At 71.9% G+C, this 57475-nt stretch carries 50 protein-coding genes and 2 pseudogenes (2 of these 52 running past the window's edge); 18 read left to right on the forward strand and 34 right to left on the reverse strand.

The features are described 5' to 3' along the window. On the forward strand, positions 1-1388 hold the 3' portion of the coding sequence (locus ACH4U7_RS03550) for a glycosyl hydrolase 53 family protein (protein WP_398526353.1). The gene continues 196 nt to the left of window position 1, outside the view; 1388 of the gene's 1584 nt are visible here — the last part of the coding sequence; its start codon lies beyond the left edge, outside the window; its stop codon occupies positions 1386-1388. Positions 1389-1449: 61 nt separating this feature from the next. Beyond that, positions 1450-3396, forward strand: a complete 1947-nt coding sequence (locus ACH4U7_RS03555; protein ID WP_398526354.1) for a cellulase family glycosylhydrolase — start codon at positions 1450-1452, stop codon at positions 3394-3396. A gap of 10 nt (positions 3397-3406) precedes the next feature. Here ACH4U7_RS03555 and ACH4U7_RS03560 read toward each other — a convergent pair whose 3' ends face one another. After that, on the reverse strand, positions 3407-4390 hold the full coding sequence (locus tag ACH4U7_RS03560) for an aldo/keto reductase (RefSeq protein ID WP_398526355.1): 984 nt from the start codon (positions 4388-4390) through the stop codon (positions 3407-3409). A 153-nt stretch (positions 4391-4543) separates the two neighbouring features. Between ACH4U7_RS03560 and ACH4U7_RS03565 the strand changes: the two genes are divergently transcribed. Both ACH4U7_RS03565 and ACH4U7_RS03570 read left to right on the forward strand, forming a co-directional pair. After that, complete coding sequence (locus ACH4U7_RS03565) at positions 4544-4789, forward strand: hypothetical protein (protein ID WP_014174261.1); 246 nt, start codon at positions 4544-4546, stop codon at positions 4787-4789. A 2-nt stretch (positions 4790-4791) separates the two neighbouring features. Beyond that, the gene (locus ACH4U7_RS03570; RefSeq protein ID WP_014174260.1) at positions 4792-5169 is read left to right on the forward strand and encodes a hypothetical protein; all 378 of its coding nucleotides are present in this window, start codon (positions 4792-4794) and stop codon (positions 5167-5169) included. 21 nt (positions 5170-5190) lie between these two features. Here the strand turns inward: ACH4U7_RS03570 and ACH4U7_RS03575 are convergent, their stop codons facing one another. Together ACH4U7_RS03575 and ACH4U7_RS03580 are read right to left on the reverse strand one after the other, a co-directional pair. Further along, positions 5191-6975 carry an FAD-dependent oxidoreductase gene (locus tag ACH4U7_RS03575; RefSeq protein ID WP_398526356.1) on the reverse strand — a complete coding sequence of 595 codons (1785 nt, stop codon included), beginning with the start codon at positions 6973-6975 and terminating at the stop codon, positions 5191-5193. Between the two features lie 123 nt (positions 6976-7098). Continuing rightward, on the reverse strand, positions 7099-8436 hold the full coding sequence (locus ACH4U7_RS03580) for a hypothetical protein (RefSeq protein ID WP_398526357.1): 1338 nt from the start codon (positions 8434-8436) through the stop codon (positions 7099-7101). A gap of 280 nt (positions 8437-8716) precedes the next feature. On the opposite strand from ACH4U7_RS03580, the gene ACH4U7_RS03585 reads away from it, so the two are divergent. The 5 genes from ACH4U7_RS03585 to ACH4U7_RS03605 all read left to right on the forward strand — a co-directional run bounded on the left by ACH4U7_RS03585 (position 8717) and on the right by ACH4U7_RS03605 (position 14715). After that, the gene (locus ACH4U7_RS03585) at positions 8717-9613 is read left to right on the forward strand and encodes a Gfo/Idh/MocA family protein (protein WP_398526358.1); all 897 of its coding nucleotides are present in this window, start codon (positions 8717-8719) and stop codon (positions 9611-9613) included. 260 nt (positions 9614-9873) lie between these two features. Further along, on the forward strand, positions 9874-10620 hold the full coding sequence (locus ACH4U7_RS03590; RefSeq protein WP_398526359.1) for an HAD family hydrolase: 747 nt from the start codon (positions 9874-9876) through the stop codon (positions 10618-10620). Continuing rightward, entirely contained in the window at positions 10617-12962 is a 2346-nt protein-coding gene (locus ACH4U7_RS03595; RefSeq protein ID WP_398526360.1) for a glycoside hydrolase family 65 protein, read from the forward strand. The genes ACH4U7_RS03590 and ACH4U7_RS03595 overlap by 4 nt, the downstream gene beginning before the upstream one ends. A gap of 87 nt (positions 12963-13049) precedes the next feature. Next, complete coding sequence (gene sthA / locus ACH4U7_RS03600) at positions 13050-14453, forward strand: Si-specific NAD(P)(+) transhydrogenase (protein WP_398526361.1); 1404 nt, start codon at positions 13050-13052, stop codon at positions 14451-14453. Between the two features lie 37 nt (positions 14454-14490). Next, positions 14491-14715: a DUF2277 domain-containing protein gene (locus tag ACH4U7_RS03605; RefSeq protein WP_398526362.1), complete on the forward strand. Its 225-nt coding sequence runs from the start codon at positions 14491-14493 to the stop codon at positions 14713-14715. Between the two features lie 81 nt (positions 14716-14796). Here ACH4U7_RS03605 and ACH4U7_RS03610 read toward each other — a convergent pair whose 3' ends face one another. Next, positions 14797-16704 carry a glycoside hydrolase family 97 catalytic domain-containing protein gene (locus ACH4U7_RS03610; protein WP_398526363.1) on the reverse strand — a complete coding sequence of 636 codons (1908 nt, stop codon included), beginning with the start codon at positions 16702-16704 and terminating at the stop codon, positions 14797-14799. Between the two features lie 286 nt (positions 16705-16990). Here ACH4U7_RS03610 and ACH4U7_RS03615 point away from each other — a divergent pair, with 286 nt between their 5' ends. Continuing rightward, a complete protein-coding gene (locus ACH4U7_RS03615) occupies positions 16991-18334 on the forward strand; it encodes a Gfo/Idh/MocA family protein (RefSeq protein ID WP_398526364.1) in 1344 nt (447 codons plus the stop codon). A gap of 72 nt (positions 18335-18406) precedes the next feature. Here the strand turns inward: ACH4U7_RS03615 and ACH4U7_RS03620 are convergent, their stop codons facing one another. The 3 genes from ACH4U7_RS03620 to ACH4U7_RS03630 all read right to left on the reverse strand — a co-directional run bounded on the left by ACH4U7_RS03620 (position 18407) and on the right by ACH4U7_RS03630 (position 21956). Further along, on the reverse strand, positions 18407-19588 hold the full coding sequence (locus ACH4U7_RS03620; RefSeq protein WP_398526365.1) for a S1 family peptidase: 1182 nt from the start codon (positions 19586-19588) through the stop codon (positions 18407-18409). 220 nt (positions 19589-19808) lie between these two features. After that, positions 19809-20474 carry a response regulator transcription factor gene (locus tag ACH4U7_RS03625; protein ID WP_089506037.1) on the reverse strand — a complete coding sequence of 222 codons (666 nt, stop codon included), beginning with the start codon at positions 20472-20474 and terminating at the stop codon, positions 19809-19811. A gap of 243 nt (positions 20475-20717) precedes the next feature. Further along, positions 20718-21956: a sensor histidine kinase gene (locus tag ACH4U7_RS03630; protein WP_398526366.1), complete on the reverse strand. Its 1239-nt coding sequence runs from the start codon at positions 21954-21956 to the stop codon at positions 20718-20720. 667 nt (positions 21957-22623) lie between these two features. Between ACH4U7_RS03630 and ACH4U7_RS03635 the strand changes: the two genes are divergently transcribed. After that, positions 22624-22974, forward strand: coding sequence for a hypothetical protein (locus ACH4U7_RS03635; RefSeq protein ID WP_398526367.1), 351 nt, complete (start codon positions 22624-22626; stop codon positions 22972-22974). 7 nt (positions 22975-22981) lie between these two features. On the opposite strand, the gene ACH4U7_RS03640 is transcribed toward ACH4U7_RS03635, so the two are convergent. The 10 genes from ACH4U7_RS03640 to ribA all read right to left on the reverse strand — a co-directional run bounded on the left by ACH4U7_RS03640 (position 22982) and on the right by ribA (position 34835). Continuing rightward, the gene (locus ACH4U7_RS03640) at positions 22982-24136 is read right to left on the reverse strand and encodes an AI-2E family transporter (RefSeq protein WP_398526368.1); all 1155 of its coding nucleotides are present in this window, start codon (positions 24134-24136) and stop codon (positions 22982-22984) included. Positions 24137-24276: 140 nt separating this feature from the next. Next, on the reverse strand, positions 24277-25014 hold the full coding sequence (locus ACH4U7_RS03645; RefSeq protein WP_398526369.1) for an SAM-dependent methyltransferase: 738 nt from the start codon (positions 25012-25014) through the stop codon (positions 24277-24279). 72 nt (positions 25015-25086) lie between these two features. Continuing rightward, positions 25087-25560 (reverse strand): carboxymuconolactone decarboxylase family protein, encoded by a 474-nt coding sequence (locus tag ACH4U7_RS03650; protein WP_398526370.1) that lies wholly within the window; start codon positions 25558-25560, stop codon positions 25087-25089. Continuing rightward, the gene (locus tag ACH4U7_RS03655) at positions 25557-26399 is read right to left on the reverse strand and encodes an aminotransferase class IV (RefSeq protein ID WP_398526457.1); all 843 of its coding nucleotides are present in this window, start codon (positions 26397-26399) and stop codon (positions 25557-25559) included. Before ACH4U7_RS03655 ends, ACH4U7_RS03650 begins: the two co-directional genes overlap by 4 nt. 37 nt (positions 26400-26436) lie before the next feature. After that, positions 26437-27666 (reverse strand): FAD-dependent monooxygenase, encoded by a 1230-nt coding sequence (locus ACH4U7_RS03660; RefSeq protein ID WP_398526371.1) that lies wholly within the window; start codon positions 27664-27666, stop codon positions 26437-26439. A gap of 1 nt (position 27667) precedes the next feature. Further along, positions 27668-29266, reverse strand: coding sequence for a class I adenylate-forming enzyme family protein (locus tag ACH4U7_RS03665; RefSeq protein WP_398526372.1), 1599 nt, complete (start codon positions 29264-29266; stop codon positions 27668-27670). Positions 29267-29330: 64 nt separating this feature from the next. Next, positions 29331-30851, reverse strand: a complete 1521-nt coding sequence (locus ACH4U7_RS03670) for an AMP-binding protein (protein ID WP_398526373.1) — start codon at positions 30849-30851, stop codon at positions 29331-29333. Further along, on the reverse strand, positions 30848-33130 hold the full coding sequence (gene pabB, locus ACH4U7_RS03675; protein WP_398526374.1) for an aminodeoxychorismate synthase component I: 2283 nt from the start codon (positions 33128-33130) through the stop codon (positions 30848-30850). The genes ACH4U7_RS03670 and pabB overlap by 4 nt, the downstream gene beginning before the upstream one ends. Positions 33131-33202: 72 nt before the next feature. Next, a complete protein-coding gene (locus tag ACH4U7_RS03680) occupies positions 33203-33799 on the reverse strand; it encodes an antibiotic biosynthesis monooxygenase (RefSeq protein WP_398526375.1) in 597 nt (198 codons plus the stop codon). A 379-nt stretch (positions 33800-34178) separates the two neighbouring features. Then, a complete protein-coding gene (gene ribA / locus ACH4U7_RS03685) occupies positions 34179-34835 on the reverse strand; it encodes a GTP cyclohydrolase II (RefSeq protein ID WP_089506028.1) in 657 nt (218 codons plus the stop codon). Positions 34836-35007: 172 nt separating this feature from the next. Here ribA and ACH4U7_RS03690 point away from each other — a divergent pair, with 172 nt between their 5' ends. Together ACH4U7_RS03690 and ACH4U7_RS03695 are read left to right on the forward strand one after the other, a co-directional pair. Beyond that, on the forward strand, positions 35008-35757 hold the full coding sequence (locus tag ACH4U7_RS03690) for a creatininase family protein (RefSeq protein WP_398526376.1): 750 nt from the start codon (positions 35008-35010) through the stop codon (positions 35755-35757). Beyond that, positions 35754-36431, forward strand: a pseudogene (locus ACH4U7_RS03695) (RibD family protein); the annotation flags it as partial. The gene ACH4U7_RS03690 and the pseudogene ACH4U7_RS03695, both read left to right, overlap by 4 nt. Positions 36432-36707: 276 nt before the next feature. Here ACH4U7_RS03695 and ACH4U7_RS03700 read toward each other — a convergent pair. The 5 genes and pseudogenes from ACH4U7_RS03700 to ACH4U7_RS03720 form a co-directional block, all read right to left on the reverse strand. Then, positions 36708-37628: pseudogene (locus tag ACH4U7_RS03700) on the reverse strand (lysylphosphatidylglycerol synthase transmembrane domain-containing protein); the annotation flags it as partial. After that, positions 37547-38389, reverse strand: a complete 843-nt coding sequence (locus ACH4U7_RS03705; protein WP_398526377.1) for a class I SAM-dependent methyltransferase — start codon at positions 38387-38389, stop codon at positions 37547-37549. The gene ACH4U7_RS03705 and the pseudogene ACH4U7_RS03700, both read right to left, overlap by 82 nt. After that, entirely contained in the window at positions 38386-39507 is a 1122-nt protein-coding gene (locus tag ACH4U7_RS03710) for a glycosyltransferase family 4 protein (protein WP_398526378.1), read from the reverse strand. The genes ACH4U7_RS03705 and ACH4U7_RS03710 overlap by 4 nt, the downstream gene beginning before the upstream one ends. Before the next feature lie 11 nt (positions 39508-39518). After that, positions 39519-39917: a 6-pyruvoyl trahydropterin synthase family protein gene (locus ACH4U7_RS03715; RefSeq protein ID WP_398526379.1), complete on the reverse strand. Its 399-nt coding sequence runs from the start codon at positions 39915-39917 to the stop codon at positions 39519-39521. Between the two features lie 213 nt (positions 39918-40130). Beyond that, positions 40131-41111, reverse strand: coding sequence for a zinc-binding alcohol dehydrogenase (locus ACH4U7_RS03720; protein WP_398526380.1), 981 nt, complete (start codon positions 41109-41111; stop codon positions 40131-40133). Between the two features lie 134 nt (positions 41112-41245). Between ACH4U7_RS03720 and ACH4U7_RS03725 the strand changes: the two genes are divergently transcribed. The 4 genes from ACH4U7_RS03725 to ACH4U7_RS03740 all read left to right on the forward strand — a co-directional run bounded on the left by ACH4U7_RS03725 (position 41246) and on the right by ACH4U7_RS03740 (position 44754). Further along, the gene (locus tag ACH4U7_RS03725) at positions 41246-42022 is read left to right on the forward strand and encodes a CDP-alcohol phosphatidyltransferase family protein (protein ID WP_398526381.1); all 777 of its coding nucleotides are present in this window, start codon (positions 41246-41248) and stop codon (positions 42020-42022) included. Positions 42023-42301: 279 nt separating this feature from the next. Beyond that, positions 42302-43420, forward strand: a complete 1119-nt coding sequence (locus tag ACH4U7_RS03730; RefSeq protein WP_398526382.1) for a mechanosensitive ion channel family protein — start codon at positions 42302-42304, stop codon at positions 43418-43420. A gap of 155 nt (positions 43421-43575) precedes the next feature. Then, positions 43576-44139 (forward strand): GNAT family N-acetyltransferase, encoded by a 564-nt coding sequence (locus ACH4U7_RS03735; RefSeq protein ID WP_398526383.1) that lies wholly within the window; start codon positions 43576-43578, stop codon positions 44137-44139. Between the two features lie 165 nt (positions 44140-44304). Continuing rightward, on the forward strand, positions 44305-44754 hold the full coding sequence (locus ACH4U7_RS03740) for a lamin tail domain-containing protein (RefSeq protein ID WP_398526384.1): 450 nt from the start codon (positions 44305-44307) through the stop codon (positions 44752-44754). Positions 44755-44836: 82 nt separating this feature from the next. Here the strand turns inward: ACH4U7_RS03740 and ACH4U7_RS03745 are convergent, their stop codons facing one another. Together ACH4U7_RS03745 and ACH4U7_RS03750 are read right to left on the reverse strand one after the other, a co-directional pair. Further along, complete coding sequence (locus ACH4U7_RS03745; protein WP_398526385.1) at positions 44837-45475, reverse strand: hypothetical protein; 639 nt, start codon at positions 45473-45475, stop codon at positions 44837-44839. Between the two features lie 142 nt (positions 45476-45617). Beyond that, a complete protein-coding gene (locus ACH4U7_RS03750; RefSeq protein WP_398526386.1) occupies positions 45618-46439 on the reverse strand; it encodes a maleylpyruvate isomerase family mycothiol-dependent enzyme in 822 nt (273 codons plus the stop codon). A 128-nt stretch (positions 46440-46567) separates the two neighbouring features. Between ACH4U7_RS03750 and ACH4U7_RS03755 the strand changes: the two genes are divergently transcribed. Next, positions 46568-47491, forward strand: a complete 924-nt coding sequence (locus tag ACH4U7_RS03755; protein WP_398526387.1) for a phytoene/squalene synthase family protein — start codon at positions 46568-46570, stop codon at positions 47489-47491. Positions 47492-47599: 108 nt separating this feature from the next. Here ACH4U7_RS03755 and ACH4U7_RS03760 read toward each other — a convergent pair whose 3' ends face one another. The 10 genes in view from ACH4U7_RS03760 to ACH4U7_RS03805 are tightly spaced (at most 57 nt apart) and all read right to left on the reverse strand, a layout consistent with a single transcriptional unit that may run on beyond the window. After that, positions 47600-49186: an MFS transporter gene (locus tag ACH4U7_RS03760; protein WP_398526388.1), complete on the reverse strand. Its 1587-nt coding sequence runs from the start codon at positions 49184-49186 to the stop codon at positions 47600-47602. Continuing rightward, entirely contained in the window at positions 49183-50112 is a 930-nt protein-coding gene (locus ACH4U7_RS03765) for an NAD-dependent epimerase/dehydratase family protein (protein ID WP_398526389.1), read from the reverse strand. Before ACH4U7_RS03765 ends, ACH4U7_RS03760 begins: the two co-directional genes overlap by 4 nt. A 3-nt stretch (positions 50113-50115) precedes the next feature. Further along, positions 50116-50664, reverse strand: a complete 549-nt coding sequence (locus tag ACH4U7_RS03770; RefSeq protein ID WP_398526390.1) for a hypothetical protein — start codon at positions 50662-50664, stop codon at positions 50116-50118. Beyond that, a complete protein-coding gene (locus ACH4U7_RS03775) occupies positions 50661-52337 on the reverse strand; it encodes a class I adenylate-forming enzyme family protein (RefSeq protein ID WP_398526391.1) in 1677 nt (558 codons plus the stop codon). The genes ACH4U7_RS03770 and ACH4U7_RS03775 overlap by 4 nt, the downstream gene beginning before the upstream one ends. After that, positions 52324-53247, reverse strand: a complete 924-nt coding sequence (locus ACH4U7_RS03780) for a hypothetical protein (RefSeq protein ID WP_398526392.1) — start codon at positions 53245-53247, stop codon at positions 52324-52326. Before ACH4U7_RS03780 ends, ACH4U7_RS03775 begins: the two co-directional genes overlap by 14 nt. Further along, positions 53244-54461 (reverse strand): beta-ketoacyl-[acyl-carrier-protein] synthase family protein, encoded by a 1218-nt coding sequence (locus tag ACH4U7_RS03785; RefSeq protein ID WP_398526393.1) that lies wholly within the window; start codon positions 54459-54461, stop codon positions 53244-53246. Before ACH4U7_RS03785 ends, ACH4U7_RS03780 begins: the two co-directional genes overlap by 4 nt. After that, entirely contained in the window at positions 54451-54774 is a 324-nt protein-coding gene (locus ACH4U7_RS03790; RefSeq protein WP_398526394.1) for an acyl carrier protein, read from the reverse strand. The genes ACH4U7_RS03785 and ACH4U7_RS03790 overlap by 11 nt, the downstream gene beginning before the upstream one ends. After that, positions 54771-55046, reverse strand: a complete 276-nt coding sequence (locus tag ACH4U7_RS03795; protein WP_014174207.1) for an acyl carrier protein — start codon at positions 55044-55046, stop codon at positions 54771-54773. Before ACH4U7_RS03795 ends, ACH4U7_RS03790 begins: the two co-directional genes overlap by 4 nt. 57 nt (positions 55047-55103) lie before the next feature. After that, on the reverse strand, positions 55104-56498 hold the full coding sequence (locus tag ACH4U7_RS03800) for a class I adenylate-forming enzyme family protein (protein WP_398526395.1): 1395 nt from the start codon (positions 56496-56498) through the stop codon (positions 55104-55106). Next, on the reverse strand, positions 56498-57475 hold the 3' portion of the coding sequence (locus ACH4U7_RS03805; protein WP_398526396.1) for a 3-dehydroquinate synthase II family protein. Its footprint extends 234 nt past the window's final position; the window shows 978 of its 1212 coding nt (coding positions 235-1212); its start codon lies off the right edge, out of view; it ends in the stop codon at positions 56498-56500. Before ACH4U7_RS03805 ends, ACH4U7_RS03800 begins: the two co-directional genes overlap by 1 nt.

The raw sequence follows: 57475 nt of genomic DNA on the forward strand, positions 1-57475 counted from the left end.
ACAATGCGTCCTACACCGAGACCGGCGGCCACAGCGGCGGCTACCGGCTGTCCCACTGGTCCTCCTCGGCGTACAAGGTGCAGACCTACCAGTACCTGTCCGGCCTCGCGAACGGCACCTACACGCTCAGCGCCTGGGTGCGCTCCAGCGGCGGACAGAACGCCGCGTACCTCGCCCTGCGCGACTGCGGCGGCGCCGAGCAGCGCACCGATCTGCCGCCCACCCCGAACGGCAAGTGGATCCGCCTGGTCACCTCGGTCACGGTCACCAGTGGTCAGTGCACCATCAGCCTCAACTCCGACGCCCACGCGGGGGAGTGGGCCAACCTGGACGACCTCACCTTCACCAGAGGCAGCACGGGGCTCGCGATCAAGGGCGGGGACGTGTCCACCCTCGCCAAGAACGAGGCATTCGGCGCCACCTACCGCTCCGCGAACGGCACCAGCGGCGACGCCCTGGCCATCCTGCGCGCCTCCGGTATGAACTACGCGCGGCTGAAGGTGTGGGTGAACCCGGCCGACGGCTACAACACCAAGGCCAAGGTGCTGGCCATGGCCAAGCGCGCCAAGGCCCAGGGGATGAAGCTGCTGATCGACTTCCACTACTCCGACAGCTGGGCCGACCCCGGCAAGCAGACCAAGCCGGCCGCCTGGGCCGGACACGACTACAGCCGGCTCAAGCAGGACGTGTACGACCACACGTACGACGTCCTGGGCGCGCTGAAGGCGCAGGGCACCACGGCCGACATGGTCCAGATCGGCAATGAGATCAACGGCGGCATGCTCTGGCCCGAGGGCTCCACCAGCAACTTCTCCCAGCTCGCCGGGCTGCTCACCGCCGGTGCGAACGCCGCCAAGGCCGTTTCGTCCGACACCAAGGTCGCGCTCCACCTCGCCAAGGGCGGGGACAACGGGGGCACGAGGTGGTGGTTCGACCAGGCGGTCGCGCAGAAGGTGCCGTTCGACGTCATCGCCCTGTCGTACTACGGCTACTGGCACGGCCCGCTGTCCGATCTCCAGGCCAACCTGGACGACGTGGCGGCCCGCTACGGCAAGCCGGTGCTGGTCGCCGAGACCGCCTACGCCCACACCCTGGCCAACGACGACGGCCTGGCCAACAACGTGGCCACCGCCGACCAGCTCGTCGACGGCTACCCCGCCACGCCCGCCGGGCAGGCCGCCAACCTCCGGGATGTGATGAACGTGGTGGAGGCGGTGCCGGGCGGCCGGGGCCTGGGCGTCGTCTACTGGGAGCCGGCCTGGACCGCGGTCAAGGGCAGCGGCTGGGACCCCACCGACCCGGGCTCCGGCAACGCCTGGGAGAACCAGGCCCTGTTCGACTACGGCGACAAGGCCCTGCCCGCGATGGACTGGTTCGGCCACCGCTGATCGGTGAACTGCGCGCGCCGGGTATGTTGACGGACGCTCATGTTTACCCGACGGTAGGTTCATGGCGACCACAGTGACGCACGGGATGAGGGTTCGTCTTCGGACGGGCCGCACACGACTGCTCGGGGCGGCCGCCCTGCTGCTGATGGCGGCTGTCGCCGCCCCGGGCGGCACCGCGGCCGCCGCCGAGCCGCCCTGGTCCGACGGCCCGGCCGCGGACCGGATCTCCGTAGCGGGCGGCCGGTTCACCGACGGCCACGGGCGCGAGGTCGTACTGCGCGGATTCAATGTCTCCGGTGAGGTCAAGCTGGCGGAGAACGGCGGCCTGCCCTTCGCAAGCGCCGCCGACGCCCGGAAGTCCGCCCAGGCCATGCGCGGCCTCACCGGCGCCAACTCCGTCCGCTTCCTGCTGTCCTGGGCCCACGCCGAGCCCGAGCCCGGCAAGGTCGACGAGGAGTATCTGCGCAAGGCCACCGAGCAGATGCGGGCCTTCCTGGACGCCGGGATACGGATCTACCCCGACTTCCACCAGGACCTCTACTCCAGCCATCTGTTCGACAAGGACAGCTGGTACTCCGGCGACGGCGCACCCGAATGGGTCGTCAAGGCCGGCGGCTACCCCGAGGAGTCCTGCGGCATCTGCGTCCACTGGGGCCAGAACATCACCCAGAACCCGGCCGTCCAGGACGCCACCCGAGACTTCTGGAAGAACCGCGCCCTGCAGACCTCCGCCGGGACGGTCCGGGTCCAGGACGCCTTCCTGGCCACCGCCGAGAAGACCATGGCCTACCTCGCCGGCCGGCTGACCGCCGACGAGTTCGCCCGTGTCGTCGGCTTCGACCCGTACAACGAGCCGTACGCGGGCCGCTACGACGACGGACAGTCCAGCCGCGCCTGGGAGAAGGACGTGCTGTGGCCGTTCTACGAGAAGTTCCGGGCGCGTATGGACGCCGCGGGCTGGGCCGACAAGCCCGCCTTCGTCGAGCCCAACCTGTTCTGGAACTCCAACATCGACTTCCAGCGCCAGGAGGGCGGCCTGCTCGACGCCGGGGCCATCGGCTCGCGCTATGTGTTCAACACCCACTTCTACGACCAGAAGGCCATCTCCGGCGTCTTCATGCCCGGCAAGGCCCAGGACGGGCAGTACGCCACCGACTTCGCCACCGTGCGCGACCGCGCCTCGGCGCTCGGCACGACGGCCGTCGTCAGCGAGTACGGACACCCGCTGACCGGCTTCACCTCCGACAAGGCGCCGACCGTGGTCAAGGGCCTGTACCAGGCGCTGGACTCCCGGCTCAGCGGCGCCACCTGGTGGGGCAAGGCCGCCACTTCCGGCCCCGTCCTGTCCGCCAACCAGTGGCAGTGGGATCTGTACAACGGCCGCCACCACGAGACGATGAACGGCAACCCCGACAAGATCCTCACCGCCGGCGACGCCTGGAACGACGAGGACCTGTCGGCCGTACGGCTCGATGACACCGGGGCGGCCGTGCTCCGCCAGGACGCCCGGCTCCTGGACCGCCTCTACCCGAGCGCGGTGGCGGGCCGCACCCTCGCCTTCACCTTCGAGGACCGCTCGCGCGACGGCTCCACCACCCTGAGCTGGGACCGCGTCCCCAGCAGCCTGCCCAACGTCGCCCGGCTGGTCGGCTCGGGACGCTACGGGGTGCTGGTGTGGCGGCAGAACGGCACCACCGAGGCCCCCACCGAACTGCACCTGCCCCGCGACTTCGACCCCGCCACCACCACCGTCGTCTCCGACCTGGGCACCGTCACCGGCCCGCCCGCCTACACCGCGCACGGGCACACCGCCGACCACCCCGTGGCGACCGCGGCGGAGAGCGGCGGCACCGACGCCAGGCGGCTGCTGCTCTCCGCGCCGCCCGGCGCCGGAACCCTCCACTACGCGCTGGTCGCCGACGGCACCGCCGCCCCCTCGGCCGAGCTGCGCGCCGCGGCACAGCGCGAGCTCAGCGCGTGGGCGCAGGCCGCCGGTTTCCCGAACTGACCCGCCGGCGTTACCAGCGGTGGTGCACCTGGGCGCGGATCCGCCGGTCGTACAGATCGCGGACCGCGTCCAGCGTGCCCTGCTCCAGCGCGGGCAGCGCCGCCGCCGCGGCGTTCGCCCGGGCCTGCTCGGGCGAACGCGCCCCCGGGATGACCGAGGTCACCCCCGGCTGCTGGACGACCCACCGCAGCGCCGTCTGCGCGGGCGTCGCCCCCTCGGGCGCCAGCTCCCCGAACTCCACCGCCGCCTCGACGCCCGCCGCGAAGTCCACACCCGAGAAGGTCTCACCCTGGTCGAACATCTCGCCGTGGCGGTTGTACGTGCGGTGATCGTTCTCGGAGAACACCGTGTCCTTGGTGTACCGGCCGGACAGCAGACCCGACGCCAGCGGCACCCGCGCGATGATCCCCACCCCGGCCGCGGCGGCCGCGGGCAGCACCCGCTCCAGCGGCTTGAGCCGGAACGGATTGAGAATGATCTGCACGCTCGCCGTCCCCGGGTGCTCGATCGCCGCCAACGCCTCCTCGCAGGTCTCCACGCTCACCCCGTATGCCGCCACACGCCCCCGGTCCACCAGCGTGTCCAGCGCGTCGAAGACGGCGTCGGAGGAGTGCACCGACGACGGCGGGCAGTGCAACTGCACCAGATCCAGCGTGTCCACCCCGAGGTTGGCGCGCGAACGGTCCGTCCAGGCCAGGAAGTTGTCCAGCGTGTAGTTCTCCGCGACCTGCGGCAGTCGTCGCCCCATCTTGGTCGCCACGAAGATCCGCGTGTCCGGGCGGCTTCGCAGATAGCGCCCGATGAGCTGCTCGCTGCGCCCGTCCCCGTACACATCGGCGGTGTCGAAGAAGGTCACCCCCGACTCGACGGCCGCGTCCAGCACCGCCAGCGCGTCGTCCTCGCCGACCTCGCCCCAGTCCGCGCCCAGCTGCCAGGTCCCCAGTCCGACGACGGAGACCTTCCTGCCGATCCGGCCGAACTCACGCTGCTCCATGGTCCCTCTCTCTCCTGTGGTGCGGCTCACCGTACCCGCAGGTGTTCGAAGGCCGGTGGCCCGGGAGCTCGAAATACTTGTCAAGTACCTACAAAAACAATATTTGACCTGCGGCGATTGCTGTCGAGGTACCTGGCAAGTAGGGTGGGGAGCATGTCAGCTCTCAATGTGGAATTCAGCGATCGGGAACTTGAGGACCTCCGCCAGATCGCCAAGGAGCGTGGCACCACGATGAAGGCCCTCGTCCGGGAGGCGACCGTCGCCGACATCGCCCGCCACCGCGCGCTGCAGGAAGGCGCGGAAGTCTTCCGGCGCTTCTTCGCGGACAACGCGCAGGCGTTCGCCGATGCGTTCCCGGATGATGAACACCGCCCCCACGACCCGGGACAGGCCGCCTGACCATGGCCCCGCTACTGCATATCGACGTCCCCTGGCTGCTGCAGCGCCATGAGGAGGTCATGCCGGAACAACCCTCCATCTCCGACTTCTCGGGACTGGTCGCCGCCGTGGCCCGGCATCGCGTCGACCCGCCACGCCTGGGCGTCGACCCGGACCCCGCGTGGCGCGCCGCGGCGCTGCTGCACACCATCGCGCTGCTCAGACCGCTCCCGGCGAGCAACGCGCGATTCGCCAGCGCCACGGCCGTCGCCTATATGCACGCCTCGGGCGAGGGCATCGATCCGCCGTACGGCGCGCTGATCGACCTGGTCCGCGACATCCTGTCCAGCAAGGCAGACGTCTACGACGCGGCGGGCCGCATCCGCTCCTGGCGGATCTGAACAGGTCCCTACCGTTGCGTGTCAGCCGAGGTCGAACGCGTTGGGCAGCCCCAGCCGGTAGCGGGTCTCGTCGATGCGGCGCAGCGGCTCCAGCTCCGGCGGCTGGTACAGCGTCCAGATGGCGCACCGCGGGGCGCTCGAGCCCTCGGCGTCCAGGAGCGCGTTGACGGCCCGGCGGGCCGATTCGTTGGCGCCCTCCATCGTCGCCAGGTCCATGTCGGTGGCCACATAGTCCCCGGCGAGGAAGAGATTGGGCACGGCGGTGGCCGCGCTGGGGCGGTTGTACCAGGTGCCGGCCGGATGGATCAGGAGTTGTTCGCGATTGCTGGGCGAGGGTCCTCCGAGCCCTTCGACGGCCGGGTCCATGAACCACGAATGCACATCCGCATCGCGCAGCACCGTCCGTCCGGTGTCGTGCAGGCTGTCCTTCAGCTGTGCCCAGATCTCGCGGACGACCTCCTCACGGGTGCACTGCTTGGCGGTCTTCCCGTACAGGATGCCGGGCTTGTCCCATTCGGAGACGATGGTGGACAGGCAGTCGGTGACCTGCCCGTCCCCGTAGTCGGCGGGGAAGTCGCGCCCCTTCCAGAACTGCGCCTGTCCGATGGCGGTGATCGACCAGGGCGAGTCCACGCAGTCCACATGGCCGTTCAGGATCGGGGTGGGGGTGCGCAGATAGAACTGGACGCCGACCATCCAGTCCGTGCGCAGCTTGTCGCAGCGGGCGAGCTGCGGATCGGCGGCCCGCAGCGACGCTCCCCAGGTGGTGCGGGCGTGTTCGACGGGCAGCGCGCTGAGGTAGTGGTCGGCGGTGGCGGTGCGGGTGGCGCCGGTGTCCGGGTCCTTCAGGCGCGCCCCGGTGATCCGCCCGCCTTCGTAACTCAGCTCCGTCACCTCGGCGCCGAGCTCGAACCGCACACCCAGTGAGCGCAGATGTGTCTCCCACGGATCGATCCACGCCTCGCTGGTCGGTGCGTTCAGCACCCGGTCCGGCTCCCCGTCGTGGCCCCGCGCGAGGACGTTGTACACGAACGCCTGGAGGACGCGGGCGACGGTGCGGGTGCTGGCCTCCTCCGCCTTGGTGGCGACGATGTTACGGGTGATGCCGACGGCCAGCAGCCGCTGGTAGTCGTGCGACATCTTCTCGGCCTTGACGAAGTCCCACCACGGCACCCGCTCCCACTGCCCCTCGCGGCGCAGATCGCAGCTGGTCAGCTGGACCAGGACGCGGCCTGCGAAGTACGCGGTCTCGGTGGCGGGCAGGCCGAGTGCGGTGTCCAGGAAACCGATGAGGAGTTGCAGCAACGCGTCGGGGGTGAGGGAGCTCGGATCGGGCGGCGCGGTCAGGGTGCGGAACGGCAGCCGCAGATCCGGGGTGCCGCCGTTGCGGGCGAACAACTCCTCGGTCGCCGCGACCAGGTTGTCCCGGCATCCGCCGGCGTTGCCGGGGAAGGGGATCCGGCGCAGGGTGTCGGGAAGATTCCGGTAGAAACCCGGGAAGAAGCGGAAGCCGTGCTCACCTGGTAAGGCCCTGCGTCCACCGCTTCCGGTGCCGGGGACGTCCATGCTGCGGGCCTTGCCGCCGAGGATGCGGTTGCGCTCGTACACCGTGACCGAGAACCCCCGCTCGGCCAGCTCCTGCGCTGCGCTCAGCCCCGAGACGCCGCCGCCGAGCACGGCGACGGTACGGGCCGCCTTGGGCGCGGCCGAGGCGGGGAGGGCCATCGTGGTGCCCAGTGCGAGGGCGCCGCCGGTGGTTCCCGCCGTGGCCAGAAACTGACGCCGTGTCCTGCTGCCGTTCTCCATCGCGACTCGCGACTCCTCCCCTTGCCGCCCATCCAGGCATGTCCACGTCACGCTACGCGGGGGTGGTCGGCGGGGGAAGACGGCTTACGCCCCGTCATCGGCTCGCCGGGCCCGGTACGCGGCTCAGCGGAAGACGCCGGTGTGGCCCAGAGAGTAGCGGCCCGGCTGGGGAAAGACGGCCAGCCCGTGCGGGCCGCCGCCCACCGGGATCCGGGCCAGCAGCCGGCCGTCGCGGGTGGCGATCGCGTACACCTCGGAGTTGTAGCGGCCGGAGAGCCACAGCACCTTTCCATCGGCGGACACCCCGCCCATATCGGGGCTGCCGCCGCCGGGCAGCCGCCAGCGCTCCACCAGCTTGCCGGTGGCGAGCGACAGGACCGAGATGGTGCCCTCGCCGCGGTTGGTGATGTACATGCTGCGGGAGTCCCGGCTGACATACAGACCGTGGGCGCCCTGGCCGGTGGGCAGCAGCCGGGGGCGGGTGAAGGCGTCCCCGTTCAGCACCCACACCCCGTCGGCCATCATGTCGGCGATGTACCAGGTCCTGCCGTCCGGTGAGATCTTCACGTCCTGCGGCATGGCGCCCACGAGCGGCAGCCGCTGCTGCCCGATCACCTTCATCCGCGCCGTGTCCACCTTCAGCAGCTCGCCGGAGAACTCGCAGGACACGATGAAGTAGCGGCCGTCGGGCGAGAAGTCCGCGTGGTTGACGCCGTAGCACGACACCGGCACCGACTTCACCACCCGCATGGTGTGCGCGTCCCGGAACACCAGCGCCCGGTCCGCGGAGGCCATCACCACCGCGTACTTGCCGTCGGGGGTGAAGTAGAGGTTGTACGGATCGTGGACGTCCACCGGGCGGCCGGTCTTCCCGGTGGCCGGGTCGATCGGGGTCAGGCTGTTGCCGAGGTCGTTGTTGACCCACAGCGTCTTCAGGTCCCAGGAGGGCACGACGTGCTGCGGCTGGCTGCCGACCTGGAGGGTGCGGATCACCTTGTACGTCTTCGGGTCGATGACGCTGACCGTGTTGGACAGCGTGTTCGGCACATACACCCGCGACGGGATCCCCTTGACCACCGGGGACAGTTTGCCCGGCCGGTCGGCCGCGTACAGGTCGTGCGGGTCAAGCGGTGGTGGCATCCCGGGCAGCAGCCGAGCGGCGGCGGCCTTCGAGGCCGCGGCCGACGCCGACGCGCTGGACGTCCGCGACGGCATCGTGCGCGCCGGCCGCGTCTGCTCGTCGGAGGCGGCACAGGCCGAAGCCGCGGCGCACACCAGCAGCAGCGCCCCGGCCACCCGCAGCCGCACGGCCCGCCGCCGGGCGGGGAAGTGGCGTCCCACGGTGAGCGGCAGGGCGGGGGAGTGGCGTGCCACGGTGAGCGGCAGGGTCCGCGGGCCGTCGGCGCGCGGGGCGGTCGCTGCGCCTTCCTGGCGATACGGGCGGATCGGGCCACGGGCCACGGGATTCCTCCAGCGGTGGTGCGGGCGAAGCCGCGGGCGTGCCACGGGACGCGGTCTCCCGCCGGCCGGTACGGCCGCGGTGGCCGCCCGGACCGGCCCGGCCGAGGCTCACACTGCCACCGCCGCGACCCGGCGGCGCGCCCCGGCATCCGACCGGGTGGCGGGCCTCCCCCGCGCGGGGGCACCACCGATCTCCCGGCCCTCTTCCGCCGACCCGCATCGCGCGGCGTAGGATCGCGCCCGGCAGCGAGCGGAGCACCGGGAGACAGAGGGGGCGGCATTGCGGTTCGGACTGCTGGGCACGGGTCACTGGGCGGCCGAGACCCAGGGCGCGGCCCTCGCCGCGCACCCCGAGGCGGAGCTGGTGGGCGTCTGGGGCCGGGACCCGGCCAAGGCGCGGGCGCTGGCCGAGCGGTACGGCATCCGGGTCTACGACCGGCCCGACGAGCTGATCGCCGACGTCGAGGCGGTCGCCGTGGCCCTGCCGCCGGACATCCAGAGCGACCTGGCGCTGCGCGCCGCGCGCGCCGGGCGCCATCTGCTGCTCGACAAGCCGCTCGCCTTCACCACCGAGGACGCCGATCGCGTGGTGGACGCCGTCGAGGAGCGCGGGCTGGCCTCCGTGGTGTTCTTCACCCGCCGCTTCGCCCAGCCGGTGGAGGACTTCCTCACCCGTGCCGTGGCCGACGGAGGCTGGGACGGCGGCCGGGCGACGGCCTTCGCCTCGATCTTCCGGCCCGGCAACCCCTACGGGGGCTCCCCATGGCGGCGGGAGCGCGGCGGCCTGTGGGACGTCGGCCCGCACGCCCTGTCCGTCCTGCTGCCGGTGCTGGGCCCGGTCGCCGAGGTCACCGCGGTCGGCGGCCCGCGCGGGGCAGCGCATGTGCTGCTGCGCCACCGTTCGGGCGCGGTCGGCACCCTCGCGCTCACCCTGGACGCCCGGCCCGCCGCCGTCGCGCACACCTGCGACTTCTACGGCGAACAGGGCGTGGCCGCCGTCCCCGACGCGGGGATCAGCCCCGTCGAGGCGTTCGCCGCGGCGGCGGACCGGCTGCTGCGAGGCGCCCGCACCGGCACCGACGACCCCTGTGACGTGCGGTTCGGCCGCGAGGTGGTGGCCATCCTGGAGGCCGCCGACGCCTCCCGCCGCCTCGGCCGCACCGTCGCCCCGCGCTGAGCCCGCCTTTTTGTGGCTCGGTTCTCCCCCAGCTACCGCTGGGAGGTGCCTCCGGGGCGCCTCAGCCACTGTCGACGGTCGACCGTGCTCGGCCCTTCGCGCGGCGGAGCCGGCTGCATCGCCATGCGGCTCCGCCGCGTGGCGATTGCAGTCTCAGGGCCTCCGCGCGCTCTCCCTTTCGACAGGGTCGCGCCCCTTCGGCTCACTCGCCGGTAGCCGATTCGAGGCATAGACCGACGGCTGCGGGGGAACCGGGGGCCATGACCAAGCTCCGCCTCCCGGAGTCCGTCCGGGCCTGCCTGTTCGATCTCGACGGGGTGCTGACCCGCACCGCGGTGATCCACGCGGCGGCGTGGAAGGAGATGTTCGACGACTTCCTCCGGCGCCGCGAGGGCCCCGGCTTCCGCCCCTTCGACAAGGTCGACGACTACGACGAGTACGTCGACGGGCGGCCCCGCGCCGACGGGGTGCGCACCTTCCTGGCGTCCCGGGGGATCGAGCTGCCCGAGGGGACGGACCAGGATCCGCCCGACGCGGACACGGTGCACGGCCTCGGCACCCGTAAGAACGCCCTGGTCCTGGAGAAGATCCGGGAGGAGGGGGTCGAGGCGTACCCGGGGTCGGTGCGCTTTGTCGAGGCGGTCCGCGCCGCGGGCCTGCGCACCGCGGTCGTCTCGTCGAGCGCCAACTGCCGCGATGTCCTGATCTCTGCGAAGATAGAACACCTCTTCGAGGTCCGTATCGACGGCGTGGTCGCCGCCGAGCGCGGGCTGGCGGGCAAGCCGCATCCGGACACCTTCCTGGAAGCCGCCCGCGACCTGGGCGTCGCCCCCGTGGCCGCCGCGGTGTTCGAGGACGCCCTGGCGGGCATGGAGGCCGGCCGTGGCGGGCGCTTCGGCTGTGTCGTGGGCGTCGACCGAGTCGGCCAGGCCGAGGCGCTGCGCGCCCACGGCGCGGACATCGTGGTGCGGGACCTCGCCGAGCTGCTTGAGGAGGACGCCTCGTGATCACCGATTCCTCATACGCCGTCGACCCCTGGATGCTGCGCGAAATCGAGCTCCACCTCGATGTGCTGCCGCAGAGCGAGTCCGTCTTCGCGCTCTCCAATGGCCATGTCGGCTGGCGCGGCAATCTGGACGAAGGCGAGCCGCACGGCTGGCCCGGCTCCTATCTCAACGGTGTGCACGAGCTGCGCCCCCTGCCGTACGCCGAGGCCGGCTACGGCTACCCGGAGTCCGGCCAGACCATGATCAACGTCACCAATGGCAAGATCATCAGGCTGCTGGTGGACGACGAGCCCTTCGATCTGCGCTACGGGCGGCTGCGCTCCCACGAGCGCGTCCTCGATCTGCGCGGCGGGCTGCTGCACCGCACCTGCGAGTGGACCTCCCCCTCCGGCACCACCGTGAAGCTGCGCTCCACCCGGCTGGTCTCCCTCACCCAGCGGGCCATCGCCGCCATCGCCTACGAGGTGGAGGCCGTGGACGCGGAGGTCCGGATCGTCGTCCAGTCCGAACTGGTCGCCAACGAGCAACTGCCGCAGCGCGCCGGCGACCCCCGGGTCGCCGCCGCCCTGGAGTCCCCCCTGCTGCCCGAGGAGCACGCGGCCAATGACATGCGGCTGCGCCTGATCCACTGCACCGAGGCCAGCCGGTTGCGGGTCGCCGCCGCCGCCGACCACTTCATCAGCGGACCGCCGCCCACCCGCACCTCCAGCGAGAGCAGCGAGGACGTCGCCCGCCTCACCGTCACCTCGGTGCTCCAGCCGGGCGAGGTGCTGCGGCTGGAGAAGCTGGTCGCCTACGGCTGGTCCGGCGCCCGCTCGCTGCCCGCCGTCCGGGACCAGGTGGAGGCCGCGCTGGCCGGCGCCGCGAGCACCGGCTGGAAGGGCCTGGTGGACCAGCAGCGGGCCTGGCTCGAGAACTTCTGGAGCCGCGCGGACGTCGAGGTCGAGGGCGACGCCGAGATCCAGCAGGCGGTGCGCTTCGCCCTCTTCCACGTACTCCAGGCCGGGGCCCGCGCGGAGGAGCGGGCGATCCCCGCCAAGGGCCTCACCGGGGCGGGCTACGACGGACACTCCTTCTGGGACACCGACACGTTCGTGCTGCCGCTGCTCACCTACACCTTCCCCGAATCCGTCGCCGAGGCGCTGCGCTGGCGGCAGTCCACGCTGCCCGCCGCCCGGGAGCGGGCCCGCCAGCTCGGCCACCACGGCGCCGCCTTCCCCTGGCGCACCATCGAGGGGTCCGAGTGCTCCGGGTACTGGCCGGCCGGTACGGCGGCCTTCCATGTCAACGCGGACGTGGCCGACGCCGTGGTGCGTTACGTCTCGGCCACCAGCGACGACGACTTCGAACGCGAGAGCGCGGTGGAGCTGCTGGTGGAAACGGCTCGGCTGTGGCGCTCGCTGGGCCACCACGACCACCACGGCCGCTTCCACATCGACGGGGTGACCGGCCCCGACGAGTACAGCGCGCTCGGCGACGACAACGTCTACACCAACCTCATGGCCCAGTCGAACCTGCGTGCCGCCGCGGACGTCGTCGAGCGCCACCCGGCCAAGGGCGCCGTGCTGGGGGTGGACGACGAGGAGGCCGCGGCCTGGCGGGATGCCGCCGAGGCCATGGCGATCCCGTACAACAAGACCCTGGGTGTCCATGAGCAGTCGGCCGATTTCACCGACCACCAGATGTGGGAGTTCGAGAGCACACACCCCGACCAGTACCCGCTGATGCTGCACTTCCCCTACTTCGACCTGTACCGCAAGCAGGTCGTCAAACAGGCCGACTTGGTGCTGGCGATGTATCTGCGCGGCGATGCCTTCACCGCGGAGGAGAAGGCGCGTAACTTCGCCTACTACGAAGCGCTGACCGTCCGCGACTCCTCCCTGTCCGCCTGCGCCCAGGCCGTCATGGCCGCCGAGGTCGGCCATCTGCGCCTGGCCTACGACTACTTGGGCGAAGCCGCCCTGATGGACCTCAGGGACCTGGAGCACAACACCCGCGACGGACTGCACATCGCCTCGCTGGCCGGCACCTGGATCGCGCTGGTCGCCGGATTCGGCGGCATGCGCCACACCGACGGCACCCTCAACTTCTCGCCCAAACTGCCGGAGAAACTGGCCCGGCTGGCCTTCACCGTCCAGGTGCTGGGCAGGTGCCTGCGGGTGGAGATCACCGACGCCACCGCCACCTACACCATGGTGCGCGGCGCCCCGCTGGAGATCCGCCACTACGGGCGCCCGCTCACCATCACCGAGAAGTCGCCGCAGACCCGCAAGGTCCCCGAGCCCACCGCCCGCCCCGAGCCGCGCCAGCCCCCTGGCCGCCGCCCCGACCGCCGCGCCTGAGGCACGCGGGGCGGCAGCCCCAAATGGGACCCGGAGAAAGGGCTTTTGCTCTTTCGGGCGGGTGGCATGGGGTGCCAGACTTCTCAGGTGCCCGATTTTGACATGCTCGTGATCGGATCCGGCCCGGGTGGCCAGAAAGCAGCCATCGCCGCGGCGAAGCTCGGCCGCAGCGTGGCCGTCGTCGACCGTCCGGACATGGTCGGCGGCGTCTCCATCCACACCGGGACCGTCCCCTCCAAGACCCTGCGGGAGGCGGTGCTCTACCTCACCGGACTGACGCAGCGTGATCTGTACGGCCAGAGCTACCGCCTCAAGGACGAGATCACCGTTGCCGATCTGACGGCTCGTACCCAGCATGTGGTCAGCCGCGAAGTGGACGTCATCCGCAGCCAGTTGGCCCGCAACCGGGTCGCGCTGTTCGCCGGTATCGGACGCTTCGTGGACGACCACACCGTCGCCGTACGCGACGCCGCCGGCCATGAACAGCTGCTGACCGCCGGCCATATCGTGATCGCCACGGGCACCCGCCCGGCGCGCCCGGCGTCCGTGGAGTTCGATGAACGGACGATCATGGACTCCGACAGCGTCCTGAACATGGAGCGGGTGCCGCGCTCCATGGTCATTGTGGGCGCGGGGGTGATCGGCATCGAATACGCCTCCATGTTCGCCGCCCTGGGCAGCAAGGTCACGGTGGTCGAGCAGCGCGAGGGCATGCTGGACTTCTGCGATGTCGAAGTGGTCGAGGCGCTGAAGTACCGGCTGCGGGACCTGGCCGTCACCTTCCGCTTCGGCGAGACGGTCGCGGCGGTCGAGCGCCACGCCCGCGGCGCCCTGACCGTGCTGGAGAGCGGGAAGAAGATCCCCGCCGACGCGGTGATGTACTCCGCCGGACGCCAGGGGCTGACCGACGACCTCGACCTGGGCAAGGCGGGCCTCACGGCCGACCGGCGGGGCCGGATCACGGTGGACGAGCACTACCGCACGGCCGTGCCGCACATCTACGCCGTCGGCGACGTGATCGGCTTCCCCGCGCTCGCCGCCACCTCGATGGAGCAGGGCCGTAGCGCCGCGTACCACGCCTGCGACGAGCCGGTGAACCCGATCCACGACCTTCAGCCCATCGGCATCTACAGCATCCCCGAGATCAGCTTCATCGGCCGCACTGAGGACCAGCTCACCGATGCGTGTGTGCCGTTCGAGGTCGGCGTCTCGCGCTACCGTGAGCTGGCCCGCGGCCAGATCGTCGGCGACTCGCACGGCATGCTGAAGCTGCTGGTGTCCCCGGAGGACCGGCGGCTGCTGGGGGTGCACTGCTTCGGCACCGGTGCGACCGAGCTGATCCACATCGGCCAGGCGGTGATGGGATGCGGCGGTACCGTCGACTACTTGGTCGACGCGGTGTTCAACTATCCGACCTTCGCCGAGTCCTACAAGGTCGCCGCGCTGGACGCGACGAACAAGATGCGGGAGATCGACCACCTCGGGGACTGAAGCCCCCGTTGTCAGTGGCGGGGCGCACACTGGAGGCATGTGCCGCAGCATCAAGACACTCCGCCCGCCCATGACGCCCGAGCTCCACGCCGAGGACATCGAGGCGGCTGCCCTGCAGTACGTCCGCAAGGTGTCCGGGTTCCGCGCGCCCGCCGCCCATAACCGCGAGGTCTTCGACCAGGCCGTCCAGGCGGTGGCCGAGGCCACCCGTAAGCTCCTCGACGGACTCGAGGTGCGCGGAAGCGGCGGGCGCGCGAGCTGAGCCGGCCGAACGGTGGCACCCCACCCGCCGCGCCGATGTGATCCGGCGCGGCGGGTGGGGCGTGTGGCGTCGGCTCCCGGCTCAGGCGGCCGTCCGGTCGCAGCTGGTGCGGCCGGGGTGCCAGCGGCAGGCGATGGCCGCGAAGCCGCCGTCCGCCACGACCGGTACGGACAGGGTGTCCCCGCCGCGCATCACCCGAGGTTCGCGTACCAGGCCGTCGGGGCCGTCGAGGACCAGATCGACCAGCCAGGTGCCCGACCCCAGCCGCAGCGGCACCTCGGCGGTGTGCGCGGCGCCGGCGAAGGTGCCGCCGATGAACCACCGCCCGCCGCTCGCCCGGGCCAGCACCGCGCTCTCGCCGGGCCGCCCCGCGAGCAGCCGGGTGCGGTCCCAGGCCGCGGGGAGCTGTTCGAGGAAGCCCCGCGCGAGTGGGCGAGCGTCATACGACTCGGGGGTGCCCGCGAGGTTCTGGATGCCCGATTCGTACAGCACGGACAGACCCAACTCGCCCGCGTCCGAGGCCGCGTTCGGGCGCTGCGGGCGGTGGAAGGCGCCCGGGGTGAAGTCCATGGAGCCGATGACGTTGCGGGTGAAGGGGAGCGTGGTCAGATGCTGCGCGCTGTTGACGCGCTTCTCCTCGCCGTTGACCCCTTCCATCGTCATCACATGCGGCCAGGTGCGCTGGATGCCCTTGGGGATCGTCGAGCCATGGAAGTTGACCAGCAGATGGTGGGCGGCGGTGGCCGGAAGGATCTCGTCGTACCAGCGCAGCGTGTCCTGCGATTCGGAGTCCATGAAGTCGATCTTCACCCCCTTCACGCCCCACCGCTCCAGGGTGGGCAGCCACTGCTCGCGCTCCTCGGCCGTGTCCAGATCGCGGTGGTGGATCCAGACCTGGATGCCGACGCCGCGCTCCCGCGCGTAGGTCACGAGCTCCGGGATCCAGCTGTTCGTCTGCCAGTCGGGGTCGGTGACGTCCCACTGGGCCGGGTCGAAGTACCAGCCGGCGTCGACCACCACATACGGCCAGCCGCGCTGGGCCGCGTAGTCCACGTACCCCTTCTGCATCGACAGGCTCTGCCCGGCGGGTTTTCCTCCGGCCAGCCAGGTCCACAGGGCGGGCCCCGGCCGGATCCACGAGGTGTCGGCGACCCGCGAGGCGGGTGCGAGGTCATCGGTGAAGGTGGACTCCGTGACGGTCGCGAGATCGCCCACGACCAGCGCCCGCCACGGTGTGCTCAGCGCGCCGTCGGAGGTGACCCGCTCGTCCCACAGCCCGATGCGATAGGTGGGCCGGCCCGCCTCGTGGACCAGTCGGGCGGCGGAGTAGCGGCCGCTGAGGTCCGACTCGGCGATCAGGGCGTAGGTGCCCCGCGTCTCGAACAGCGCCTGTGCCATGTACTCGCCGGTCGGCGCGGTGGCCGCCGGGTACTGGTTGAACAGGTTCTCGTTGTCGCGCCGGTAGGCGCCGAGCCACGCCGTCGCGTCTGTGGGCAGGGTGAAGGCCGAGGTCTCGCCGAGGACGTCCCCGCTGCCCTTCGGCAGGACATAGCGGTAGGCGACGCCGTCGTCCGAGACCCGGACCACGAGGTCGAGCCGGGCGCCCCCGTCGCCGCGGAAGCGGAACCTCGTCTCGGTCATGCGTACGTCGCGGACGCGTTGTTTGCCGACGGTGGCGCGGTAGCGCTCCGTGACCACATGGCGCTCGCGCCCCGACAGCCGCAGACCCCGTGACAGATCCGCGCCCTCGGTGCGGATGCCGAGGGGCGAGGGTTCGAGCACCGTACGGCCGCCCCGCGACACCTGGAGGGTCAGCGCGCCCGTGGTCGCGTCGAGTTGCAGTCGGGCCTGCGGGCCGGAGCGCGCCGAGGGGCCGCTCACCGTCCACGTCGAGTCCTGAGCATGTGCGGGTGCCGTGACGAACAGCGTCATCGCGAGCACGGCGCTGAGCAGAAGAGCCAGGGTGGTGCGTCTGACAGATCTCGCCATGTTTGCCTCCCGAGGCGGATACGTTACAGAGTCATCCGATAACTGGGGAGGGGTGAGGCGTGATTGAGGGGGGAAGAGGAGAGGTGTGGCATTAAAGATCGGACGTATAGTTGAGTGTTGGCGTATCGCCACAGCGTCGGCGACCGCTCTGCAATCGTTCCCGCACATGTCCACCCGATGGGCACACCGACGCCCCGTCACTTGACCTACTGCCATTGACGCGTCTGCAAACGAATGCAACTCTTCCGTGCAGCTTCAATCAGCCCAGCAGCGGGAGAGGATTCGCATGGCCGCCACCACCACAGCCAGGCGCGTCGCCATCGTCGGCACCGGCCACCGAGCACAGACCTTCACCGAAGCCTTCTCCCGCCGCCCGCAGCTGCACATCGCCGCCCTGTGCGACCCCAACCCGGTGCGGATCGCCCACCACAACGACCTGCTCGCCGCCGCGGGCCGCCCGGCGGCCACCGCGTACGGGGCGGCGGACTTCGAACGGCTGCTGCGTACCGAGGACATCGACGAGGTGCTGGTCACCACCGTGGACGCGCTCCACGACCACTACATCGTCCCCGCCCTGGAACACGGCGCGCGCGTCGTCACAGAGAAGCCCATGACGGTCGACGCCGAGCGCTGCGCCCGCATCCTGGAAACGGTGCGCCGCACCGGCAACAGCCTCTCCGTGGCCTTCAATTACCGCTTCAACCCCGTCCATGAGCGGGTGCGCCGGCTCCTGGCCGAAGGCGCCATCGGCGATGTGCTCTCCGTACACTTCGAGTGGCTGCTCGATGTCCGCCACGGCGCCGATTACTTCCGCCGCTGGCACCGCGAGAAGGCCAACAGCGGCGGTCTGATGGTGCACAAGTCCAGCCACCACTTCGACCTCGTCAACTGGTGGCTCGGCGCCCGCCCCGAGCAGGTCTTCGGCTACGGGCGGCTCGCCTTCTACGGCCGGGAGGCGGGGGAGCGCACCGGCTACCGGAGGGACTACGACCGGGCCCACGGGGCGCAGGCCGCGGCCGACGACCCCTTCGCCGTCCACCTGGAGGACAACGAGGCACTGAGCTCCCTGTATCTGCGGGCCGAGGGCGAGGACGGCTATCTGCGCGACCGCAACGTGTTCGGCGACAACATCACCATCGAGGACGACATGGCGCTCCTGGTGCGCTACTCCACCGGCGCCACCATGACGTACCACCTCACCGCCTACTCGCCGTGGGAGGGCTACCGGGTGATGTTCAACGGGACGCGTGGCCGCCTCGAGCTTCAGGTCGAGGAGAGCCTGTGGCAGCCGCCCCGGGCCCGGCTCGCCTCCGCCAAGGGCGCGGTCCACGGCGACACCGCGCTCGCCAACGCGGGCGGCCACCGCATCACCGTCCACCCGCTGTGGGAGCCCCCGCACGAGGTGGCCGTCACCGACTACGACCACGCCGGCCACGGCGGTGGCGACGCGCGCATGCTGGACGCGCTCTACGGGCCCGTCGACCCCGAGGCCGCGCCCGACACCGGTGATGCGGCGGGGTTGCGGGCGAACGAGGTCGACGGTGCGCTCGCCCTGGCCGCGGGCCTGGCGGCCAACCAGTCCTTCGCCACCGGACGCCCCGTGGACATCGCGGACCTGGTGCGGGTGTGACCCTGTAGTCGACAGTGGGAGGCGGGCCGGACAAGGCCCGCCTCCCACGCCTGTCTTCAGGCCGCTCGGGCCTTAGGCGGTGTGCAGCCGCAGTCCGTACGTCGACAGGATCTCGTTCACCGGCTGGAACCAGGTCTCCCCGCCGCTGCTGCAGTTGCCCCAGCCGCCGGAGGTCACGCCCTGGGCCTGGTCGCCGCTGATGAACGAACCGCCCGAGTCACCGGGCTCGGCGCACACATTGGTCTTGGTCATCTGGTACACCGCGCCCTGGCTGTAGTTCACCGTCTCGTTCTTGGCCAGCACCGTGCCGCAGTGCCAGTGGGTGGTGGAGCCGGAGCGGCAGATCGAGGCGCCGACCGGGGCCTCCGCGGAGCCGCGGACCAGCGCGTCCGGCACCGTGCCCCAGCCGAGCACCACCGGGACGGTCCACCAGCCGCTGCCGACGCTGACCCACGCGTAGTCGTTGCCGGGGAAGGACGAGCCCTGGAAGTTGCCGACGTACGAGCCGTCCCAGCCGTTGACGGAGGCGCCGGCGCCGCTGCAGTGTCCTGCCGTGACGAAGCCGCCCTGCACCGAGAAGCCGATGGAGCAGCGGACGTTGCCGGTGTAGTACGGGTCGCCGCCGACGGTGCCTGCGGCCAGAGTGGTCGGCGCCTGCGCGGCGGCCTTCTCGACCGTGACCGGGATCGAGCCCGCCCGCTTGGCCTGGTCCTTCGCCGCGCTGACGAACGCGCGTACGGCGGCGTCGCCCTCGGATCCCCGGCGGACGGAGATCACCACGCTGCCGGCCTTCGGGTCGACGCGCCAGCTGCTCACCCCGGCCGGGGCGGCCTTCTTCCCGGCCTTCGCGTCGAGTCTCGCCTTCACCGCGTCGAGCTCCTTCGCGGTGTGCCGGACGGTCCGGGCGGTGGCGCCGGTCGCCCGCACGGCCTCGGCCTGCTGTTGGCTGGTGATGCCGACGACCAGCTTTCCGGTGTGCGCGTCGAACCAGGAGCCGCCGAACGCCTTGCCCGCTGCGCGCTCGGCCTTCGGCGCCAGCTTCATGGCCGCCGCCTCCTGACGCAGACGGGCCTTGGCCTGTCCCTCCGTCAGGCCCAGGTCGCGGCCGAGAGTGCTGACGAGCTTCGCGGATGGGGCGGACGATTCGGGGCCGGGGGTGGCCGCGGCGGTGGAGAGTGCGGTGCCGGCGCCTGTCAGGGAGCCGAGGACCAGTAGGGCGGACAGGCCGACACGGACGGCGGTCGTGCGTCGCATGGCAGTTCTCCTTCTGTTGCGCTGCGAAACGAGGGCAGAACAGGGGAGACCTGAGAGCGCTCTCATGGCCGATCGCGGAGGAGCCTAGAGCCCGCCAGCTTGATATGTCCATACCAATGGAAGTGATGGGGTGCGGCGCGAGGGAAGCTCTAGGGATTCCCTCAGACGCCGCGTGGTCCGCCATCGCGCTCGGTGCGCCGGCGCCCGGTGCGCCCGCGGCTCAGCGGCCACCGGGGACGACGAGGCCGGACTCGTAGGCCAGGATGACTGCCTGGGTGCGGTTCTGGGCGCCCAGCTTGGTCAGCAGATTGCTCACATGGGTCTTGACGGTCTCCAGACTGACCGTCAGACGGCCCGCGATGTCCGGATTGGACAGACCGGTGGCCATGAGCCTCAGGATCTCGGTCTCACGGGCGGTCAGCGGCGCGTGGCCGACGGCCGGGCCGACCGGGGGCAGCGGGCGGGCCGCCACCAGCCTGCGTACGGCGTCGGGGAAGAGCACCGAGTCGCCCGTGGCCACCAGCCGTATGGCGTGTGCGATCGCCTGCGACGGCGTCCGCTTGAGGATGAAGCCGTCGGCGCCCGCCCGCAGCGCGTCATAGACGTGTTCATCGCTCTCGAAGGTCGTGATCACCACGACTTTGGGCGGGTCCTCCAGGGCCGACCGCAGCTGCCGGGTGGCTTCGATGCCGTCCATCCCGGGCATCCGCACATCCATCAGCACCACGTCCGGGCGGGTGGCCCGGACCAGCGGCAGCACCTCGGCGCCGTCCGTCGCCTCGCCCACCACCTCCAGGTCAGGCTTGGCCGACAGCAGGGCCCGCAGTCCGGTGCGGGTCAGCTCCTCGTCGTCGGCGATGAGCACGGTCACGGGCGCGGTGTTCATGGCGCCGACCTTAAGCGGTCTCGGGTAGGTCCGGGCTGCGTCGCGTGCGATGGGCGGCTCCCCCGTAGCTCCGCACGGGAGGTGCCCCCAGCCGCACCCCGCTCGTCGCACGCAGGGGGTACCGCCCAGCGGTAGCTGGAGGAGCCGCGCGCTCTCCTCACGGGGCACGCCCATGCTTGCCCCTCGATCCTCCCCCTCGGCCCTGCGGGCCTGGGCGGTACCCCCTCCTTCTCCCACCCGGACCTACCCGAGACCGCTTAGCGGTATCCGGGCCACCAGCCGCCACCGGCCGCCCGCCACCCGACCGGCGCTGACCTCGCCGCGCAGCAGCCCTACGCGCTCGGCGATCCCGGTCAGGCCCTGCCCCCGCCGGCCGGGCCGGGTGAGGCCGAGGGCGCGGCCGCCCGTCATCGGGTTGCTGAGCTCCACCTCCAGCCAGTCGCCCGCCACCGCCACGCGCAGCGTCACCGGCGCCCGGTGGGCATGGCGCAGGGCGTTGGTCAGCCCCTCCTGGACGATGCGGTAGGCCTCCCGGGACACGGCCGCCGGCACCCGCGCCCAGTCGCCGTCGAGGTCGGCGTGCACCTCGGTACCGGTCAGCCGCACCCGCTCCAGCAGGGCGCGCAGATCGCCGAGCGTGTGCTGCGGGGCCGTCGGGGCCTTGCCCTCCCGCAGTACGCCGAGCACATGGTCCAGGTCGTCCATCGCGCTGCGGGAGGACTCCTCGATGCTGCTGAGCGCGCGCCGGGCCGCCTCCGGCTCCCGGTCCAGCAACTCCGCGGCCACGGCCGCCTGGATGGTGGCGGCCGTGAGGGTGTGCCCGATGGAGTCGTGCAACTCCTGCGCCAGCCGGTTGCGCCCGGCCAGCAGGCGCGTACGCTCCTCGAGCGCGGCCAGTCGCTCGGCCGGCCGGGGTCCGAGCAGGGCCGGAGCCGCCCACCGCAGGACGGCCACCGCACCCGCGCACAGCCACGCCGCCGCCGCGAGACAGCCGACCGCGGCGAGTGGGGCCCATCCGCCCCGCCATCCGCCCGCCACCCGCACCGACAGACCGAGCAGAGCGATCCGCTCGCCACCGCCGAGCCAGACCGCCGGCAGCACCGCCGCCGACATCCCCAGCAGACCCGTCACGGCCACCACCGCCCAGCCCACCGCCATGTGCAGCGCCAGCCATGCCGGGGTGCGTACGAGGTCACGCGGACCGGCGCCGGGGGACGCGACAGGTGCGGGCAGCCCGGTACGCAGCAGCCGGTTGGCCAGGCGCACACACCGCGCCCGTACCGCACGCGGGCGGCCGCCGGCCGTGAGCAGCGCCGCGAACACGGCTCCGAAACACACCCAGCGAAGCCCTGCCGGCCACCACCGGGCCACCCCCGCCGTCACGGCGAGGGCCACCGCCACCGGCGGCAGGCTCCAGGCCGTGCCGGCCAGCGCGTACACCCAGCCCCGCACAGTGTCCGCACAGCCGATGGACCTCCCCACGGGCAGTTTCCCCGCGGGCGGCTTCCGGACGGGTCGTTTCCAGTCGGGCGATCTCCACACGGGCGCAAGTATGGTGGTCACCCCACACCGCCCACCTCCCCCCTGAGAGCCAGAGGCGCCTTCCCCCGGCCGGGGGAACCGGAATTCCCTCCCCGCCGCGAAGCGCCCGCGCACCCCGCCCGGCGACAGTGGCCCCATGCTCGAACTGATCGATGTCAGCAAGGTCTACCGGGGCGGAAAACGGGCCGTGGACCATATGACGCTCCGTCTTGGCCCCGGCCTGCTGGGTCTGCTGGGCCCCAACGGCGCCGGAAAGTCCTCACTGATGCGGATGGCTGGCCGTCGCGCTCGGCGGCCAGGGGCCCGGCGTACCGCTCGGCGGCATCGGAGTGCACGGTGTCGTCGCCTCGATGCGGGCCGATATGATGGCCCGCCACCTCGATCTGTCCGGTCAGGAATTCGGCCTGGGCCTGACCTATGTCGACCGGCCGCTGCGGACCTTCGTATGGGACGGGTTCACCCCGAGCATGGACTTCCTGGCCACGCGGCTGGCCCTGGTCCTGGCGGCGGCCGTGGCGGCGCTGCTCCCCGCGCTCTGGTTCGGCCGGTTCGACCCGCCCGTGGCGGTGCGTCACCGCAGCCCCGGCCGGGCGGCACACCCGCGCCCGTGGCGGCCCCGTCGGCCCCGGAGTTCACCGGTCCGCCGCGCACCGTGGTGCGGCCGGGCGGGGCCTTCGGGCGGCTGCTGGCGGGCGAGCTCCGCATCCTCCTTCGGGGCGCCCCGCGGTGGTGGTGGGCGGTCGCGGCGGCCATCACGGTCGCCGGTCTGGTGGCGCCGCTCTCGGCGGTGCCCCGGATCGTCTTGCCCGCGGCCTGGATCTGGCCGGTCCTCTTCATGGGCGCGGTCCGGGCCGACGGCCATCCGGCCGGCCCGCCCGCCCCGGCCGTAGCCGCCCTGTCCGCGCTGCTGCTCGGCGCCGTCTTCGCGGCCGGTGCCGCGCGGCGCGGCAAGGGCTGAGCGATCGTCAGTCCCCGGTGCGCAGCGTACGTACCACCGACCAGACGACCGACACCATCGGCACGGCCACGATCGCGCCGATCACCCCGGCGACGAGGCTGCCGCCGATGACCGAGATCGCGACCACCACCGGGTGCAGCTGTACGGCCCAGCTCATCACCAGCGGATGGAGCACATGTCCCTCGATCTGGCCGATGACGACGATGAGCACCAGCACGGCGGCGGCGATGACCGGGCCCCGCCCGGCCAGCGCCACCACGGTCGCCACGGCCAGCGCGATGGGCGCGCCGATCAGGGGGATGAAGGTGGCGAAGAACACCAGCACCGTCAGCGGCAGCGCCAGCGGCACCCGCAGCAGGAACAGGGCGATGCCCACCAGCGTCGCGTTGGAGGCCGCCACGATGATGATGCCGCGCGTATAGCCCGCGAACGTGGACCACGCCGCCCGGGCCCCCCGGTCCCACGGAGACCGGGCGGTCTCGGGCAGCTGGGCGTGGAACCACTGCCACATCCGGTCGCCGCCGTAGATGAAGAACACCGAGCAGAACAGGGCCAGGGCCGCGCCGGTGAGCGCTTCCACGACCCGGTTGGCGCCGCTGAGCGCCCGGCTGATCAGCGCCCCCCGGTGGGTCGCGACGAAGGCGCTGATCCGCTCGTGCAGCCCCTGAAGCGTGCCGTGTTTGATCCGGAACGGCGGCTGCTCCAGCCAGCGGCTGATCCGGCCCACCCCGCCGCGGAACTCGCCCACCAGCCTGCCCGACTCCGCGGCCGCCACGCCGCCCACCAGCGCCAGCAGGCCGAGCACCACGATGATGCTGCCGATCAGCGCCACCGCCACCGCGAGGGGCCGCGGGACCAGCCGCTCCAACAGGTCGGCCAGCGGCCGCAGCAGCGCGGTCCCCACCAGCCCCAGGAACACCGCCACCGCGACGAGCTCGAATCGCCCCAGCACCTTGAACGCCGCGTAGACGAGCGCCCCGACCACCAGGAGCCGCCATGCGTACGCCGCCGCGAGGCGCAGCCCGGGGTGCACCAGGTCGGCCCCGCCCCGCCGCTCCGCCGCGCGCAGTGATGCGGCGGCGCGGGCCCGATGGCCGGGGCGGCCGGCCCGGGCCACGCGCCGTGCGCGTCGGCCGTGCGGAGGGCGAGATGTGCTGCTCACGTGGGCCCCACCGCCTCCTGCGTCCCGGTCCCGCGCGGCCGACACGGGATGTGAATCGTCCCCGTACGGGGCGATTCAACCAGGGACGTGTCGCCCCGCGACGGCAATCGGCCGCGGCGTGGCGGGGCGGGCGGGCCCAGTTACGCCTTTGTGCTGCGCAGGATGAGGTGGACGAAGCCGAAGGAGTCCCGGTAGTGGCGCAGCCACCCGCTGCGGTGGTCGGCGGCCGTCTCGAGCGCCTGGGCGCTGCCGGGGTCCTCGGGGTGGTCCAGGGCCCAGCGGGTCAGCGAACCCGTCCAGGCCCATTCGTACGCGTCCAGCTCCCCGCGCGTGCTGACGTGCCCGTGGACGGGGGTCCATCCGTCAGCGGCGACCCGGTCCACAGTGGTCGCGAGGTCGTCGAAGTCGCCCAGCATCTCGACGGCCTCCGGGGACGGCTCGCGCTCCCAGTACCCGTCACCGATCAGGACGCGCCCGCCGGGGGCCAGATGGCGGCGCGCCGCGGCGAGCGTGGGGAGGAGCCCGCCGAAGGCGTGGGCGGCACCGACGCTGAGCACGAGGTCGAAGGAGTGCGGTGAGGAGAAGCCGTCGGCCTCCTGCTGGTGGAGGACGAGCCGGTCCGCGACCCCGAGGCGCTCGGCCGCCGCCCGGGCATCGGCCAGGGCGGGTTCGGAGATGTCGACGCCCTCGGCATGCACCTTGGGCTGCGCGGACAAGGCGCGCAGCAGCCACTCCCCGCCGCCGCAGCCGAGGTCGAGCACCCGCTCGTCGCCGCGCGGCAGGCCCACTTCGAGCAGTCGGCGCACCGCGTCGTCGTCGATGGGGGAAGCGATCGGATGGTCGGCGTGGGCGAGCCTGGAGATCTTTTCACGATTCACCGCGGCAGCGTGCCAGGGCCCACGCCGCGCCCGCATCTGATTTTCCGTCACGGGCGCGACGCCACCCGAGCACTAGCCCGGGACCATCCGGGTGCTGATCGCGATGCGGTTGTACGCGTTGATGACGACGGCGGCCCAGATGATCGCCGCCACCTGCGGCTCGTCCCACACCTCGCGCGCGGCCCGGTAGACCTCATCGGGCACCTGCCCGTCCTGAACCGAGGTGACCGCCTCGGTCAGCGCGAGGGCGGCCCGCTCCCGGTCGGTGAAGAACGGCGTCTCCCGCCAGGCGCTCAGTGTGTGGAGCCGCTGGTCGCTCTCGCCGTGGGCGCGGGCGTCCTTGGTGTGCAGGTCCAGACAGAAGGCGCAGCCGTTGAGCTGCGACGCGCGGATCCTGATCAGTTCCAGCAGCTCGGGTTCGAGCCCCGCCTCGGAGGCCGCCAGCGCCGCCGCCGCGTGCAGTTCGCCCATCGCCGCCGAGACCTTGGGCGTCAGCTGCTTGAGATTCATCCGGGGGGTCGGTGCGGTGCCGGGGGCCATGGTCATCGGGAAGCTCCGTTCGTGTCGTTCAGTGGTTCCGTTGCCGTGTCGAGCCAGTTCTGCCAGGAGGCCGCGTGTGTGGCCGGGCCCGCGCGCAGCGGGCTGCCGAGCCATTCGGTCACCGGCCGGATGCCGTGCAGGGCGTTGACGAACCACACCTCGCGACCATCCAGGTCCGCCACGGTGGGCCGGCGGTGCTCCACGGGCACGCCCAGCCGCGCGGCGCGCTCCTCGATCAGGGCCGATGTCACGCCCGCGAGCAGTGGCAGCCCGGGGGAGGGGCGGCACAGGACGTCCCCGTCCCACCACAGGACACTCGCCGTCGCCCCTTCGAGCACCAGCCCGTCCGGCGTGGTGAGCAGCAGCTCCTGCGCCCCCCGTGCGGTGGCCCGCCCGCGCAGTTCGGCCAGCAGGGACAGATCGGGCCCCTTACGGCGGGGGAGGACTCGCGGGTCGGCCTCCTCGCTGACCCACACGGCCACGCTCTCGGTGCGCGGCGGCGCGGGGCGTATCCGCAGAAACAGCCGGGCCGGTTCAGGGCCGGCGAGTTCCACCCGCGGAAACCACGCACCGGCGCGCGGCAGGAGGTCGACCGCCTCCCGCCAGAACCTCTCGATCCGTGCCGGAGAGTCGCCCGTCGCCTCCGCGCAGGCCGCGACGAACCGGCGGCGATGCAAGTCCAGGCCCCGCACCCGCCCCTCGTCGACCAGCCAGGAATCGGCGGCCAGCAGCGCCGTGTCCGGCACCGGTCGGCATGGTGTCAGACCACGGTCCTCGCACCACATCAACGCCCGGATGTCCGGCTCCTTCCCTACGTCCTGGCCGACCTGCCACACCGCGGCCATCTCCATCCTCACGTGCTCCTTCATGTCCGAGCCGGGTTCAGTATCCACCGGGCGAGGGGCTGCCGGTCGCCGCGCCCGGCGGTCCGTGGCGCGGCCCGTAGGGCGCGCGCTCCAGCCACGCCCCGCACCGGGGTACCACGGGCGCCAGCGTCGCCGCCGCGCGCTGGGCGGCCCGCCCCCAGCGCCGGGGCCGCAGATGCGCCAGCGCAGCCCCGGCCGCCGCGCTGTTGAACACCGCCGCGGCGCGACGCACCGCGGCGAACTCGCCGACCGCCGCCGGCGCCCGCGCCGGATCGCGGCACGCCACCGCCACCGCCTCGGCCGCCGCCTCCGCGTCCGCCATCCCGCTGTTCATCCCCCGCGCCCCGAAGGGCGGGAACAGGTGCGCCGCCTCTCCGACCAGCAGCACCCGGCCTCCCGGGTCGGTGAACGACGCGGCCACCTTGCGCAGGAAGTGATACCGCGACACCCACAGGACCTGGTCCGTGTAGCGCTCGCCGGCCAGCGGGGGCAGCCACCGGCGCACCGCCTCCTCGCTGTCGTAGTCCTCCGGCGGGTCGTCGGCGTGACACTGCAGATCCATCTGGAAGCCTCCGGTGAACGGCACTCGCAGCACGCTGCGGCCGCCGGTGCCCGGATGCTCGTAGTGGAACACCCGCTCCACCGGCAGCCCGTCGCCGTCCGGCTCCGCCACGTCCACCACCACGTGATACCCCTCGGACCGGCCGCCCTCCAGCGGGATGCCCAGCGCCCCGCGCACCGCTGACCGCGCGCCGTCGGCCGCCACCACATGGCTCGACGTCCAGGTCCGGCCGTCCGCCGCGGCCACCGTCACCTCGCCACCGGCCACCCGGGCGCCGCTCACCTCCGCGTCCCAGCAGAACTCCACGTCCGCCGAGACACACGCCTCGTACAGGAACCGCTCGGTGTCCACCTGGCGCAGACTGGTGAACGGGGGCAGCTCGTCGCCGTCGGCGGCGGGGGCGGCGGTCCGGGCGTACACCTCGCGGCCGCGGTACAGCGTGCGCCGGGTGCGCCAGGTTGTCCCGTACGCCGCGATGCGCGCGCCGAGGCCCGGCCGGGCCCGCTCCAGCAGCCGCAGCGACCGCCGGTGGACGAACAGCGCCCGGCTGCCGGGCCGCACCCGCCCCCGCGGCCCGGCCTCCAGCACGGTGACCGGCACTCCCCGGGCGGTGAGGGCCAGCGCGGCCGTCATCCCCACCGGCCCGGCGCCCACCACCAGGACCGGCCGCCGCCCCTTCGCCACCTCAGCCCCCGGCCCGCGCCGGGGAGAGCGTGGGCAACTCGCCACAGGCGAGCAGCCGGGCGATCTCCAGGCGCTTGATCTTCCAGGTGCCGGTCCGGGGCAGGTCCTGGAACCGGCAGTGCACCGGTGCGGACAGCCCCGGCAGGTCCGCGGTGGCCCGCCGCCACCTGCCGTCCTCCAGCGGCTCGTCCCCGCGCGTGCACACCAGCGGTACGGGCCGCTCGTCAGGACCGGCCACGATGACCACCTCGCGCAGTTCGCCGAGACGCGACAGCAGCGTGTCCTCGATCTCCAGGTTGCTTCTCAGCGCCGGGATCTGATCGACCTCCCGGTCGATCAGATACAGCCCGCCCCACCGGTCCTGATAGCCCATGTCGCCCATCCGCCACCAGCCCCGGTCCACCTGCCGGGCGTACAGCTCGGGCGCGCCGAGGTAGGTGAGGATACGGCCACGGGTGCGGGCCTCGATGGCCCCCGGTGTGCCGGGCGGACATTTCCTGCCGCGCTCGTCCACCACCCGGATCCGAGTGAACCCGGGGATCGCGTTGCCGACCCGCCGCCCCCCTGCGCGGCCTGCGTCCCTGCGGCCGTGCCGGCGGAAGACCACCGGGCCCGTCTCGCTCTGCCCGTACAGCTGCACCAGATGCGGCGCGCGGCGCCGGGACGCGCCCAGCAGCCGGCGGACGGTGCGCGGATGGATCGCGTCGAACGTGGAGCCGTAGGCGCGGACGTTGGACAGTGGCGCGCCGGGGGCGGCGGCCAGGTCCTCCCACAGCACAAAGGTGTTGGGATGGGTCTCGACGATGCCGGGGCGGTGCGCCGCCAGCAGCGGGCCGGCGTGGGCCGGGTCCGGGTCGACGAGCAGCAGCAGCGGGCTGCCGAAGTGCAGCAGCACGCCCAGCAGATGGTAGAAGCGGGAGTGCACATACGACATGTGCAGCGCGGCGGGCTCGCCACGGGTCGACCGGCCCAGCGCCTTCTGCGGCACCAGCCGGTTCCACATGGCGTACGGGCAGTGCACCGCAAGCTTGGGGATCCCGGTGGTCCCCGAGCTGTGGGTGATCAGGGAGGGCTCCTGGGGGTGCAGCCGTACGGCGGGACGCCGCGGCGCCCCTTCGTAGGTCGCCAGCGCGATCGTGTGCCCCGGTGCGTCGGGGGCGTCGTCCACCGTCAGCACACCGCGCGCCAGCCCCGTGTCAAGACCGCTCAGGGCGCCCCCCAGCGTCGCGTGGTCGGTGATCAGCCAGGGCGCGTGCAGCCGGTCGAGCAGCACCCCGGTCACCGACCCGTCCAGCGATGGCGACAACAGCGCCGGGACCGCGCCGATCCGGGAGGCCGCGCAGGCCAGCAGCGCGATATCGACGTTGTCCGACTTGTGGATGGCCACGTGTTCGCTCGGCCGTACCCCGGCCGCCCACAGCCGTCCGGCCATGTCGTCCACCAGGTCCGCGAGTTCGGCGTAGCCCAGCTCCGTACCGGCGTCCGGGGCGATGTCCAGCGGGCGGTCCAAGGTCACCGGCACATTGCCGTGCCGGGCCGCGGCCTCCTGGAACATCAGCCCGATGTAGAACCCGTGCTCGGGCATCAGCTGTCGCAACATATCCGGTTCCCTACACGTTCGTTGTACGTCAACGGAGCGGGCCCCGCCGCGGGGCGCCCGCCGTTCACCAGGCCCCCTGCCGCACCAGATGGCGGCGCAGCTTGCCCGAAGGCGTCCGGGGCAGGGAGGGCACCAGATGCACCGCCCTGGGGGCTTTGAAGGAGGCGAGCCGCCGCCGGGCCAGGGCGATCAGATCCGCGCTGAGCGCCCGCCCGTCGATCCCCGAGCCTTCCCCCGCGGGGGCGGCCGGGACCACGAACGCGTGCAGCCGCGTGGCCCCCCGGTCGTCGGGCACGGCGGCCACCGCGACCTCCCGCACCGACGGATGGCGCCGCAGCACGTTCTCCACCTCCAGCGGCGAGACGGTGATCCCGCCGACCATCTCCAGGTCGTCCACCCGCCCCAGATGCCGGTAGCTGCCGTCCGGCTCGCGGCGCGCCCGGTCCCGGGTGCCCAGCCATCCGCCGACCAGCCTGGCCCTGGACTCCTCCGGCAGCCCCAGATAGCCGGGCGTCACCGTCGGGCCGCGCACCCACAGCTCTCCCTCCGCGCCGTCGGGTACGACGGCGCCGGTGCCGTCCCGCAGCTCCAGCTCGAAACGGGGCACCGGAAGGCCCACGGTGCCCGGGGAGTTGGCCCATACCGAGTTGGCGCAGAACGCGTGTCCCGCCTCGGTGGATCCGATCTGCTCCAGGACCGGCGCCCCGAGCAGTTCGCCCACTTGCTCCCCCAGCGTGCCGGGCAGCCCCTCGCCGGCGCTGACGGCGGCGCGCACCGAGGAGAAGCACGCCGCGTGCCCGGCGCCGCGCTCGTCCACCAGCGCCGCGTACGCGGACGGCACGGAGTACAGCACGCTCACCCGGTGCCGGGCGATGACGTCGTCCGTCAGGGAGGGGCCGGGACGGCTGGAGGTCAGCACCGCGGACGACCCCGAGAAGAGGGGGAAGACGAAGGCGTTGCCGAAGCCGTAGGCGTAGAACAGCCGGGACACGGAGAACGACACGTCGTCGGGGCCGATGTCGAGGACGTCCTTGCCCACCAGCTCCCAATAGGCCGCCGGGTCGCCGTGGCAGTGCACCACCCCCTTGGGGCGGCCGGTGGTCCCGGAGGTGTACTGGATGTACAGCGGGGCGCGGGCGGTCACCGGCTCCGCGGCGGTGGCCGGGGAAGCGGTGCAGGCCAGCGCCGACAACTGGTCCGCCCCCAGCCAGCAGTCCGCCTCGAAGTGGTCCTCGATGCCGGGCCCGGAGACACACAGCACGGCCTTGGAGTTCTCGGCCATGAAACGGTGCTCGTCCGCGGTGAGCGCGGGGTTGACCAGCACCGCGATCCCGCCCAGGCGCGCCGTGGCCAGGAACGCGCTCACCCAGGGGACTCCGTCGGGCAGGGCGATCAGGATCCGGTCGCCCGCCGTCACCCCACGCCGCGCCAGCACGGTGGCCATGCGCGCGGCCAGGTCGTGGATCTCGCCGTGGGTCCATACGCGGTGGCCCTCCACAAACGCGGGCCGGGCCGACCACCCCTCCTGTTCGGCACGCACCGCGAGGTGTTCGGCCAGATTGGCCGGCGCGGGCGCGGCGGTCACCGGTCCGCCTCCTCGGCGGGGGCGGAGGCGGCCACCAGCGCGCCTGTCGACTCTGGGGGTTCCCCGGGTGGCAGGGCGCCGACGTCGTGGTAGGCGCGCATGGTCGCGGCCGTCTTGAGCAGCATCTCCTGGTACTCCTCCTCCGGGTCGGACGCCAGGACGATGGCCCCGCCCGCGCCGATGTGCATCCGGCCGCCGGTGAACACGGCGGTGCGGATGACGATGTTGAGGTCCGCTGCGCCGTTGCAGCTGAGGAAGCCGAGCGCCCCGGAGTAGACGCCGCGCGCCTCGGTCTCCAACGTGTCGATGATCTCCAGGGTCCGCTCCTTGGGCGCTCCGGTCATGGATCCGCCGGGGAAGCAGGCCCGTACGCAGTCGACGGCGCCCCTGTCCTCGTGGAGCCTGCCGCGCACGGTGGACACCAACTGATGGACGGTGGCGTAGGTCTCGGTGTGCATCAGATCGGGGACACGTACGGTCCCGGGCGCGCAGACCCGTCCCAGGTCGTTGCGGAGCAGATCGACGATCATCAGGTTCTCGGCGCGGGTCTTCGGGCTGGTGGCCAGGGTGGCCCGGGCCCGGGCGTCCTCGTCGGCGTTCCGGCCGCGCGGCGCCGTGCCCTTGATCGGCCTGGCCTCGGCCGTTCTGTCGGGGCTGACCCGCAGAAAGCGCTCGGGGGAGGCACACGCCACATCCGCCTCGCCGAACCGTAGGAAGGCCGCGTACGGCGCGGGGTTGAGGCGGCGCAGCGCACGGTAGAAGGCGTATGAATCGTCCGGCGCGGGCAGCCAGGCCGAGTCGGTGAGACAGATCTCGTAGCTGGTGCCGGCCCTCAGCTCCCGCTGGCAGGCCTCGATATCGGCCAGGTACCGCTCCCGGCCCCGCACCAGCCAGGGCTCGACGGCGGCCGTGGTGGCCCCGGAGGCCGTCGGGGGAGGGGCGAGCTCGCCGCCCACCGGGAGGCCGGTGAGCGTGGTGATGGTGTCGTCCAGCCACTCGGCGGCCTCGCGGTGGCCGTCCGGGGTGTCCTCGGTCAGGCACAGGGCGTAGGTGACGCCCTCCTGGTGGTCGACTGCGAGAAACCGGTCCGCGAACAGCCAGCAGGCGTCGGGGGTTTTTGCCTCGTGCCGGTTGGTGGAGCCGCAGTCGGCCTTGAGCTCGTAGCCGAAGTAGCCGATGTAGCCGCCTGTGAAGTCGAACGGGAGGGTCGGGGCGGCGACGCGGCGGCGCGCCAGCTCCTTCTTGAGGTGGTCGAAGACGCTGCCGGGGACGTGGGTGACGGGCTTGCCCGCCCGCTCGACCTCGCAGGCGCCCCGGCTCACGTCGTAGCGGACGAACTCGGCCAGCGGGCCTCGGCCGTCGCCCAGGAAGGAGAAGCGCGCCTCACCGGACCGGGTCCGCGCGCTGTCCAGCCAGAACGCGCGCGGCGCGTCCGCGTACAGACGGGTGAAGGCCGCCTCCGTGTCGATCGGGACGGCGAGCCACCGGGAGTGCAGCCGGTAGCCGACGCTGTCCTCGGCGACCGCCGTCCGCTTCGCGGGCGGGTAAGCGGCCGCGGCCGGAGCGGTGTTGGCGAGCTCCCGGTGTTTCACGGGGCGGGCCGCCGCGGGCGGTGGCGCGGACGACTTGTCCGCGGTCATGGCCGCGTATTCGCGGGTCAGATCGCGGAAGTTGGCCAGGATCCGGTGGCCGTATCCGGTGAGAACGGACTCCGGATGGAACTGCACCCCCCACAGCGGCCGGGTGCGGTGGCGCAGTGCCATCAGCACGCCGTCCTCGGACCAGGCGATGGCCTGGAGGGGCAGGGGCAGCGGTTCCGCCACGCACAGTGAGTGGTAGCGGACGGCGGTGAAGTCCTGGGGGAGCCCGCGGAACAGCCCGCGCTCGCCGTGCCGGATCCGGGAGAGATGCCCGTGGCGGGGTTCGGGGGCGGCCACCACCCGGGCCTGGGCGCCGAGGGCGATGCCCTGGTGGCCGAGGCACACCCCGAGGACCGGTATGGGGGACCGCTCGATCAGCTGGGCGGTGGCCCCGAAGTCACGCGGGTCGGCCGGGTGGCCGGGGCCGGGCGACACCACGATGTTGTCAAACCTCGAGAGACCCGCGAGGCCCGACCGACCCGACGGGTCCGACAAATCCAGCAGATTCGGATCCAGGCACTCGGGCGAGTCGTGGAGGATCACCACCGGCTCCTCGCCGTTGACCTCCGTGAGCAGCTGGAAAAGGTTGTAGGTATACGAGTCGTGATGGTCGATCAGGAGCGTCTTCAGCGCGTCCATCTGTATTGCCTCCTCGCTTTACGACCGGCCGGGTCCATCGCCTCGGCCAGGGCCCGATCGGTTCGCGCGCCTTTACCGGCGCGAACGCGGGCCGTTCGCCGCCACCCGCTTGTGGCGCCCCCGAATCGACTGAAGCGGCGGATACAGCCACTTCTTCAAGAGCATTTGCAGGCGTGGCATGACAAGCCAGGTCACCATCGCGGTCACGCCAAGACAGAGAGCCAGGGTCCGCAGCAGGAAATTGGTATCTCCCAGAAATGGGATCACCAGAACATTGAAGATGAGGACGGGAGGGAAAACCGCACTCAAATTCACCAGCCAGAGCTTCCATTTGGGAGGCGGTGGCAGGGGTCGTACCGGCCCTTCGAACCAGTTTTTCAGACCGGCCCTGCGCTGCACCCCGGTCTCCTGTATGAAGGACCCTGCCCGGGTCGCCCAGCGGGCGCGTTCGAGCGAGTACTCCCAGGCCTGGGCGGATTCTTCTCTGTCGAATCGGTAGATGACATGCCACTCTCCGCTGCCCTGCCCGGAGCCCAGCACGCCGCCCCCTAAATATCCCGGAAGGCGGGCCGTGACATTCAGCATCGCAATGGCCCAGGCATAGAACTCGCTCTCCTGGCCCGGATTCACTCGATATGCGGCAGTCACCGTGACCGGTTCACTGTCCACTCCAGCCGCAACTCCTTTCCGGGCAGCGCACGGCCCGCGTGCGGGCCGTCCCCGAAGGGCCGTGCAGACGGCCGCTCCCGTCGTGCGAATGGAAGTGTGGCACATCGGGCACACTTTGCGAACGGAATGCTCACAACACATACAAATATCTGAAGGGAAGCCCGTGACCTGGGTGTTACCCGGGGTTTACGGATATGGCCGTTCATGGAAAAGGGATTTCATGAGACCACCGAGCCGTGTGCGGTGTATATTTCAACTGCAGGCGCCACGCGGCGGAGTCGGCCGTGTCGCGTGGCGATAGGGTGGCGCATTTGAGACGCGGTGTGCCCGCCGACGCCTTGCGCCGGCGGGCACACCTGGGGTGTCGGCCGAGGGGCCGTCAGGACCGTTCGGCCACGCTGTCCAAATGCGGCAGATGGTGATCGAGACGGTCCGCCTTGGCCCGTAGATAGGCGAAGTTCTCCTCGCGTGGAGGTATCAGCAGTGGCACCTGTTCCGCGACCTTGATGCCATGCCGCAGCAGCGACTCGCGTTTGCGCGGGTTGTTCGACAGCAGCCGCACCGACCGTACGCCGAGGTCGTGCAGGATATCCGCCGCCACCCGGTAGTCACGGGCGTCGACCGGGAGCCCCAGCGCGAGGTTCGCCTCCACGGTGTCCAACCCCTCCGCCTGGAGTTGCATCGCCCGGAGCTTGGCCAGCAGTCCGATGCCACGCCCCTCGTGACCTTGGAGGTAGACGAGAACGCCGCACCCTTCGCTCGCGATGGCGCGCAGCGCCGCGGACAGCTGATCGCCGCATTCGCAGTGCCGGGACCCGAAGGCGTCCCCGGTCAGACACTCCGAATGCAGGCGGGTAAGCGCTCGATCGCCCGCGACATCGCCGTAGACCAGCGCTATTTGTTCATCCCCGCGAATGGTGTCCAAGTAGCCGACCGCAAGAAAAACGCCGTACTCGGTGGACAGTTGGACCTGCGCCACTCGCTGGACGCCTGACGGTCGAGCGTTCTCGCTGAACGGGCCATCGCTTTCTGTCATGTTCTGATCCTAACTGGGAATCCGCAGAATACTCGCGGGGTGCGTGAAAAATGACAAAGGAAACCAACCTCGCTGTCCGGTTCATCACGTTCGGCCAGTGGAAGTGCGCCCGACCGCGTAGCCTGGCATCGCGCACACAAGGACGGAACGCAGAGCGAAAGGCCTGACAGACATGACAGGTTCGGAAACACGACCGCAGGCCCCTGGCCTGCTGCCGCCGGACACCACCGAGGACATACGGGCCCGGAAGGCCGGCGTCGCGGTCCTCCCCATCGGCAGCTTCGAACAACACGGGGAATTTCTGCCCCTGGTGACCGACACGGTCATCGCCTGCACCATAGCCCGGGAGATCGCCGCCGTATATTCGGTCCGTCTCCTTCCCCCGCTCACCATCTCGTGTTCGCATGAGCACGAGGCATGGCCGGGGACGGTCAGCATTTCCGCCGCGACCCTCCATGCCGTTGTGCGGGATATCGCCGCATCGCTCCGCCGGTCCGGTGTCGACGCCCTGATTCTGGTCAACGGACACGGCGGAAATTACGTACTGCGCAATGTGGTTCAGGAGTCCGCCGGCACCGGTACCCGCATGGCGCTCTTCCCGGGATCGGCGGACTGGGACACCGCACGTACCGAAGCGGGAGTGCGGACCTCGTCCCAGAGCGATATGCACGCGGGGGAAGTCGAGACATCCATCCTCCTGCACGCCCATCCGGAACTCGTCCGCCCCGGCTATGAAGCATCCGATTTCCTTGCCGACGATCGCAGACATCTCCTCACCCTCGGTATGGCGGCCTACACCGAATCCGGAGTCATCGGCCGCCCCTCCCTGGCAACCGCTGAGAAAGGAAAGGAAATTCTCACCGCGCTCGTCGATTCCTTCGCCGAGTACTTCTCCCTGCTGACCCTGAAGGAGCCCCGATGACCGCGCTCGACGAGACGGCGGCCTGGGAACGGCTGCGCGCCATCCGGTCCGAGGCGGACGCCGAGGCCGCCGGGCTGGTCCGCGGCCCCGACGGCGGCCTGCGGTGGCGGCAGGCGGTCTCGCCCGGGGCGCGCATCCTCACCGACCGCTATCTGCCGCTGTGCCTGGCCGGCCCGCGCCTGGCCTTCGCGCAACTCGGCCAGAGCCTGGACGGTTTCATCGCCACCCGCACCGGCGACGCCGACTATGTCACCGGCGAGGAAGACCGCGCTCATCTGCACCACCTCCGCGCCCTCGCCGACGCCGTGGTCGTCGGAGCCGGCACCGCCGTCGCCGACGACCCCCAGCTGACGGTGCGCGCATGCACGGGGACCAACCCGGTGCGCGTCGTCCTCGATCCGCACGGCCGGGTGCCGCCGCAACGCCGGGTGTTCACCGATGGCTCAGCTCCCACCCTGTGGGTGGTGGCCGCGGACAGCGGCCGCGGCCAGCACGGGTCGGTCGGCGGCGACAGCGGCCATGGCGGCATCGGCGGCCACGGCAGCCACGTCGACGTGTTGACCCTGCCGGACCGCGAGGCCTTCGAGCCCCGGAGCCTGCTGGAGGCCCTGGCCCGACGCGGCCTGGGCCGGGTGCTGATCGAGGGCGGCGGTGTCACCGTGTCGCGCTTCCTTCACCAGCGGGCGCTGGACCGGCTCTACGTCACCGTGGCCCCGGTGCTGCTCGGCGACGGTGTCCCCGGGCTCCGCTTCGCCGGTACGTCCGTCATGCGGGACGCGCTCCGCCCGCCCACGCGCCGCGCCCACCTCGGCGAGGACACCCTCTTCGAGATCGACCTGGGAACGTCGCAACCCGGCGAACCACTGCCCCACGAGCACGGCGAAACCGGGCAGGCTCGCCGCGAAGGTGAGCACTCCGTAGACCACGGCGACGGTCAGCCCCTGGGCCGCGCCCAGGCCGGCGGCGCCGAAGGCCCACGCGGTGACGCCCTCCCGGGGACCCCAGCCGCCGACGTTCAGCGGCAGCGCCATGGCGAGCAGCGCCAGCACCATCAGGGGCAGCAACTCGGCCAGCGGAGCACTTGATCCGGCGGCCCGGGCGGCCAGCAGAAACGTCCCCAGATGCCCGGCCAGCACCGCCACGGACGAGACCGCCACCCCCGGCCAGCACCCCCGGGCCAGCAGTCCGCGCCGCGCCTCGCCCAGCGCGGCGCGGACCGCGCGGCGCCACCGTGACGTACGGGGTCTGCCGCGCAGCCGTACGACGGCCACGGCGGCCAGGGCGCACACCGCGGCGAGGACCGCCAAGGCGCCCGGCGCCGCGGCCGGCCGGCCGACGAGGTGGCAGATCTCCGCCACCGCCAGGGACGGCCGGGTCAGCAGAATCCCCAAGCCGACCGCGGCCAGCACCACCTGGCCCGCGGCCCGCTCCAGCACCACCGCGCGCACCCCCCGGCCGACATCACCGGCGTCGCGCCCGTGCCGCACCGCGCGGTGCACATCGCCGAGGACACCGCCGGGCAGCGCCGCGTTCAGGAACAGGGCCCGGTAGTAGTCCGCCACGGCCGCGCCCAGCGGCAGCCGGATGCCCAGCGCCCGGGCCACCAGACACCAGCGCCAGGCGCTGAAGACCGTGGTGAACAGGCCCAGAGCAAGCGCCGCCAGAAGAGTCACGGCGTCGATCCGGCGCACGCCGTCCAGAAAGGCGCCCGTACCCACCCGCCACACCACCACGGCGAGGATGACCGCACCGGCGATCGTGCCGAGCCGCGCCTTGAGCGCCCCCGCGTTCACGACGCCCCACCCGTCGTCCCGGGCAGCGCCAGCAGATCGCTGTGGTGCACCACCACCCGCAACTCGCCCGCGGCGCACGCCGCCAGGCGGTCGCGCAGATACGCCTCGGCGCGTGGCGCCAGAACCGGCCGCTGTTCGCAGGCCGCCTCGACCCAGCCCCGCAGCCACTGGGCCGTCAGCGCGGACTCGCCCGCGCCGAGCCGCCACGGGCTGCTGTGCACCCGCACCGACGCGCCCCGCAGGGCGAAGGCATCGGAGGCCACCATGACCGCGTCAGGCCCCAACAGACCGCCGCGGCGCTGATGGGCGTTGAACGCCTCAGCTATCTCGCCGTCGAACGGGTCGGCCGGCGAAAGCTCGACCCGCCCCACCACCGACAGCGCCAGCAACACCGGACAACCGGCCTCGGCGCAGGCGGCGACCAGCGCGTCCACCTCGTCCCGGGTCAGCACGTCCAGCAGAGCGGACGCGGTCACCAGCGAGGCCCCGGCCAGATCCTCCGCGGCCAGCTCGCCGAGGTCCGCGCGCCGGGTCAGAACCGTGACACCCGCGCCGTCGGCGGTCGTTGCGGGCGTCTGCGCGGCGGCCCGGCCCAGCAACGCCGGATCGCGGTCGTACAGCACCCAGTGCTGGGGGCCGGGCAACCGGGGCGCGAGCCAGCGGCCCATGGAACCCGTGCCGCAGCCCAGGTCGTGGATCACCAGCCCGCCGGGCCGCCCGGCCTCCGCCAGCCAGCCGCGCAGCGGGTCGAGGAGTTCCACGGCGCGGGCCGCGGCGTCGGCGCGCTCCCGCAGCTCCAGCCACTCCGGCTGGTACAGCGGCACGTCGGTGGTGTTCATGCGGCCCTCCGTGGTTCGCATCGAAGCTGTTCCAGCACGTCGGCCATGCGCCGCGCCGTCGTCTCCCATCCGCCCAGAGCGGCGCGCCGTCCCCGCGCGGCCGCCTTCAACCGCCCGCGCACGCCCGGTCCGACGAGCCAGCCGCGCAGCGCCGCGACGAGCGCCGCAGGGTCCCGCGGAGGCACGAGGACGCCCGGCAGTCCGCCGTCGGGAGCCCGCCCCAGCGCCTCCGGGACCCCGCCCACTGCCGTCGCCAGCACCGGAATTCCCCGCGCCAGGGCCTCGGTCACGACCATGCCGTACGTCTCGGCGTACGAGGTGAGCACCAGCAGGTCGGCCGCCGCATAGCCGGCGTCCAACTCCGCACCGGCCCGCGGTCCCACGATCCGCACCCGGTCGCCCAGGCCGTGCTCGTCGACCAGTTCGCGCAGCCGGGTCACATAGTCGGGGTCCTGGCCGAGGCCGCCGACACACAGCAGGCTCCACGGCAGGTCGGCCACCTCGGCCAGGGCCTCGATCAGCAGGTGCTGCCCCTTGCGCGGGGTCACCGAGGCGACGCACAGCAGCCGCGAGGCGCCGTCGGTGCCGGGTGCCAGGGGCGCGGGGTCCGCGCCGGGCGCGGCGACGTGCACCCGGGCGGGGGCGAGCCCATGGTGGGCCACCAGCCTGCGGGCCGCCCAGTCACTGGTCGCCACCACGGCCGGGACGGCGCGCAGCGTCTTGCGCTCCAGCGCGTCCAGGTCAGCCGCCCGGCCGGGGGTGAGCCCCGTCTCGTCGCCCAGTGGCAGATGCACCAGCACCGCCAGGCGCAGCCGCCGCGCCTCGGGCACGACGATGTACGGCACGGCGCAGGCCACAAGACCGTCGAGGAGGACGACGCTGCCGTCCGGCCGCTCGGCGAGGACACGGGCCAGCTCCGCTCGTGCCTCGGGGTCCGGCTGCGGCCAGCTGCCCGCGACGGCGTGCTCGTGGACCTGCCAGCCGGCGCCCGGCAGGTCCCGGCACACCCGGCGGTCATAGGTGTTGCCACCGCTCGGCGCGGCCGGATCGGCCACGCCACCGGGCATGACGAAGTGCATGGAGCGCGGGTCCGTCGTGGTGGCGTCGGCGCGGCTCATCGGGCGCGCTCTCACAGATCCCGCTCGTAACTCGCCCAGGCGATATGCGACTCGTGCAGCGTGACCGTCAGCCCCGAAAGCCCCCGTGCACCCTCGCCCAGCTCCCCGGCGGCCACCCGGTCGGCGAGGCGGTCGGCGATGACCTTGGCCAGGAACTCCGTACTGGTGTTGATGCCCGCGAAGGCGGGGTCCTCGTCGAGGTTGCGGTAGTTCAGCTCGCCGACGACCGCATTCAGCTGCTGGGTGGCGAGGCCGATGTCGACCACGATGTTGTCGGCGTCCAGTTCGGCGCGCCGGAAGGTGGCGTCCACCAGGAACGTCGCCCCGTGCAGGCGCTGCGCGGGCCCGAAGACCTCTCCGCGGAAGCTGTGAGCGATCATCAGGTGATCACGAACGGTGATGCTGAACAACGAACGACCCTCCAGGTACGGCACGGCTGCTTGCGGCCCTCGACCGGGCCACGTCATGTAGTACGGCCCACCCGTCGACCTGGTTCAGAGCCGCGCTGGATTGTGCCGGATCCTGCCGGATTATCCTGACTGCTGCGAGCGTTCAGACCGCTCTTCGGACCGTTCGGACCGCTCAACCGACTCTTCGGACCGCTCAGGCCGATGTCGGACCGCTCAGGCCGACCCGTACCGCACACGGTGGCACAACCCCGGCAGCTCCCCGGACGCGAGGCGGGGCAGCACCTCCGGCAGCTCCTCGAAGGCGCACTCCCCGGTCACCAGCGCGTCGAGAGCGGGGTCGGCCAGCAGCTCCAGCGCCAGCGCCAGCCGGTCGGCGAAGGTGCGGCGCGAGCCCCGGGCCGGGGACACCGTCCCCACCTGGCTGCTGCGCACGACCAGACGGCGGGAGTGGAAAGCCTCGCCCAGCGGCAGGCTGACCCGCCGGTCGCCGTACCAGCTCAGCTCCAGGACCGTCCCCTCCGGCGCGAGGAGTTCGAGGGCGCGCGCGAGCCCGGCCTCGGTGGCGCTGGCGTGGACGACGAGATCACAGTCGCCCGCGGCCTCCTCGGGGAGCGCGAAGTCGACGCCCAGGGCCTCCGCGACCCCGGCGCGCGCGGGGTTCGCGTCGACCAGCTGGACGCGTACGGCCGGAAACCGGGCGAGCACGGCGGCCACGCTCGCGCCGACCATCCCGGCCCCGATCACCGCGATCCGGTCGCCGATCAACGGCGCCGCGTCCCACAGGGCGTTCACCGCCGTCTCCACCGTCCCGGCCAGCACGGCCCGCGCCGCCGGCACGGTCTCCGGCACCGGGGTGACGGCGCTCGCCGGGACGACAAACCGCGTCTGGTGTGGATACAGGCTGAAGACCGTACGGCCCAGCAGCGCGGCCGGGCCCTCCTCCACCACGCCGACGTTGAGATAGCCGTACTTGACCGGACCGGGGAACTCGCCCTCCTGGAACGGGGCCCGCATCGTGGCGTACTGGCTCTCCGGCACCCCGCCGCGGAAGACCAGGGTCTCCGTCCCCCGGCTCACCCCGGAGAACAGGGCGCGCACCACGACGTCGTCGGTGCCGGGCACCGGCAGCGGGACCTCCCGTACCTCGCCGTGGCCGGGTGAGCGGAGCCAGAAGGCGCGGGCGACGCGCTCCATCGACGTCCTCCAGAAAGATCGGGCCTGACAACGGGCTGAACACTTTGCCCGTCACGTACGTACTGACCATTACCAAGCCGCGAACACGGTACGCGGCACTCAACGACTCCGCCACAACAGCCGGAGGGTGCACGGTGGCTGCCCTGAACAACACATACGACACGACGCTGTTGCGGCAGGAGACGGCGGTGGGAGCGGTCGCACAGATACTCCTGCTGACACTTCTGGGCACCGCGCTCGGCCTGGGGCCCGCCGGCTGGCTGACGGGCCTGGCGTTCGCGTTCGCCACCTGGGCCGTGCTGACGCGCGCCGTGTGCCGCTCCTGGCTCAGGTCCTTCGGCGCCGCCAACCGCGTCACCCTGGCCCGCGCCACGCTGGTGGGGGGTGTGACCGCGCTGGTCGCCGACTCCTTCCAGAGCCCGCCCCGCGTCCCGGCCCTCGTCGCCCTCACCACGGTGGCGCTGATCCTCGACGCCGTCGACGGCAAGGTCGCCCGGCGCACCGGAACGGCGTCCCCCCTGGGGGCACGCTTCGACATGGAGGTCGACGCCTTCCTCATCCTGGTGCTCAGCGTCTACGTGGCCACCTCGCTGGGCCCGTGGGTGCTCACCATCGGCGCCATGCGCTACGCCTTCGTCGCGGCCGCCCGCGGCCTGCCCTGGCTGAACGAGCCACTGCCAGTGAACACCGCCCGCAAGGCGGTGGCCGCGCTCCAGGGAATCGCCCTGCTGGTGGCCGCCTCCGAGCTCCTACCGCACGTGGCGTCGCTCGCGGTGGTGCTGGTGGCGCTGGCGCTGCTCATCTGGTCCTTCGCACGCGACATCAGGTGGCTGTGGCAGACGAGGACCCGTCAGGACGCCACCGGTCGGCCCGCCAGCGTGGTCCGGCGTATGACCCACGCGGACGCCTGACGCGTGCGGCCACGTCGTGGCCTCGGCGGGCCCCTGGCTGGTTGGTGCCGTCCGCGCGGGAGGCATGAGGCAGGATGGCAGACCGCGTCAGGGCCCGGCACAACAGCCTCGGCGCAGCCCGACATCCCAGGCACGAGCAGGTGACACGGTGACAAGACAGCACTCCGAACTCCCCGGTAGACCCCGCCGCGAGCGCGCACCCGGACCGCGGCCCACCGCCCTGTGCGGCCGGAGCTGCCGCACATCGCGGCACGCTTCGCGGCGTACGGGGAGCGGCCGGTGACCCGCGCGCTCACCCTGCACGACCTCATCGTCGTCTGCGCCGCGTTGGCCGGGGGCCTGGCGATGGTCCTGTTGTCCCGTATGGCGCTGCGCTGGCTGGGGGAGCGGGCGCGCCGGACCCGGTGGACCGGCGACGACATCATCGTCGACGCGCTGCGTACCATCGCCCCCTGGGCGTCCCTCGTCGCGGGTGTGTCCGGGGCGGCCGCGGCCCTGCCACTGACCAGGGCCATCGACGACAGCGTCCACCAGGTGATGACCGCCGTGCTCATCCTGGCCACCACCATCGCCGTGGCCCGCGTGGTCGCCGATCTGGTGCGCAACCAGGCGCTGTCGCGGTCGGGAGTGGCGGGCAGCGCCACCATTTTCGTCAACATCACCCGCATCGCGGTGCTGGCGATGGGTGTCCTCATCCTGCTGGAAACGCTCGGCATCTCGATCGCCCCGCTGCTCACCGCGCTCGGCGTGGGCGGCCTCGCGGTCGCCCTGGCGCTCCAGGACACGCTGGCCAACCTCTTCGCGGGCGTCCACATCCTCGCCTCCAAGACGGTGCAGCCCGGCCACTACATCCGGCTCGGCAGCGGTGAGGAGGGTTACGTCGTCGACATCAACTGGCGTAACACCACGGTGCGTCAGCTCCCGGACAACCTGGTGATCATCCCGAACGCCAAGCTCGCCGGAGCCATCACCACCAATTACAATCAGCCCGAAGAGCAGATGTCGATCATGATCCAGGCGAGGGTCGACTACGACAGCGACCTCGAACAGGTCGAGCGGGTGAGCCTCGACGTCGCCGAAGAGGTGATGGCCGAGGTGTCCGGCGGCGTCCCGGACCATGAACCTGCCGTCCGGTTCCACACCTTCGGGGAAGCCGGTATCGACTTCTCGGTCATCCTGCGTGTCCAGGAATTCAGCGACCAGTTCCTGATCAAACATGAATTCCTCAAGCGGCTCCACCAGCGCTACCGGGCCGAGGGCATCGAGATCCCCCTGCCGGTGCGCACCGTCGTCCTGCAGCAGCCGGGCCAGATTCCGCTTCCAGGCCCCCGTACCCCGGAGGCCGTTCCGGGGGCCGGGGTGAAGTCATCGGTGTCGATGTCGAAGACCCCTCACTGAGCGGCGCCGCCGGATCGTTTCGCCATGTCGGATGCCGGGTCCTCAGCGGTACTGAGGACCCGGCGGGCTCGAATGCCGTACGGGCCCGTGGGCCCTGATGTGGTCGTGAGAAGATCCTTTTCGCCGTGTGCGCCGGCTTTGACGTGGAGGTGACCATGTACGCGATATCCCTGGGCGACGACGGTGCGGAGCTGCGCCCGCTCGAGCCCTGGCGGGCCGAGGAGTTCCTGGCCCATATGGACCGAGGACGGGAGCTGATCGGGCAGTTCATCGGGCTGGCCGACCGTGTAACGGACCTGGCGTCGAGCCGTGCGTATCTCCAGGCCTACGCGGAGAAGACCGCGGCCGACGCCGGGCGGATCTACGGCATCTGGGCGAACGGGGAACTGGTCGGCGGAGTCCTCTTCAGGACGATGGACCTGGCACAGGGCACCGCCGAGGCGGGCTGCTGGCTGGAGCCGTCGGCGGTCGGCAAGGGGCTGGTGACCCGAGCCGCGCGCGTGATCATCGACTGGGCCATCGAGGAGCGGGGCGTCCACCGCGTGGAGTGGCGGGCCGCGACAGGGAACAGGGCCAGCGTCGCCGTGGCCCAGCGCCTGGGGATGACGCAGGACGGCGTGCTGCGCGGGAACTTCCTGTACCGGGGCAAGCGCCACGACATCGAGATCTGGTCGGTCCTGGCCCCGGAGTGGCGGGCCGCAAAACAAGCCCCGTCGTAGACACCGCGCCCCTGCCCCCGTTCGCCCCCGCGGCTGACGTTCCTCGTCATTCACCCCCAGTATCCCAGTTCGGTAACGCTGCCCCCTTCATGTCGGTCCGCCCGTAGTGTGAGCGTCCTCGCCGGGACCAGGGGGGTGCCCGGCCATAGGGGAGGACGTTTCTTGTTGCCCACCCGCACTCTCGCCGCCGTCATAGCCACCGCGGCCGCAGCCGGCATCGCCCTGCTGCCCACCCAGGCGCAGGCCGCGGGCTCGATCCACCTGTACAAGGTCTATTACGACAGCCCCGGAAGCGACACCCGCTCCAACCCGAGCCTGAACGCCGAGTACGTACAGATCCGGAACACCACGGGTGCCGCCGTTCAGCTCAAGGGCTATACGGTCCGGGACAACACCGGCTACACCTTCACCTTCCCCTCGTACAAGATTGGTGCGGGGAAGACGGTGACGATTCACACCGGTAAGGGCACCCAGAGCGCCGGTCATGTCTACTGGGGGCGCGGAAATTACGTGTGGAACAACGACAAGGACACCGTGACCTTGCGGAAGCCGTCCGGTGCCTTCCGTGATTCGTGTCCGTACAACAGCACTCGCTACGACTACAAGATGTGCTGATCCAGGCCCGGTCCGGCGCCCCGACTCATGCCGAGGCCGGGGCGCCGGCGCCTGCGTGCCCGCGGCACGCGCCCGGGCGTGGTCAGGAGTCGTCGTGTTCGGTTCCGCCGAAGAAGTGCAGCTGCCCCTGCCAGCGGATCGGCTGGCCGGCCGGCAGAGGATCGTGCCCCAGATCGGGCAGGGGCACCTGTGACCAGTCGATGAACGGCCGCCCCTCGGCCGTCCGGTGAATCGCCTCGCGCAACTCGAATCCCTTGTCGGCGCTGCCGCGGACATGGGTCCATATGCCGCACTCGTGGTCCAGGCTGTGGTCGAGGCCGGCCAGCCATGTCTCGAGACAGCCCTCCGCCGCGCCGCGGACGGAGGACGGATCGCTGAGCAGCCAGACCCAGCCCTTGGTGCTACCGCTGTGCCCGATGAGATGGGTCATCTCCAGCAGATGGAAGCCGTGCGGATGGTGGGTGATGAGTCCGCCCGGCGGCTCGGGGAGCTCGACGTCCTCCAGGTGTTCTATGCGGGCCTTCGCGATGTGGTCATAGGGATCGATGCGCAGTACGTCCCGATAGGCATCCGCCGCGGCCTCATGCTCGCCCAGCCAGTGCAGCGCACACGCGCGCGAAAAGGCCACCAGGTTGTCGGACCCCTGCACGGCGAGCGTGCGTTCCGCCGCCCGCACCACTTCGGCTGCCAGTTCCCGGCCCTGCTCGTCCTCTTCATCCAAGTGGTGGTAGGTGCCGACCGTACGCCGTGCGCAGCCGCGCAGGTCGTCCCGGGCGCGGCGGAGGTGGGGTGCGGTTCGGTGATCCGGCGACCGTCGGCGTGGCGCTGCGGGTCCTCGGGCCCGCAGACAGGATCGCGCCGGATCAGGGCGGGGTGAAGAGAGCGGGAAAGCGCGGGGCCAGCCAGGGCTTGCGGCCCCAGGCCAGGACGCGTCCCCAGGCGAGGGCGCCCCATGGGCCGAGGCGGCCCAGCGCCACCAGGAGAAAGGCGACCGGCTCCATGAGGATCGTGCAGTCCGGGCGGCCCGGCGGCCGTGGATCGACGGCCACCGCGCCGTCGGCGAACGTGGCGCCGAAGCGCGCGCCGCCCCCGAGGCGGAGTGCGTAGCGGGCCGTGTGCCCGGCGGCGGCGGGGCTGACGACCCGGTCCATCGCCACCATCAGGAACGGCAGGCACAGTTCGGCTCGGGCACGGCTGACCATATGCGGACGGCCCAGCGCACGGGCGAGGTCATAACCGTGGCCGAGCATATGCGTCAGCAGATACGACCCCAGTACGTCCATGCTCATCGGGCCCATGGGGCTGACCAGTTCGCCGTGCGCCGCGGGCTGCCTGGCCGCCACCTCGAGGAACGCGTCGGCCTGCGCCACGATCATGGCTGCCAGCGGCCCGGCGCCGCGCTCGGTGAACGCCGCGAGCGCGACCTCGTTGGCCTCGGCCAGCCCGCCCGGCGTGCCATCGCCGTACGGGCGCGACTTCCCGGCCGCGACGTCCGCCATCAGCTCATTGGCCTGCGCCAGATGTGCCGCCACCTCCCCGACCGACCACCGCGACCCGGGCACCGGCGCCCCCGTGTCGGCCGCGCCGCGCAACAGCACGGCGATATCCCCGGCGGTGGCGCGTATCGCCTCGCCCAGTCCCGCGGGCCGCAAGCCCCCGATGTCCCGCTCACTCACGGATCCCACCGCTCTCCCTCATCCAGCCGGACCGCTCCCCGGCGCGTACCCACTCCTCCCACACATGGCCCGAGACCGCTACCGGCTGGACGTATAAAGGAACCGCGCGTGGACTCGAGGGACCGGGAGGGTCGGCCATGGGCGTATGGGGCAGGGCGCTTGATGCCGCGGGGATCAGCGATCGGACGTTGCGTGACGACTACGCGCGCCAGCGGAAACTGGTCGCGAGATACCGACGCAGTTCCTATCTCGCGGCGCGCATGCTTCTGCCCCGGCCGCTGCTGCCGCATCTGATCACGGCGATCGCCTTTATGCACCACACCGACAACCTCCTCGACAGCGGCCCCGAGGCCGAGCGCCCCGCGGCCTACGCACGGTGGGAGAAGGAAGTCCGCGAGGGCCTGGCCGCCGGTGAAAGCGATCACCCGGCCATCCGGCCGCTGCTGTACACCGTCTCCGCCCACCCCGACTTCCGCGCCCGCGTCGAGGACTTCCTCGACGCGGCGGCCACAGAGCTGGAGTTCACCGGCTTCGCCACCGAAGCGGACTATCAGCGCTACGTCGACCAGTACGCGCTGCCCGCGTTCATGCTGATCGCGGGTCTGATCGCCGGGGATGACCCTCCGTCGGGCTACCGCGAGGCGTGCCGTACGTATATCGACGGCAGTCAGCGCCTCGACTTCGCCAACGACCTGTCCGAAGACCTCTCCGAGGGGCGCCTCAACCTCGTGCGCAGCACGCTCGCCGCCCACGGTGTCACCCGCGCCGATCTGGAGAGTGCCCGGGACACTCCCGGAACCCGGAGCCTTCTCGAACGCCTCCTCGGCCAGGCCCGTCAGAGCCTGGCCGCGAGCCGGAGCCTGGTCGATCTCGCACCGGCCGAGGGCCGCCCACTGTTCCGTGCCGTGATCGAAATCGAGGACCTGACCGCCATCGCGGCCACCGCCAAGGGCCCCGCCCTGCTCCACGCCCCCGCCCGTCCACCCGCGCAGGCCATCGCGCGCGTGCTCCTCCGGGAGCGCCGCCATGTCCGCCGGCTGCGCGGCCCTGCGGGTCTGTGACGAGCGTCAGGCTCCAAGGTTCGAACGCGTACTCCCTGGCGTTCAGCCCGGACGGCAAGTCGCTGGCCGCCAGCCCTGACGCCCCGGCCCATCCCTGCCGTGTGGCCACTACGCGGTTTCCACCTGCCCGTCCCGCGCCTCCCGTGGTTCTTCCGGCTCTTCCTGGAGGTCCTTCGGCCCCGCTTCCCGGAAACGCAGCCCCACGACACTCACGGCGAACCCGACGAGGGCCAGTGCGGCGGTCCAGAGCGTGGCCGCGTACATCGCGTCCAGGAAGGCGCGGTCGGCCGTCTCCGCCAGTTGCGGCAGCCGTAAGGAATGCGCCAGCGAGCGTGCCGCCTCGGCCGAGGTCCGGGCCTGCTCCTCGGGACCGGGCGGCAGCCCCCGCGGACCGCCGGGCAGCGTGGCATCGGCCATCCGCTCCCGGTACACCCCGGAGAGGACCGAGCCGGCCATCGCCACCCCGAGTGTCCCGCCCACCTGCCGCGTAACGCTGTTGACGGCGGATCCGGCGCCCGCGAGATGCTGTGGCACCGCGCTCATCATCACGGCGGTGACCGGTGTGCCGATCAGGCCCATGCCGAATCCCTGCACCAGCAGCAGTGCGGCGATGGTCGGGACCGGGGTCCGCTCGTCGAACCACAGATAGGCGAGGTACGTGGCCGCGGTGATCAGTATTCCGGCCGCGACCGTCCACCGGGCCGACAGCCGCCGGCTCATCGCCGGGGACGCCTGACTGCCCAGGACGATGCCGACCGCGGCGGCGATCATCACGGTTCCGGCGCGCGCGGGGGAGAGCCCCAAGGGCCCCTGGAGATAGAAGGCCGCGTAGAACAGATGGCCGGCCAGCGCCATGAACGCGAGCAGCAGCACCACGCTCCCGGCCGTGAACCCGGGCTGCCGGAAGAGCCGCACATCCAGGCTGGGCGCCGGGGATCTGCGCTGACCGGCTACGAAGGCGGCCAGCAGCGCGCCGCCCAGCAGCAGCGGAAGCAGGACGTGCGGCCCGTACCAGGTCTCCCCGTTGCCCAGCTCGATGACCCCGTAGACCAGGCCACCGAGACCGAGCACCGACAGGGCAAGACCCGGCAGATCGAGCACCTGCCGCCGTGCGCCGCCCAGTTCGGGAACGACGGCCACCACTCCGGCCAGACACAGGGCGACAATCGGCACATTGACCAGGAACACCGACCCCCACCAGAAGTGGCTGAGCAGCGCCCCGCCGGCGACCGGGCCGACGGCCACGCCGAGGCCGCTGGACGAGCTCCAGATCGCGATCGCACGGGTGCGCTTCTCCGCCGGGGTGCTCCGTACGATGATCGCCAGTGTCGCGGGCATCAGCAGCGCACTGCCGGCGCCCATGAAGCCGCGCGCCACGATGAGCCAGGCCGGACTTCCGGCGAACGCACCGGCACCGGAGGCGGCGCCGAACAGCGCCAGACCGGCGAGCAGGGTGGTACGGGGACCGAAGCGGTCGGCCAGCGCGCCGCCCGCGAAGAGGGTGCCGGCGAAGACCAGGGTGTAGGCGCTCGCCACCCACTCCAGTTCGGCGGGGGTCGCGCCCAGGCCCCGGTCCGGATCGGCCAGGGTGGTGACGGCGACATTGAGGATCGAGGTGTCCAGCCAGATCAGCATCTGGGCGCAGATCACGACCAGGACGACGGCCCACGACCGGGACGGGGCGGCTCTGGTCATTCCGCGCCCAGCCCGTCGCGCCAGCTCGGCCGCAGCGGCTTCCAGCCCAGCGCCGTACGCGCCCGGCCGCCCGCCGCCCCGCGCGCCGCGGTGAGCTGATGGGTGATGAACCAGCCGAGCAGCCGGGGCGCGAGCGCGGCCGGGATCGTGCGTGGCGGCGGGCCGCCCAGCGCTCGGGCGTAGGCCGGAAGCCACTGCGCGGCCGGGGCCGGCTCGTCGTCCGTCACATGGAAGACGCCGGTGGCGTCCGACTCGACGGCGGCGACGGTGGCCGCCACCGCGTCTTCCACATGCAGGAACGAGGTGATCCCGGACGCGCCCTCGGGGAGCGGGAGCCGGCCGGCCAGCACCGCCTGTCCGGTCCCGCCGGTACGGGCGTACGCGGTTCCGGCGCCGTACAGCGTGCCGTACCGCAGCACCACGCCCGCGAGGTCGGGGCTGTCCAGGACCAGCCGTTCCAGCTCGGCGACGGCCCGTACGGTCGCCGCCCAGCCGGGGTCGGGGGCGTCCACGTACAGCGGCGCGTCCTCGTCGAGGACCGGATCCCCGGCCGGCGCGGCGGCGAACGCGATGCTCTGCGCGACCAGCCGCCGGGCCCCGACCGCGCGGGCCGCCGCGACCAGATGGGCGGTGCCCTCGGTACGCAGCCGCGCGGTCAGCGCGAAGGCCTCCGCGGGGTCGTCGCGTAACAGCCGCAGCGCCGTCATCTGGTGGACGACCACCTCGGGCCTGGCGGCCGAGACCGCCGACAGCAGGGCCTGTTGGTCAAGGGCGTCGGCGACCACGACCGTGTCGGCGTCTTCGTTCAGGGCCTTCGCCCGGGACTCCTCCCGTACCAGCGCGCTCACCTGGTGGCCCCGCGCCCGCAGCGCGCCCACCAGCGGGTGTCCGATCACTCCGGTCGCCCCGGCGACAAGTATCCGCAACGGTCAGCCCTCCGCACCGGGAGAAAGGGGTGTGCCCACCCGCATCAGCAGGTGGCACGCCGCATCGCCCTCCCGCAGACAACTCGTGGCCCGGTTCTCCGACAGGGGCACGCCGAGCCCTTCGGACCAGCCCGCGTGGACGTCGGTGCACGGGCACTGGTAGCCCTCCAGCGAACCGGCCATCCGCACCATGGTGATGGCGAAGTTCCGCCGCAGCGTGAGCACGATCAGATCGTCCCCGGCCACCTCGGTGGAGGCGTTGCGCAGCTCTCGCGGGAACATCCGGTCGCCGCACTCGTCGTACCGGCGGCGCAGCTCCTCCAGGTCCTTGGCGCCGTCACCGCTGTCGGGCAGCGCGCCGCTCCACCGGGCGACCTGCTGCCCGACCTTGAGGGCGATCTTGCGCATCGCCTCGGCGTTGATCTCGTTCGCGACCTGCTGTCCGAACCGCTTGGCCACCCCCTGATACCAGTTGGCGTCGTGCTGCCACCACAGCCGGTATGCCTCCAGTGTCCGGGCGCGGTGGTTGACCCCGTCTTCACCCGTACTCATATGTGCTCCTTGGCCGCGAACCTGTCGCGTATCACTCGTTTGAGAACCTTGCCCGTGGCGCCCTTTGCCACGTCGTCGGGCTTCATCCGCAGGGCCCGCGTCACCGGGGGGAATCCGGCATCGGCGAGGGCGGTGTTGACCCGTCCGGTCCACGTCTCATCGCGGTCGCCGTCGCTGCCGTCGTCGCCGTCGCTGTCGTCCGCGAGCTGGAGCAGCGCGTACGCCTCGGCCTCTCCGTCGCCGTCCCAGTCCGCCCGTACCCCCTTCGGGGCGACCCCGACGAGCGTGCAGTCGGCCAGCTCGGGCAGCTCCCGCAGCAGCAACTCCTCGGTACGGGTGCTGAACAGGATTCCGTTCCGGGTGCGGATGGCGTCCGGGGCACGGTCGAGGTGGTAGAAGTTGCCTTCCTCGTCCTGGTAGGCGAGGTCCCCGGTGAGCCAGTAGCCGCCCAGCCGCAGCCGGTGGAAGGTCAGCGAGTCGTTCCAGTACCCCGGGGTGAGCGTGGGCGACTTCAGCCCCAGGCGGCCGACCTGCCCGGGCGGCAGCGGGGTGCCGTCCTCGCCGAGCACGGCGGCCTGGGCGAAGCTGATCGGCTTGCCGACGCAGCGCGAGTAGGCCGAGGTGTCCTTGGTGTGCCGGTTGTGGAAGACCGAGTAGCCGGCTTCCGACGAGCCGAGCCCGTCGACGAAGACCGAGCCCTCGACCCGGGTACGGCGCAGGTCCCTGCCGATCCGCTCATGGCGGCCGTGCTGGACCAGGGCCCGGATATGCGCCTCGTGCGCGGCGTCCCCGGTGTTGAACCAGACCTGCACACTGGACAGGTCCCGGGCCCCCAGGTCGGCCGCGGCCATCTCGCCGAAGGTCGCCGCGAAGGCCAGCACCGTACTTGGCCGGAACTTCTCGATGGCGTCCAGCACATCGGCGCCGCGCTGGCTGGAGAGCAGTTTGATGTGCGCGCGCAGCAGCAGGCAGTACAGCAGCGTCGCCACCGCGGCGTTGTGCGCGCCCGGCAGCCCCACCAGCGTGCGCTCCATATCGGCGCCGGTGGAGTAGCGGAGCCGGTGCACCTGTGCGTACATCAGCGTCCGGTGGGTGTGCGGCACGCCCTTGGGCATCCCGGTGGTGCCCGAGGAGTGGGAGATGATCACCGGGTCGGTCGGGTCGTGCCGGTACGGGTAGGACCGGGGCAGCAACTCGCGGTGGGTCGGCCGGATCTCGGCGGCGGTCACGCAGAAACCCAGCCCGGACCCGGACAGCACGGCATGGTGGTCGTGGTCGGTGAAGGCGCCCACCGCGCCCTGTCCGCGTACGTACTCCTGGGCGATCTCCGGGGGCAGATTGCCGTTGACGAACGACGGGATGGCGCCGAGGGACGTCAGCGCCAGGAAGTTCACCGCGAACTCGGTGCTGGAGGCGGTGTGCACGGCGACCGGATCGCGGGGCCGCACGCCCTGGGCGGCGTACCAGCCCGCGTAGGTCTCGACCGCCTCGTCCAGCTGACCGAGCGTCAGCGTCTCGGGGCGGCTGCCGTCCGGTGCCTGCCAGCTGCCGTCCGTCCACAGCACGGGCTCGTCGAGTGGGCGGCCGTACGCCTTCAGGCGGTGCAGGACATTGCCGGCACCGAGCTCGGTGTCGGAGCAGATCCGCGCCCGCTCCTGCCTAGTGATGAGCATGGGTCTCCCTGTCGTCCCTTACGGCGTGCGCGTCCGTCGGCGCGCTCTGGGGAGTTTCCGTGTCGGCGGTGAGCCGGAACGCGGTGCGGCCGCCCCGCGCGCCCGGCTCCGTCACCAGGAGGTGACTGCCGCTGTCCCGCAGCAGCCGCCGGTGGGCGGCGGCCAGGTCGAACAGGCCCACGATGTTTCCGGGATGCCCGGGGGCCTCGGTGCCGACTGCCTCGCCGTGGGTGGCGTGGTCGGCGTCGTACGCCTCGGCCGACCGGAGCGAGACCGGTGCCTCGGCGCCCGGCCGGCCGAGCAGCACCGCCGCAGCCAGCCCGGCGGGCGTCGACAGGGGCGGGACGGGGCGGCCGCTGTCGACGGCCAGTTCCCGGTACGCGGCGGCCACCCTTGCCCAGCCATCGGCCGGGGGGACCCCCTCCTCACGGCGTTCTCCGCCGCCCAGCTCGACACCCAGCACCAGGACCCGGTCCAGCTCCGGGTCCTCCAGCAGCAGATCCGCCATGGCCAGCAGCTCGGTCACCGGATCGTCAAGGGTGGAGAGGCTGAACGTCTGCCCGGTGATCCCGAACTCCCGGCTCGTATAGCCCAGTACGGAGTTGGCGGTGGCCTGCATGAACAGCAGCGGATTGTGCACCTGCCCGGAGACCATCCGCCGACTGGCCAGATCCGCGGTGGTGGTGTCGCCCATCAGACTGGCCAGCGCCACGGCGGTACGTGAGCCGTCCCCGGGCCGTTCGGTGAGGCACTGCCGGCTGACCTCGTACGCCAGCGGGCTGAACGACGACTCCACGAAACCGGGCAGCCGCGGCAGCGGGAGGTCGTCGTCCCGCCCGGTGCCGAGCGTCGCGGTGGCGGTGGCGAGGATGCCCAAGGGAGAGCGGAGTACCGTCTTCTCGGTCTTCACGGCCGCTCCAGCACGAGTGCGGTGTTGGCGCCCCCGAAGGCGGCGTTGACGGTGAGGGCCCGGCGCAGATCGGCCGTACGCGGCTGGTTCGGCACATAGTCCAGGTCGCACTCCGGGGCCGAGCGGGTGAACCCGGCGGTCGGCGGCAGTACGCCGTCCAGCAGGGCCAGCATCGTGATCACGAACTCCACCACGCCCGCGGCCTCCAGGAGATGGCCGGTGGTGCTCTTGGTGGAGCTGATGGGTATGGCCTCGGCCCGCTCGGGGAAGGCGGTCCGCAGTCCGCGGGTCTCCGCCCCGTCGTTGTACTTGGTGCCGGTCCCATGGGCGTTGACATAGCCGAGGCCCGCCCCGTCCGGGTCCCCGGCGCGCCGCATCGCCTGCCGTGCCGCGCGTGCCAGCCCGACACCCTCCGGATGCGGTTGGGCGATGTGGTGGGTGTCCGTGGCCGCGCCCCAGCCCACCACGGTGGCCAGCGGCCGGGCACCGCGGCGCCGGGCGTGTTCGGCGGACTCCAGCACGACGGCCGCCACCCCGTCGCCCAGCAGCAGTCCACTGCGGTCGGCACTGAACGGGCGCACCGCGCCGTCGCGGGACAGCGCCCGCCCGGAGTCGAACTTGGCGAAGGTCTCCTCCTCCACCAGGTATCCACCCGCGCAGACCGCCGCGTCGATCCGGCCCGAGGAGATCAGCCGGCAGGCATGGATGATCGCCGCGGCGGAGGCGACACAGGCGTTGGTGAAGGTGAGCCGTGGCCCGGCCAGCGCGAGCCGCGCGGCCAGCAGTTCGGCGAGGTGCGCGGGCACGGCGTCGGCGGCCCGCTCCGCCGCCCCGGCCGCGGTGTGTGGGGCCGCTTCCACGTCCTGCCGGCGCCCGGGCGTGGCGCCGGCGGCGGTTCGCCAGTGGCGGGTGATGCTGGTGCAGTCGCCGGCGACGCCGAGCAGCACCGCCGCCTGCGTACCCGGCCGGAGGCCCGCCATGTCGACGGCTTCCGTGCCGCACTGCGCGAGCGCATGGCGCAGCGCCCAGTCCTCGACCGCGTCGGGTCCGTCCGGGGCGACGCCCGCCATCGGCGTACGGTACGGGCCGGTGTCGAACCTCGTGGTGGCGCGGAACGAGGGGACTCCCGCGAACACCCCGCGCCGTAGGGCCTCGGCGCCGGTGCCGAACGCGGTGCGCACACCGAAACCGGTCACCGTCACCTCACCGGTCATCGCGGCCGCCCTCTGCCGCCCTCTCCTGGGGCCGGTCCGTCTGTGCGGCGCGCAGATACGCGGTGAGCCGCCGCAGCGAGGTCAGCCCGACGACGTCCTCGTCGCTGGGTTCCACGACCAGGCCGTAGCGCTCCTCCACCACATGAAGCAGCCACACCAACCCGAGGGAGTCCAGTACCAGTTCGGCGTCCTCGTCGAGCTCGGCGGGCACCGCCGGGAAGACCCTGCGGTCCGACAGCAGCTCCCGGACGGTGTCGGTGGTGATGGGGGACAGGGCAAGACCGCCGTCGCTCGCTGTGTCTCCCGCGCTCATGCCTTCGCACCGCGTCGGGCGACCTCGGCGACGAGTTGGCCGAGGTTCAGGGAGGCCAGCGGCTCGATGTCGGCGTCCGGGATCTCTACGCCGAACCGCGACTCCAGCCGCAGGGTGAGCTCGATCAGGCTCAGCGAGTCGAGCTCAAGCCCCTCGACGGTCACCGGGCTCTCGTCTGTGATGCCGTCGCGGCTCGTCAGGAGGCTCATCTCGTCGATGACCGTGGCCAGGACGAACTCGCGGATCTCGCCCTCCAGCGTTGGCGTGTCCATGAATGAAATCCTCACGTGAAAGAAAAGTTGTACGAAGGTGTGAACAGCCCCGGCCGGCTACCCTCCGACCGTCGCGGCCGCCTGCAGCGTGGCGGCCTGGCGCACCAGCTTCCCGTTGGACGTGCGGGGCAGGGTGTCCAGCAGCCGGATCACCCGCGGCAGCTTGTAGTCGGCAAGCCGCTCCCGGCACCAGCGCAGCAGCTCCTCGGCGGACGGGCGGTCGTCACCGGCGGTCAGCGCGACATAGGCCTCGGTCACGCCCTCGTGGACCAGAACCGCCTGCTCGACCCCCGGGTGCCCGCGGAGCACATTCTCGACCTCGGTGAGATCCACTTTGAGGCCGCCGATCACGACGAGGGAGTCGGCGCGGCCGCGCACCTGGACCGCCCCGGTGCCGTCCACCGTGGCCCGGTCCCTGGTGTGCAGCCAGCCGTCCGCGAACTGGGCGCCGCCCGAGTCGAAGAGATACGGCGAGTCCTCGAGCGCGACGTCGAGTTCGCCCCCGTGCTCACGGACCACCACACCCGGTACGGTCCGGCCGACCGACGGCCGCAGCGCGCCGCTGACGTCCATGGCGACCACACCGCTCTCCGTGGTCCCGTAGGACTCGCCGACCGGTACGCCGTACCGTTCGGTGAACCGTGCCGCGACCTCGGGGGGCATCATCTCGCCGCCCGACACCGCGACCCGCAGCTCGGGCAGTTCGGGGGGATCGATGGCGGCAGCGAGCAGTTCGTAGTGCATCGGCACCCCGAACAGGGCGGTGATCCGGTGGTCGACCGCCGTCCGCAGGATGTCGCGGGCCGAGACCCGGGGCGCGAAGACCACGGAGACACCGGCCGCCAGCGAGTGCAGCAGCCCGCCGATCAGACCGAAACTGTGCGCCGTCGAACTGAGCAGCAGCAGTCGGTCGCCCTCGCCGGGCATACCGCGGATCGAGGCGAACCGGTCCACTTCGGCCTCGATCGACCGGGCGGTCCTGCCGATCACCTTCGGCCGTCCGGTGGAGCCCGAGCTGAACTGGACCAGCCGGTGCCCGGTGGTGGCTGGTCGGCCGGTTCTTCGGCACTCGGTGACGATCTCGTACTCGGGCCGGAAGCCGGATGCCCCCTGGACGTTGGAACCGGCCCGGACCATGAACTGCGGTCGGCAGGAGGCGCAGAGAGCTTCCACTTCGGCCGGTTTGAGCCGGAAGTCGAAGAGCATCACCTGGGCACCGAGCCGCCACAGTGTGAGCAACACCTCGACCTGGGTGAAACTGGGCGGCGTCCGCAGGCCCACGGCGCTGCCCGGACCGATGCCGTATCCGGCGAACACCTCGGCCTGCTTGGCCACCCGCTCCCGTAACTCACCCCGTGAGATGGTCAGCTGCTTATGCGTCAGATAGGCGAGGTTGTCATTCCGCCCGTCGAACAGCCTCTGGATCACGGGTGCCATGCCTGTGGTGTCCATCAGAATTCCTTGCAGAACTCGCCGATCGGCAGGCCCACATGGCGCTTGTCCGTGGCCAGATAGCCGAGCAGTTCATCGCCGGTCCGCAGCTCGGTGACGTTGAGGACCTTCCCGCCCGGGCCGAGCACCCGTACATGCCAGTCGTCCTGCACGGTCAGGCTGACCAACTGCCCGTCCTCGGCGTGGGCGCGGATCTCCAGCAGCGGCCGGGACTCCAGCTTGGCGCGGCCGACCACGACCCGCCGGGTGCGGCCGTCGGCGCCGACCGCCAGCAGGGCGTGGCCGGAGCCCACCTCGCTCAGATAGCTGGTGCGGTTCTCGGGCCCGAGCGTGTACGAGTGCAGGGCGCCGGCGTTGACCCGGAACGGCCGGGTCGGCATGTACGGCAGCGGATGGGTTTCACTGCAGCAGAGGATGAACCCGGAGGAGTACGAGCCGACGAGGATGCCCTCGTCCTCCTCGAAGTGCGAGCAGGTGTCCACACAGACCCGGTCGCCGAGCCCGACGTGCTGGATGCTCTCCACGGTCAGCGTGGCCAGCTCCAACTGCGGTGTGGTGGCCTCCAGCAGCCGGGCCAGCGCGAACACCTCGTCGGCGGTGCGGGGCGGGTACAGGATGCCGTCCGAGCCGCGCTCCAGCACATCGAAGACGATGGCCGCCTCTTCCAGGTCGGCGACGGTGGTGAGCAGCTTGCCCTCGGCGGACTCGGCCGCGGCGAGCACGATCTCCAGCGGGATCTTGGTCGGGTCGGCGAAGTGGATGACGGTGTACGGCAGTGCCATGGCGCCCGCGCACGACAGCCGCAGGGTGCGGTCGTCGCGTACGTCGATGAAGCCCGCGGTGGGTGTGCCACTGGCGGCGCGGTTGTCCGCGGCGAGGCCGTCGAGCTCGTCCTGAGTGGTGAACGTCCGCAGCAGGACGTCCCATCCGGTGCCGGCCGGGGATGTGGTGGTGGCCGGGTATGCGATGGTGGCCTT

It is taken from the genome of Streptomyces sp. NPDC020845 (assembly GCF_044334165.1).
In the GTDB taxonomy this organism is placed as follows: Bacteria; Actinomycetota; Actinomycetes; order Streptomycetales; family Streptomycetaceae; genus Streptomyces.

Coding starts and splice junctions, on each gene's coding strand:
- ACH4U7_RS03555 (WP_398526354.1), top strand. CDS start 1,450: ATGGCGACCACAGTGACGCACGGGATGAGGGTTCGTCTTCGGACGGGC.
- ACH4U7_RS03560 (WP_398526355.1), bottom strand. CDS start 4,390: ATGGAGCAGCGTGAGTTCGGCCGGATCGGCAGGAAGGTCTCCGTCGTC.
- ACH4U7_RS03565 (WP_014174261.1), top strand. CDS start 4,544: ATGTCAGCTCTCAATGTGGAATTCAGCGATCGGGAACTTGAGGACCTC.
- ACH4U7_RS03570 (WP_014174260.1), top strand. CDS start 4,792: ATGGCCCCGCTACTGCATATCGACGTCCCCTGGCTGCTGCAGCGCCAT.
- ACH4U7_RS03575 (WP_398526356.1), bottom strand. CDS start 6,975: ATGGAGAACGGCAGCAGGACACGGCGTCAGTTTCTGGCCACGGCGGGA.
- ACH4U7_RS03590 (WP_398526359.1), top strand. CDS start 9,874: ATGACCAAGCTCCGCCTCCCGGAGTCCGTCCGGGCCTGCCTGTTCGAT.
- ACH4U7_RS03605 (WP_398526362.1), top strand. CDS start 14,491: ATGTGCCGCAGCATCAAGACACTCCGCCCGCCCATGACGCCCGAGCTC.
- ACH4U7_RS03610 (WP_398526363.1), bottom strand. CDS start 16,704: ATGGCGAGATCTGTCAGACGCACCACCCTGGCTCTTCTGCTCAGCGCC.
- ACH4U7_RS03615 (WP_398526364.1), top strand. CDS start 16,991: ATGGCCGCCACCACCACAGCCAGGCGCGTCGCCATCGTCGGCACCGGC.
- ACH4U7_RS03620 (WP_398526365.1), bottom strand. CDS start 19,588: ATGCGACGCACGACCGCCGTCCGTGTCGGCCTGTCCGCCCTACTGGTC.
- ACH4U7_RS03625 (WP_089506037.1), bottom strand. CDS start 20,474: ATGAACACCGCGCCCGTGACCGTGCTCATCGCCGACGACGAGGAGCTG.
- ACH4U7_RS03650 (WP_398526370.1), bottom strand. CDS start 25,560: ATGACCATGGCCCCCGGCACCGCACCGACCCCCCGGATGAATCTCAAG.
- ACH4U7_RS03655 (WP_398526457.1), bottom strand. CDS start 26,399: ATGGCCGCGGTGTGGCAGGTCGGCCAGGACGTAGGGAAGGAGCCGGAC.
- ACH4U7_RS03665 (WP_398526372.1), bottom strand. CDS start 29,266: ATGTTGCGACAGCTGATGCCCGAGCACGGGTTCTACATCGGGCTGATG.
- pabB (WP_398526374.1), bottom strand. CDS start 33,130: ATGGACGCGCTGAAGACGCTCCTGATCGACCATCACGACTCGTATACC.
- ribA (WP_089506028.1), bottom strand. CDS start 34,835: ATGACAGAAAGCGATGGCCCGTTCAGCGAGAACGCTCGACCGTCAGGC.
- ACH4U7_RS03690 (WP_398526376.1), top strand. CDS start 35,008: ATGACAGGTTCGGAAACACGACCGCAGGCCCCTGGCCTGCTGCCGCCG.
- ACH4U7_RS03705 (WP_398526377.1), bottom strand. CDS start 38,389: ATGAACACCACCGACGTGCCGCTGTACCAGCCGGAGTGGCTGGAGCTG.
- ACH4U7_RS03710 (WP_398526378.1), bottom strand. CDS start 39,507: ATGAGCCGCGCCGACGCCACCACGACGGACCCGCGCTCCATGCACTTC.
- ACH4U7_RS03720 (WP_398526380.1), bottom strand. CDS start 41,111: ATGGAGCGCGTCGCCCGCGCCTTCTGGCTCCGCTCACCCGGCCACGGC.
- ACH4U7_RS03735 (WP_398526383.1), top strand. CDS start 43,576: ATGTACGCGATATCCCTGGGCGACGACGGTGCGGAGCTGCGCCCGCTC.
- ACH4U7_RS03755 (WP_398526387.1), top strand. CDS start 46,568: ATGGGCGTATGGGGCAGGGCGCTTGATGCCGCGGGGATCAGCGATCGG.
- ACH4U7_RS03760 (WP_398526388.1), bottom strand. CDS start 49,186: ATGACCAGAGCCGCCCCGTCCCGGTCGTGGGCCGTCGTCCTGGTCGTG.
- ACH4U7_RS03770 (WP_398526390.1), bottom strand. CDS start 50,664: ATGAGTACGGGTGAAGACGGGGTCAACCACCGCGCCCGGACACTGGAG.
- ACH4U7_RS03775 (WP_398526391.1), bottom strand. CDS start 52,337: ATGCTCATCACTAGGCAGGAGCGGGCGCGGATCTGCTCCGACACCGAG.
- ACH4U7_RS03785 (WP_398526393.1), bottom strand. CDS start 54,461: ATGACCGGTGAGGTGACGGTGACCGGTTTCGGTGTGCGCACCGCGTTC.
- ACH4U7_RS03790 (WP_398526394.1), bottom strand. CDS start 54,774: ATGAGCGCGGGAGACACAGCGAGCGACGGCGGTCTTGCCCTGTCCCCC.
- ACH4U7_RS03795 (WP_014174207.1), bottom strand. CDS start 55,046: ATGGACACGCCAACGCTGGAGGGCGAGATCCGCGAGTTCGTCCTGGCC.
- ACH4U7_RS03800 (WP_398526395.1), bottom strand. CDS start 56,498: ATGGACACCACAGGCATGGCACCCGTGATCCAGAGGCTGTTCGACGGG.